This is a genomic window from Novosphingobium sp. 18050 (genome assembly GCF_902706195.1).
Lineage (GTDB): Bacteria > Pseudomonadota > Alphaproteobacteria > Sphingomonadales > Sphingomonadaceae > Novosphingobium.
Genome location: NZ_CACSJO010000010.1, coordinates 57,672 through 114,264 on the forward strand (window position 1 = coordinate 57,672; position 56,593 = coordinate 114,264).

At 64.1% G+C, this 56,593-nt stretch carries 53 protein-coding genes, 1 tRNA gene and 1 riboswitch (2 of these 55 only partly in view); of the genes, 19 read left to right on the plus strand and 35 right to left on the minus strand.

Annotated features, from left to right (window positions below):
• Together GVL61_RS11810 and GVL61_RS11815 are read left to right on the plus strand one after the other, a co-directional pair.
• Positions 1-1,152 carry the 3' portion of an RNA degradosome polyphosphate kinase gene (locus tag GVL61_RS11810; RefSeq protein ID WP_159980425.1) on the plus strand. 1,029 nt of this gene lie to the left of the window's left edge, so 1,152 of the gene's 2,181 nt are visible here — the last part of the coding sequence; its start codon lies beyond the left edge, outside the window; it ends in the stop codon at positions 1,150-1,152.
• A 45-nt stretch (positions 1,153-1,197) separates the two neighbouring features.
• A complete protein-coding gene (locus GVL61_RS11815) occupies positions 1,198-2,694 on the plus strand; it encodes a Ppx/GppA family phosphatase (protein WP_159980213.1) in 1,497 nt (498 codons plus the stop codon).
• A 43-nt stretch (positions 2,695-2,737) separates the two neighbouring features.
• Here the strand turns inward: GVL61_RS11815 and virB11 are convergent, their stop codons facing one another.
• From virB11 to GVL61_RS11855, 8 genes are all read right to left on the minus strand, one after another.
• Positions 2,738-3,766, minus strand: coding sequence for a P-type DNA transfer ATPase VirB11 (virB11, locus tag GVL61_RS11820; RefSeq protein ID WP_159980215.1), 1,029 nt, complete (start codon positions 3,764-3,766; stop codon positions 2,738-2,740).
• A gap of 6 nt (positions 3,767-3,772) precedes the next feature.
• Entirely contained in the window at positions 3,773-4,846 is a 1,074-nt protein-coding gene (locus tag GVL61_RS11825; protein WP_159980217.1) for a TrbI/VirB10 family protein, read from the minus strand.
• A 3-nt stretch (positions 4,847-4,849) separates the two neighbouring features.
• Positions 4,850-5,716, minus strand: a complete 867-nt coding sequence (locus GVL61_RS11830) for a TrbG/VirB9 family P-type conjugative transfer protein (RefSeq protein ID WP_159980219.1) — start codon at positions 5,714-5,716, stop codon at positions 4,850-4,852.
• Positions 5,713-6,966: a type IV secretion system protein gene (locus GVL61_RS11835; RefSeq protein WP_159980221.1), complete on the minus strand. Its 1,254-nt coding sequence runs from the start codon at positions 6,964-6,966 to the stop codon at positions 5,713-5,715. Before GVL61_RS11835 ends, GVL61_RS11830 begins: the two co-directional genes overlap by 4 nt.
• A gap of 4 nt (positions 6,967-6,970) precedes the next feature.
• A complete protein-coding gene (locus tag GVL61_RS11840; protein ID WP_159980223.1) occupies positions 6,971-9,385 on the minus strand; it encodes a VirB4 family type IV secretion/conjugal transfer ATPase in 2,415 nt (804 codons plus the stop codon).
• 45 nt (positions 9,386-9,430) lie between these two features.
• Positions 9,431-9,712 carry a type IV secretion system protein VirB3 gene (locus GVL61_RS11845; RefSeq protein WP_043971237.1) on the minus strand — a complete coding sequence of 94 codons (282 nt, stop codon included), beginning with the start codon at positions 9,710-9,712 and terminating at the stop codon, positions 9,431-9,433.
• 11 nt (positions 9,713-9,723) lie between these two features.
• Entirely contained in the window at positions 9,724-10,065 is a 342-nt protein-coding gene (locus GVL61_RS11850; protein WP_255456505.1) for a TrbC/VirB2 family protein, read from the minus strand.
• Positions 10,066-10,324: 259 nt separating this feature from the next.
• Entirely contained in the window at positions 10,325-10,699 is a 375-nt protein-coding gene (locus GVL61_RS11855) for a hypothetical protein (protein ID WP_159980226.1), read from the minus strand.
• A 315-nt stretch (positions 10,700-11,014) separates the two neighbouring features.
• Here GVL61_RS11855 and GVL61_RS11860 point away from each other — a divergent pair, with 315 nt between their 5' ends.
• The 3 genes from GVL61_RS11860 (at position 11,015) to GVL61_RS11870 (ending at position 16,325) form a co-directional block, all read left to right on the plus strand.
• Positions 11,015-12,631, plus strand: a complete 1,617-nt coding sequence (locus tag GVL61_RS11860) for a hypothetical protein (protein ID WP_159980229.1) — start codon at positions 11,015-11,017, stop codon at positions 12,629-12,631.
• Positions 12,632-12,711: 80 nt separating this feature from the next.
• Positions 12,712-15,426 carry a TonB-dependent receptor gene (locus GVL61_RS11865; RefSeq protein WP_159980231.1) on the plus strand — a complete coding sequence of 905 codons (2,715 nt, stop codon included), beginning with the start codon at positions 12,712-12,714 and terminating at the stop codon, positions 15,424-15,426.
• Positions 15,427-15,534: 108 nt separating this feature from the next.
• Positions 15,535-15,655, plus strand: a riboswitch (yybP-ykoY riboswitch).
• 94 nt (positions 15,656-15,749) lie between these two features.
• A complete protein-coding gene (locus GVL61_RS11870) occupies positions 15,750-16,325 on the plus strand; it encodes a TMEM165/GDT1 family protein (protein WP_159980233.1) in 576 nt (191 codons plus the stop codon).
• Positions 16,326-16,367: 42 nt separating this feature from the next.
• On the opposite strand, the gene GVL61_RS11875 is transcribed toward GVL61_RS11870, so the two are convergent.
• On the minus strand, positions 16,368-17,054 hold the full coding sequence (locus tag GVL61_RS11875; protein WP_159980427.1) for a response regulator transcription factor: 687 nt from the start codon (positions 17,052-17,054) through the stop codon (positions 16,368-16,370).
• A 223-nt stretch (positions 17,055-17,277) separates the two neighbouring features.
• Between GVL61_RS11875 and GVL61_RS11880 the strand changes: the two genes are divergently transcribed.
• Both GVL61_RS11880 and GVL61_RS11885 read left to right on the plus strand, forming a co-directional pair.
• Positions 17,278-18,159: a UDP-2,3-diacylglucosamine diphosphatase gene (locus tag GVL61_RS11880; protein ID WP_159980235.1), complete on the plus strand. Its 882-nt coding sequence runs from the start codon at positions 17,278-17,280 to the stop codon at positions 18,157-18,159.
• Positions 18,156-19,226 (plus strand): glycosyltransferase family 1 protein, encoded by a 1,071-nt coding sequence (locus GVL61_RS11885; protein ID WP_159980237.1) that lies wholly within the window; start codon positions 18,156-18,158, stop codon positions 19,224-19,226. Before GVL61_RS11880 ends, GVL61_RS11885 begins: the two co-directional genes overlap by 4 nt.
• Here the strand turns inward: GVL61_RS11885 and GVL61_RS11890 are convergent.
• The 8 genes from GVL61_RS11890 to GVL61_RS11925 form a co-directional block, all read right to left on the minus strand.
• A complete protein-coding gene (locus GVL61_RS11890; protein ID WP_235037650.1) occupies positions 19,223-20,035 on the minus strand; it encodes an IclR family transcriptional regulator in 813 nt (270 codons plus the stop codon). The two genes, GVL61_RS11885 and GVL61_RS11890, sit on opposite strands and share 4 nt — an antisense overlap.
• 7 nt (positions 20,036-20,042) lie before the next feature.
• Positions 20,043-21,053 carry an LLM class flavin-dependent oxidoreductase gene (locus tag GVL61_RS11895; protein ID WP_159980241.1) on the minus strand — a complete coding sequence of 337 codons (1,011 nt, stop codon included), beginning with the start codon at positions 21,051-21,053 and terminating at the stop codon, positions 20,043-20,045.
• A gap of 129 nt (positions 21,054-21,182) precedes the next feature.
• Positions 21,183-21,875 carry a phosphate regulon transcriptional regulator PhoB gene (phoB, locus tag GVL61_RS11900; RefSeq protein WP_159980243.1) on the minus strand — a complete coding sequence of 231 codons (693 nt, stop codon included), beginning with the start codon at positions 21,873-21,875 and terminating at the stop codon, positions 21,183-21,185.
• Positions 21,872-22,570 carry a phosphate signaling complex protein PhoU gene (gene phoU, locus GVL61_RS11905; RefSeq protein WP_159980245.1) on the minus strand — a complete coding sequence of 233 codons (699 nt, stop codon included), beginning with the start codon at positions 22,568-22,570 and terminating at the stop codon, positions 21,872-21,874. The genes phoB and phoU overlap by 4 nt, the downstream gene beginning before the upstream one ends.
• 24 nt (positions 22,571-22,594) lie before the next feature.
• Entirely contained in the window at positions 22,595-23,356 is a 762-nt protein-coding gene (gene pstB / locus GVL61_RS11910) for a phosphate ABC transporter ATP-binding protein PstB (RefSeq protein WP_059151681.1), read from the minus strand.
• A 4-nt stretch (positions 23,357-23,360) separates the two neighbouring features.
• Positions 23,361-24,248: a phosphate ABC transporter permease PstA gene (gene pstA / locus GVL61_RS11915; RefSeq protein ID WP_159980249.1), complete on the minus strand. Its 888-nt coding sequence runs from the start codon at positions 24,246-24,248 to the stop codon at positions 23,361-23,363.
• Positions 24,241-25,614, minus strand: coding sequence for a phosphate ABC transporter permease subunit PstC (gene pstC / locus GVL61_RS11920; protein ID WP_159980251.1), 1,374 nt, complete (start codon positions 25,612-25,614; stop codon positions 24,241-24,243). The genes pstA and pstC overlap by 8 nt, the downstream gene beginning before the upstream one ends.
• Before the next feature lie 31 nt (positions 25,615-25,645).
• The gene (locus tag GVL61_RS11925) at positions 25,646-26,692 is read right to left on the minus strand and encodes a substrate-binding domain-containing protein (protein WP_159980253.1); all 1,047 of its coding nucleotides are present in this window, start codon (positions 26,690-26,692) and stop codon (positions 25,646-25,648) included.
• 561 nt (positions 26,693-27,253) lie between these two features.
• On the opposite strand from GVL61_RS11925, the gene GVL61_RS11930 reads away from it, so the two are divergent.
• Positions 27,254-28,663, plus strand: a complete 1,410-nt coding sequence (locus GVL61_RS11930; RefSeq protein WP_159980255.1) for an OprO/OprP family phosphate-selective porin — start codon at positions 27,254-27,256, stop codon at positions 28,661-28,663.
• 101 nt (positions 28,664-28,764) lie between these two features.
• Here GVL61_RS11930 and GVL61_RS11935 read toward each other — a convergent pair whose 3' ends face one another.
• Positions 28,765-29,607, minus strand: coding sequence for a lipoyltransferase (locus GVL61_RS11935; RefSeq protein WP_159980257.1), 843 nt, complete (start codon positions 29,605-29,607; stop codon positions 28,765-28,767).
• 93 nt (positions 29,608-29,700) lie between these two features.
• Between GVL61_RS11935 and lipB the strand changes: the two genes are divergently transcribed.
• Both lipB and GVL61_RS11945 read left to right on the plus strand, forming a co-directional pair.
• Positions 29,701-30,387 (plus strand): lipoyl(octanoyl) transferase LipB, encoded by a 687-nt coding sequence (lipB, locus tag GVL61_RS11940; RefSeq protein WP_159980266.1) that lies wholly within the window; start codon positions 29,701-29,703, stop codon positions 30,385-30,387.
• Positions 30,384-30,695 carry a hypothetical protein gene (locus GVL61_RS11945; RefSeq protein WP_159980268.1) on the plus strand — a complete coding sequence of 104 codons (312 nt, stop codon included), beginning with the start codon at positions 30,384-30,386 and terminating at the stop codon, positions 30,693-30,695. The genes lipB and GVL61_RS11945 overlap by 4 nt, the downstream gene beginning before the upstream one ends.
• A 122-nt stretch (positions 30,696-30,817) precedes the next feature.
• On the opposite strand, the gene GVL61_RS11950 is transcribed toward GVL61_RS11945, so the two are convergent.
• The 4 genes from GVL61_RS11950 to otsB all read right to left on the minus strand — a co-directional run bounded on the left by GVL61_RS11950 (position 30,818) and on the right by otsB (position 35,460).
• Positions 30,818-31,045, minus strand: coding sequence for a hypothetical protein (locus tag GVL61_RS11950; protein ID WP_235037651.1), 228 nt, complete (start codon positions 31,043-31,045; stop codon positions 30,818-30,820).
• 236 nt (positions 31,046-31,281) lie between these two features.
• Positions 31,282-32,703 (minus strand): alpha,alpha-trehalose-phosphate synthase (UDP-forming), encoded by a 1,422-nt coding sequence (otsA, locus tag GVL61_RS11955; protein ID WP_159980272.1) that lies wholly within the window; start codon positions 32,701-32,703, stop codon positions 31,282-31,284.
• 91 nt (positions 32,704-32,794) lie between these two features.
• Positions 32,795-34,648: a glycoside hydrolase family 15 protein gene (locus tag GVL61_RS11960; RefSeq protein WP_159980274.1), complete on the minus strand. Its 1,854-nt coding sequence runs from the start codon at positions 34,646-34,648 to the stop codon at positions 32,795-32,797.
• Positions 34,645-35,460, minus strand: coding sequence for a trehalose-phosphatase (gene otsB / locus GVL61_RS11965; RefSeq protein WP_235037652.1), 816 nt, complete (start codon positions 35,458-35,460; stop codon positions 34,645-34,647). The genes GVL61_RS11960 and otsB overlap by 4 nt, the downstream gene beginning before the upstream one ends.
• 410 nt (positions 35,461-35,870) lie before the next feature.
• On the opposite strand from otsB, the gene GVL61_RS11970 reads away from it, so the two are divergent.
• The 5 genes from GVL61_RS11970 to GVL61_RS11990 all read left to right on the plus strand — a co-directional run bounded on the left by GVL61_RS11970 (position 35,871) and on the right by GVL61_RS11990 (position 39,024).
• Positions 35,871-36,623 carry an HAD-IIB family hydrolase gene (locus GVL61_RS11970; protein ID WP_159980287.1) on the plus strand — a complete coding sequence of 251 codons (753 nt, stop codon included), beginning with the start codon at positions 35,871-35,873 and terminating at the stop codon, positions 36,621-36,623.
• Positions 36,624-36,665: 42 nt separating this feature from the next.
• Positions 36,666-37,223, plus strand: coding sequence for a hypothetical protein (locus tag GVL61_RS11975; protein WP_159980289.1), 558 nt, complete (start codon positions 36,666-36,668; stop codon positions 37,221-37,223).
• An 87-nt stretch (positions 37,224-37,310) separates the two neighbouring features.
• On the plus strand, positions 37,311-37,769 hold the full coding sequence (locus tag GVL61_RS11980) for a Dps family protein (RefSeq protein ID WP_159980291.1): 459 nt from the start codon (positions 37,311-37,313) through the stop codon (positions 37,767-37,769).
• 173 nt (positions 37,770-37,942) lie between these two features.
• The gene (locus tag GVL61_RS11985) at positions 37,943-38,560 is read left to right on the plus strand and encodes a 6-phosphogluconolactonase (protein WP_159980293.1); all 618 of its coding nucleotides are present in this window, start codon (positions 37,943-37,945) and stop codon (positions 38,558-38,560) included.
• 86 nt (positions 38,561-38,646) lie between these two features.
• Positions 38,647-39,024, plus strand: a complete 378-nt coding sequence (locus GVL61_RS11990) for an NUDIX domain-containing protein (protein ID WP_235037653.1) — start codon at positions 38,647-38,649, stop codon at positions 39,022-39,024.
• On the opposite strand, the gene GVL61_RS11995 is transcribed toward GVL61_RS11990, so the two are convergent.
• From GVL61_RS11995 to GVL61_RS12020, 6 genes are all read right to left on the minus strand, one after another.
• Positions 39,017-40,126 carry a DUF1972 domain-containing protein gene (locus GVL61_RS11995; protein ID WP_159980295.1) on the minus strand — a complete coding sequence of 370 codons (1,110 nt, stop codon included), beginning with the start codon at positions 40,124-40,126 and terminating at the stop codon, positions 39,017-39,019. The two genes, GVL61_RS11990 and GVL61_RS11995, sit on opposite strands and share 8 nt — an antisense overlap.
• A gap of 76 nt (positions 40,127-40,202) precedes the next feature.
• Positions 40,203-41,270, minus strand: a complete 1,068-nt coding sequence (rfbB, locus tag GVL61_RS12000; RefSeq protein ID WP_159980297.1) for a dTDP-glucose 4,6-dehydratase — start codon at positions 41,268-41,270, stop codon at positions 40,203-40,205.
• A complete protein-coding gene (rfbD, locus tag GVL61_RS12005; protein WP_159980299.1) occupies positions 41,263-42,120 on the minus strand; it encodes a dTDP-4-dehydrorhamnose reductase in 858 nt (285 codons plus the stop codon). The genes rfbB and rfbD overlap by 8 nt, the downstream gene beginning before the upstream one ends.
• Positions 42,117-42,662, minus strand: coding sequence for a dTDP-4-dehydrorhamnose 3,5-epimerase (gene rfbC / locus GVL61_RS12010; RefSeq protein ID WP_159980301.1), 546 nt, complete (start codon positions 42,660-42,662; stop codon positions 42,117-42,119). The genes rfbD and rfbC overlap by 4 nt, the downstream gene beginning before the upstream one ends.
• Positions 42,659-43,558, minus strand: a complete 900-nt coding sequence (rfbA, locus tag GVL61_RS12015) for a glucose-1-phosphate thymidylyltransferase RfbA (protein ID WP_159980303.1) — start codon at positions 43,556-43,558, stop codon at positions 42,659-42,661. The genes rfbC and rfbA overlap by 4 nt, the downstream gene beginning before the upstream one ends.
• 519 nt (positions 43,559-44,077) lie before the next feature.
• Positions 44,078-45,238: an N-acetyltransferase gene (locus GVL61_RS12020; RefSeq protein ID WP_235037654.1), complete on the minus strand. Its 1,161-nt coding sequence runs from the start codon at positions 45,236-45,238 to the stop codon at positions 44,078-44,080.
• Positions 45,239-45,403: 165 nt separating this feature from the next.
• Between GVL61_RS12020 and GVL61_RS12025 the strand changes: the two genes are divergently transcribed.
• Positions 45,404-46,498, plus strand: a complete 1,095-nt coding sequence (locus GVL61_RS12025; protein WP_159980307.1) for a fatty acid desaturase — start codon at positions 45,404-45,406, stop codon at positions 46,496-46,498.
• Between the two features lie 140 nt (positions 46,499-46,638).
• Here GVL61_RS12025 and lptG read toward each other — a convergent pair whose 3' ends face one another.
• The 5 genes from lptG to GVL61_RS12050 all read right to left on the minus strand — a co-directional run bounded on the left by lptG (position 46,639) and on the right by GVL61_RS12050 (position 52,955).
• Positions 46,639-47,736, minus strand: a complete 1,098-nt coding sequence (lptG, locus tag GVL61_RS12030; RefSeq protein WP_159980309.1) for an LPS export ABC transporter permease LptG — start codon at positions 47,734-47,736, stop codon at positions 46,639-46,641.
• Between the two features lies 1 nt (position 47,737).
• A complete protein-coding gene (lptF, locus tag GVL61_RS12035; protein WP_159980311.1) occupies positions 47,738-48,964 on the minus strand; it encodes an LPS export ABC transporter permease LptF in 1,227 nt (408 codons plus the stop codon).
• Between the two features lie 198 nt (positions 48,965-49,162).
• The gene (gene clpS / locus GVL61_RS12040; protein ID WP_235037655.1) at positions 49,163-49,519 is read right to left on the minus strand and encodes an ATP-dependent Clp protease adapter ClpS; all 357 of its coding nucleotides are present in this window, start codon (positions 49,517-49,519) and stop codon (positions 49,163-49,165) included.
• A 189-nt stretch (positions 49,520-49,708) separates the two neighbouring features.
• Complete coding sequence (locus tag GVL61_RS12045) at positions 49,709-50,746, minus strand: phasin family protein (RefSeq protein WP_159980313.1); 1,038 nt, start codon at positions 50,744-50,746, stop codon at positions 49,709-49,711.
• A 295-nt stretch (positions 50,747-51,041) separates the two neighbouring features.
• Positions 51,042-52,955 carry an alpha/beta hydrolase gene (locus tag GVL61_RS12050; protein WP_235037656.1) on the minus strand — a complete coding sequence of 638 codons (1,914 nt, stop codon included), beginning with the start codon at positions 52,953-52,955 and terminating at the stop codon, positions 51,042-51,044.
• A gap of 203 nt (positions 52,956-53,158) precedes the next feature.
• Here GVL61_RS12050 and GVL61_RS12055 point away from each other — a divergent pair, with 203 nt between their 5' ends.
• Both GVL61_RS12055 and GVL61_RS12060 read left to right on the plus strand, forming a co-directional pair.
• On the plus strand, positions 53,159-54,358 hold the full coding sequence (locus GVL61_RS12055; protein WP_159980315.1) for an LL-diaminopimelate aminotransferase: 1,200 nt from the start codon (positions 53,159-53,161) through the stop codon (positions 54,356-54,358).
• A gap of 147 nt (positions 54,359-54,505) precedes the next feature.
• On the plus strand, positions 54,506-55,234 hold the full coding sequence (locus GVL61_RS12060) for a winged helix-turn-helix domain-containing protein (RefSeq protein ID WP_159980317.1): 729 nt from the start codon (positions 54,506-54,508) through the stop codon (positions 55,232-55,234).
• 58 nt (positions 55,235-55,292) lie between these two features.
• Here GVL61_RS12060 and GVL61_RS12065 read toward each other — a convergent pair whose 3' ends face one another.
• Positions 55,293-55,823, minus strand: coding sequence for a molybdenum cofactor guanylyltransferase (locus tag GVL61_RS12065; RefSeq protein WP_159980319.1), 531 nt, complete (start codon positions 55,821-55,823; stop codon positions 55,293-55,295).
• A 250-nt stretch (positions 55,824-56,073) separates the two neighbouring features.
• Between GVL61_RS12065 and GVL61_RS12070 the strand changes: the two genes are divergently transcribed.
• Positions 56,074-56,147, plus strand: a tRNA-Cys gene (locus GVL61_RS12070).
• Between the two features lie 351 nt (positions 56,148-56,498).
• Here the strand turns inward: GVL61_RS12070 and GVL61_RS12075 are convergent.
• On the minus strand, positions 56,499-56,593 hold the end of the coding sequence (locus tag GVL61_RS12075; RefSeq protein ID WP_159980321.1) for a MarR family transcriptional regulator. The gene runs 883 nt beyond the window's last position; 95 of the gene's 978 nt are visible here — the last part of the coding sequence; the start codon falls outside the window, past its right edge; it ends in the stop codon at positions 56,499-56,501.

Consider the following 56,593-nt stretch of genomic DNA (forward strand, 5'->3'; position numbering starts at 1 on the left):
GACGGCGACATCTTCGCCGCCATCCGCGAGAAAGACATCGTTATCCAGCACCCCTACGAAAGCTTCGAGGTGGTGATCGACTACTTGCGCCAGGCCGCGCGCGACCCGGACGTGGTGGCGATCAAGCAGACGCTCTACCGCGCGGGCAAGCAGTCGGCGATCATCTCCGCGCTGATCTACGCGGCCGAGCAGGGCAAGTCCGTCACCGCCGTGGTCGAATTGAAGGCCCGCTTCGACGAGGAGCAGAACCTGCTCTGGGCCAGTCAGCTGGAACGCGCAGGCGTCCAGGTCATCTACGGCTTCGTGGACTGGAAAACCCACGCCAAAGTCTCGATGGTGGTCCGCCGCGAGGGTGAGAGCTATCGCACCTACTGCCACTTCGGCACCGGTAACTACCATCCGTTCACCGCGCGCATCTATACCGACATTTCCTACTTCACCGCCGATCCGGCGGCGGGCCGCGATGTCGGGCGGCTGTTCAACTTCATCACCGGCTACGTCGAGCCCAAGGGCACCGAAAGCCTGTCTATCTCGCCGATCTCGCTGCGCTCGACGCTGAATGAGTGCATCGACGCGGAAATCGCCAATGCCGAAGCCGGAAAGCCTGCCGCGATCTGGGCCAAGCTTAATTCGCTGACCGATCCGGACATCATCGACCGCCTCTACGCCGCCAGCCGCGCAGGGGTGGATATCGACCTGGTGATACGCGGCATCTGCTGCCTGCGCCCCGGCATTCCCGGACTGTCCGAGAACATCATGGTCAAGTCGATCATCGGCCGCTTCCTGGAACATGCGCGCATCTGGGCCTTCGCCAATGGCGCGCACCTGCCCAACCGCCGCGCCAAGCTGTTCATCACTTCGGCCGACGGCATGAGCCGCAACCTGGACCGCCGCGTGGAAGTGCTGCTGCCGATCCGCAACAAGACGGTGCATGACCAGATTCTCGACCAGGTGATGCTCGCCAACCTGATCGACACCGAACAAAGCTGGATCTGCGCGCCGGACGGCACCTACGAACGCGTGGGCGAAGTGGAGTACCCGTTCAACCTGCACCGCTACTTCATGACCAATCCGTCGCTTTCCGGGCGCGGTGCGGCACTCGACAGTGGACGAAAAGTGCCCAAGCTCTCGCTAAGACGCGGCACTATCTGACATAGGGCGGCGCAACTTCGGCCCCTACGGTGCGTATTGAACATAATGATCGGCATTAGCCAGTCCAGCGCCAAGCGCGCCATCATCGACATCGGATCGAACACGGTCCGCCTTGTCGTGTATAACGGCGCGCCGCGTGCGCCCGTCGTCGTGCTCAACGAAAAGGTCAATGCCCGGCTCGGCAAGGACCTTGGCCGTACCGGCGCGATCTCAGACAAGTCGATGCGCGTTGCGCTGGCTGCGCTTTCACGCTTCGCTGCGCTGCTGCGGCTGATGGGGGTGGACAACGTCGAGTGCGTCGCAACCGCCGCCGCGCGCGACGCAGCCAACGGCCCTGAATTCCTCGACGCGGTGCGCGGCTTCGGCCTCTCGCCGCGCCTGCTCTCCGGCGAAGAAGAAGCCCGCGCCAGCGCCACTGGCGTGATCGCCGCCTTCCCCGGCGCGCGAGGCGTGGTGGCAGACCTTGGCGGCGGCAGCCTCGAACTGGTGGAAGTCGATGCACGGGGCATCCGCCCGGGCGGCATCACCCTGCCCTTCGGTACTCTGCTCCTGGCTGACATGCGCGCGCTGGGCCCGCAGAAATTCGCCGGTGCCGTGCGCTCGGGACTTGATGCACGGGGCTGGGATGCGGCCAGCAACCGCGCCCGCGGGCTGCCACTCTACATCGTCGGCGGATCGTGGCGCGCGCTGGCGCTGCAGGCGATGCGTGTGCTGGGCTGGCCAGTGGACGATCCGCACGGCTTCGAACTTCCAGCCTCGGAAGCGCTCCACCTCGCCCGCGAATTCGCGAAGGGTAAACCGGAGAACCCGGACCCGCGCATCTCGGGATCGCGCCTGGCCACCCTGCCCGATGCCGCTGCGCTGATGGCGCAGATGGTCGGCAACCTGCATCCCTCGCACTTGGTATTCTCTTCGTGGGGTCTGCGTGAGGGGCTGCTGCACATGCAACTGCCCGCTGCGGTCCAGCAGGAAAGCCCGATGCTCGCAAGCGTCGCCGCCTTTGCGCAAGGTGCGCGCGTCGATGCCGACGATGCGGCGCGCGTGGCCCGGTGGACCGCGCCAGCCTGCCCGCGCGCCGACGCCGACCGCGACCTGCGGACCGCCGCCGGGCTGCTCGCCCTCGCCGCGATGCGCACCGAGCCGAACATGCGCACCGAAGAAGCTCTTACCTGGGCCCTGCGCAAGCGCTGGATCGGCCTCGACATGCGCGGACGCGGGATGATGGCGATGACCGTCTTCGCCAATTCCGGCCTCACTGCTGCGCCGACCGACTTTACCCGTCTGGCCGAAAAAGCCGACCTCGACCGCGCGATCGGATGGGGCCTGGCGGTGCGCCTCTGCCGCCGCCTGACCGGTGGCACGCCGCGCGGCATGGCCGCTTCGGGGCTGGCGATCGTGGACAATGTGCTGGTACTGTCCCTGGATGAACCGGCGCGCCCGCTCTATGGCCCCAGTAACGGCAAGGATCTCAAGGCTCTTGCCGACTGGCTCGGCCTCACATGGCGGGTGCAGACGCGTGAAGGCGCACTGATCGAGGCCTGATTGGCCAGAACCCTCCCCTTCCGGGGAGGGCTCTGGAGGACGGTCAAACCAGTGTTGAACTCTGGGCGATCGAGGAAATGCCGCGCTTGCCGCCGCTGCGGTCCAGCTGCACGACGATATCGATCACCGAAGATGCATATTCAAGCGTCTCCGCCCGCGTGAGGCCGATGCCGGTCTGCATCGACATCAGCGCGATCTGCTCCAGCGCGCCGCGTGGGCTATTGGCGTGGACGGTCGAGAACGAACCCGGGTGTCCGGTATTGATGGCGCGCAGGAAGCTCACCGTTTCTGTGCCCCGCAGCTCACCCAGCACGATACGGTCGGGGCGCAGGCGCAGCGCTGCCTGAAGCAGATCGTTGGCCGAGACCTTGGCCTCGCCCAGTTCGCCCTTCACAGCGATAAGGCCCACCCCGTTAGCGCCCGGCAGGCGCAATTCGGCAGTATCTTCCACCAACACGACGCGTTCATGCTCCGGGATTTCCGTGAGCATGGCGTTGAGGAACGTGGTCTTGCCCGTCGACGTGCCCCCCGAAATCAGGATCGTGCGGCGGCGGCGAATAGCATCGCGCAGGAACGCGATCGGCTCGGCCATGGGATCAGGCGTCGGCGCTTCGACCGGCACCGTAATCGGCCCGCGATCGTAAGCATCCAGCGGCAGTTCCAGCAGCCGGTGCCGGCGGATCGCCAACGCCCAGTTGGCGCGCGTGGCAGGCGGACCGACGAGCTGGATACGCGCGCCCGATTGCCCGCCATAGGCCGGCAGCGTCGCCGACAGCAGCGGGTGTTCACGGTTAATGCCCTGATGGCTGATCCGCGCGACCTGTTCGGCGAGGCGCTGCAGCAGGCGGTTGTCCATCTGCGGCAATGCGACGCACTGCATGCCCGAAAGCGCGGCATCCTCCACCCAGATCTCGCCGGGGCGGTTGACGAGGATTTCAGTCACCGTCTCGCGCTCCAGCCACGGGCGCAATGGCGCGAGGTACGCGTCGAGATAGACGCTGCGCGCGGCGGCTGCGTCAGGCGCCACGGGAACCTGCGCGACATGCGGCTGCAAGGTGAGAACGTCTGCCATGGTGCGTCACTGGACCTGGCTGAAGTCCAGGTCCTTGGCGGTAAACACCCGGATTGGTTCGCCTTGGCGCACGCGGATGGTCGGGCCGATCTGCGCGCCGCTCTGCACCGCGCTGGATGCTGCCGAACCGCCGCCGGATACGATCACGTTCGAACCGCTCGACGCCAGTGTGGTCAGCCCGCCGACCACCGAAAGCAGCATCGCCGAACCAAAACGCTCGAAGAAGTGGCTGTTGACCTTGCCGGGAAGGCCCGTCTCACCGCCAAAGGAGACTGCGGGCGAACCCAAATTCACCGAGACGCCGTCCGGGCGGATCAGGCGCGACCAGATGACGTAGGCGCGCTTCTGGCCCGCCGTCAGCCCGCTTTTATACTGGCCGATCAGGCGCGACGAGCGCGGGACCAGCACGCGCTTGCCGTCGAAGCTGCGCACGTCGGTCGAAACGATGGCGCGAACATAACCCGGTACATCGGTGTCGATCGCCGTTTCCAGCACGGCGGGGATCAAAGTGCCCTGCGTTACCGTGGTGGCCGGATCGAACGAGTGGCTGGCCGAGGCGGTCGCCCCGGTGCCGCCGATGCGGGCGGCGAAATCGTCGTTGGCATTGCCGCCCTTCGCAGCTTCGCCCGCAGGCCCCGCGAGGGCCACGGCCGCACCGGTCCCCGCGTCGAAAACGACCGTGGGACTTGCATAAGGATTGGCCTGAGGACCGGCGGCCGCCTCAGGCGGCGCAGCTAGCACGGGCGCCGGGGCAGGCTCGGGAAGCGGGTCGGGCACGGCAGCCGGGGCGGGCGCAGGAACCACTGCGGCAGGCGCCGGGACCGGCTGCGGCGCCGGGACGGCCGGCTTGATACCAGCCGGATTGCGCGCCGAATCCATCGACCATAGCGTCAACCCGCCGAGCGCCGCCACGATCAGGACACCGGCGGCAAGGCCGAGGCCATCGCCCTTCTTGCGCTGGCTGACCTGCGGCAGGACGTTGCGGGTGGCCAGGTCGATGACCTGCGCACCTTCACCGTCACGCGGATCGGTTGCGTCGGCAGAGGAAAGGCGTTCGCGGATCGAGGAGTTCGGCGCCATGTATCAGTTCCCCGAGGAGGTGGGTGCCGCTGTCCCGACGGACGGCGTGGGCGAAGAAGCAGTCGCCACGGCAGGATTGAGCGTTGGGGCCGATGTGGCGGCAGGTGCTGCCGGTGCCGGACGCGAGGCGAGAGGCAGCGAATTCACCAGTTCCGCCTTCGCCTTCCCCGAGCGCAGGACGATCGAATTCGGCACGTCCTCCAGCACGATAGTGGCGCCGCGCACGGCGTAGTTGACCGGACCTTCGTCGCCCTTCTCGTTGGTGACGAGGATCGCCGGGATCGCCGCCTTGTCCGGCCAGAGCAGATAAGTCGACATGCCATCGTCGTAGACGCGCGACGGCATCAGCTTCTCAACACCGACGCGCTTCCAGGCAAAGTTGAGCGCGGCCGGGTCGGTAGGCATGCCCAGAGCATTGCCAGCGGCGAGTGCCTGCTCTGCCGGGTCTAGCGATGCAAGCCCTGCGGAGCCTGCGCCCGGCTTCTGCTCGTCCTTGTAGGTGAAGCGCAGCATGTAGAGCGGCTTCGCCTTGGTGGTGGCGACAAGGTCGAAGAAATAGGTGTGGCGGTTGGTTACAACCGTCATATTGGTGCGCGCGGTGCTTTCCAACGGCTTCACGAAGAGCAGGTCGGCGCGCTTATTCGGCGTGATCTGCCAGGCCTGCGAATCGCCGACCGCGACGTTCTCGATCGCCTCGCCCTGCCCAAAGGCGATGGTCGCCTGCACGCCGGCCCGGCCGTCGATACGCACGACCTCGTTGTCGCTGAAGGCATGGGCGACAAGACGCTCGTCGGCCTGCGCCGGAACAGTCAGCGCCAGCGCGCCCAGGCTCACTGCAGCGGCGAAGTTGCGCAGGGTTGCGCGGATCATCGTGTCTTCTCCTTCGCCGGCGATCTGCCGGTGTCGTTAGATGCGCGGAAACGGCTGCCGATCCCGCGTGCGCGCGGAGCCGAGTCGCCCTGACGCAGAGGTTCTATGCCGCCGCCCACGACTTGCGTTACCACGGTTCGGCGGTCGCCCGAACGGCCGCCGCCGCCGCTCTGCCCCTGCCCCGAAACCTCGGCCATGGCGGAAGCGCCCGCCGCCGCGATCACCGAAGTACGGCCTTGATAGCTTGAGGCCACCGGCGCGGGCGCGCTGGCCGCAGCCGGCGCAGCGGCCTGCCCGGAAGAGCCGGAGCGCTCTCGCTCATTATCGGCACCCAAGCCGAAGACCTGCCAGCCCGACACCATCGTCGCTGCCACTTTCACCACCATCACCATCAGCGCGACATGCACCGAGGCGACGAGGAAGAACGCCATCGCCCCGCGCCCGTCGATTTCACCGGCATTGGCGTTCTCGACGAGGCCGGAAATGATCGGCACCAGCAGCTCCAGCGTGATCCCGCCGCCCAGCACCACGAACAGCGGGGTAACCGCCGTCAGCACCACACCGCGAAGCCAGCCGGCGGTCAGTCCGCGCGTGCCGCCGAACAGCGCCATGATGACGAAAATCGGACCCAGCGCCAGCAGCACGCCCAGCGCGATGCGCGCGGTAAGCAGCACCCCCACGGTTCCCAGCAGGAGCAGCAGCGCGCCCATCCACATAACGCTTTCGGGTGTGAACAGCCCGCCCGCGCCCTTGGCGGCGACGGCGGCACCGGCAGCAGCCGCGCCGCCCCCGTCCTGCGCTGCGCCGCCGACCTTGGAGGTGGCTTCGGAAATATCGTTGATGGCGCCGAAAACGATGTCGATCCGGTCACCGAAAAGCTGTGTCGCCGAGCCCTTCGCACCCATCAGCACGCCCGCGATCCAGTCCGGACCGCCGACGGCGAGGTTCCAGACCACACCTTGGTAGGCGATCCAGCTGGTGGCAAAAGTCAGTACCACGCCGAGGCGCAACATGCGCGGAGTAAGCGCCGAAATGCCAAGGCTCGATCGGCCAGTCAGCAGCGAGAACGCGAAAAAGGCAATATAGAGCGTGAGCAGGATGGTGAGCACCGGGCCCATCGCTCCGCCGGCGCCGAAAAGCCGTCCGAATGCCGAGGCGGCCATCTCGTTGGCCACGCAGTCAACCGCGCGCAGCGCCGGGGCGACGCCGGCGGAAGCGACTTCGGTAAGCTGTTCGCAGGCGTTCGCCATGGGGCTACTCCGCCGCCTCGGTCCAGAGCTCGCCGCCTTCACCTTCGGCCGGCCACTGCATTCCGGTCAGGACCGGATACCAGCCTTCGGGCGCATCGCCATAGCGTTCACGAAGCTGGTCGAGCTTGCGCACGGTGCTCTCGCGGCCCGACAGGACAGTGAGAACTTCGGGCATACCGGCAAGGTCGAGGCGCACCACTACCGAAGTATCGGCCTGACGGATCAGGAAGCAGCGTGAATGCACCGGCAGCGTGCGAATGACGTCGAGTTCATGCTGCGACAAGCCGAATCCTTCGCAGTAATCCTCGGGCCGGGCACGCGAATTGGGCATGAAGATCATCGTCGCAGTCTGTTCGACCAACGCCGTGGCGATCTTGGAATCCAGCGCATCGCGCGCCGACTGGGTGGCGAAGCCGACCAGCGCATTGCGCTTGCGCAGCGTCTTGAGCCAGTCACGAATGCGGGCGGCGAAGACCTCGTCATCCAGCGCTTTCCAGCCTTCGTCGATGAGGATCATCGTCGGCTCGCCGTCGAGGCGCTCGTCGATGCGGTGGAACAGGTACATCATGACCGGCGTGCGCAGGCGCGGACTTTCCAGCAGTGCGGTCATGTCGAAGCCGAGGACGCGCTGGCTGAGGTCTAGCCGGTCGTGCTGGTTGTCGAACAGCCAGCCATGCTCGCCGCCCTGCAGCCATGCGTCGAGGCGCGAGGCAAGGTCCCCCGCCTCGGGCCGGCGGGCCCCTGCGAGCAGCTCGCGAAAGTGGGAAAGGCGGCGCAGCGACGGATCGTTGTGGTAGGCCGCGTCGACCGCGCCGGCGATCGTCGTCAATTCCTCCGGCCCCTTCGCGGCCAGCAGCACGCCCAGCCAGTCGCGCAGGAAAGCGCGGTTAGCGGCGGTATCCGGCAGCGAAAGCGGATTGAAACCGGACGGGTGTCCCGCAGCGATACGGCTGTAGGTGCCGCCGATACCGCGCAGGAACACTTCAGCGCCGCGATCCTTGTCGAACAGTATGGTGCGCGGCGCGAACTTCTGCGCCTGTGCGGCCAGGAAGTTCATGACGACCGTTTTACCAGAACCCGACGGACCGATGACGGTGAAGTTACCGAGGTCACCCTGGTGGAAGTTGAAGAAGAACGGCGTCGAACTGGTAGTCGACAGCAGCGTGACCGCATCGCCCCAGTGGTTGCCGCTCGCCTGCCCCATCGCGAAGCCGTGAAGGCTTCCGAAGCACGCCATATTTGCGCTGGAAATCAGCGCGCGGCGCACGATGAAACTCTCGTTACCGGGAAGCTGGCCCCAGAATGCGGGTTCCAGGTTCACGTCCTCGCGCACCGCGATCGCGCCGGCGTCGGCCAGCGCAGCCGCACACGAAGCGGTGACTTCGTCGAGCTGGTCCAGCGTGTCGGCGCGGACCAGAACCGACAGGTGATGATCGCCGAAACCGACGGCGCCGGTCCCCAGAGCATCGCGTGCGGCCGACATCTCGCGGCGTTCGGCCAAGGCTTCCTCATCGGCGCTACGCAGGCGGCGCACGGCAAGGTCGATACGTTCACGGGCGATCTGGCGGTCGGACGGGGCGTATGTCTCTGTCAGCACCAGTTCGCAGGGCAGACGCAGGAGCGCATCGGTCAGGCCCGGCGCGGTCGAATCGGGGTAGTCCTTCAGCGACACGATCGAGCCGAAGCCACCGCCGGTCGCCCCGCGCAGTTCCAGCGCATCCATGCCGAAGCTGGCACGGCGGTAAGGCAGCATGTGGCCAATGTCAGTGTCGTCGGAGGGACGGCGCACAGGCCGCATTTCGCCGTTGTAGAGCGCCGAAAGCAGTTCAAGCACTTCCGAGTACTGCCCGGCCGCTCCTTCGTAATCGCCCAGAAGCCGCGCGCCGTAAGCGCCGAGCGAGGCAACCATCGCCGAAGCGGCAGCCTTGAGCGCCCGGACGTCACCGGGATCGGCCTCGACCGATTCGGCTTTCGACTTCATCATGCGCGAGAGCTTGTCGGCCCAGCCCGCCTTGCCGCGTGCGGGACGGCGCACCAGGGTGATGAACTGGTCGTTGACGAACAGCGCGCCCGAGGACGTGCGCGCACGCCAGCGCGCGTCGATATGCGCGGAGAGCGCATCGTCGAACCGGCCATCCATCTCGATCTCCACGCGGCGACGGATAACGTGATGGTAGAGTACAAAACGCGCATCGAGCGCGGAGCGCAGCAGCACTTCGCGGGTGGCGACATGGGCGTTGAGTTCGTCAGTGTCGGCAGTCTCGAATGCCAGGCCCGGCACCATGAGCGAGAGCATGACCGAGCCATCGCGCAGGCGCACGACGTTCTCGTCCACCAGCGCGGCATAGGGCAGCCGGTCGCCGGCGAGCACTTCCTTCGCTCCCCAGCCCTTCAGCGGCGATTTGAAGCTCTTGGCCATTATGTCGTTCCCCCACGCCGTTTCGATGCCGGCGCGTATTCGATGTTACGGCGCGTAGCTGTTGCAACCCCAGCGCTGCCAGTTTGCAACGCGCGGGCATTTGCTGACCTTGGCGATCCACAAGTCGAAGACCCGCGGCTCACGCAGGCACGCGAGATATCCCGCCCCATGGATCACCAGCGCCGCCGGCACTGTCCAGAAGCTCTTGGTAATAAGAAAGATTTCGGTCGTCAGCGCGGCGTTGATGATGAAGTAGCTGTACGTCACGCCCGCGAACATCTGCGGGCGGGTCAGCGCGCGGTGCACGGGGTAGCGGGCCAGGCTCATCAGCCCGTCCCTCAGCCCACTGCCGCTGACTGGATACCGGTTACGATCGCGCCCGCACCGAACAGGATGAACACGCCGATGATCACGGTCGCACCAAAGCGCCAGTTCATGCGGCCAGTCAGCATCATGAAGCCGACAGCGGCAACCGCCATAACGGCAACGGCGGTGGCGACGTTACCCAGCAGCGTGCCCTGCAGCCAGCCGAGTGCGGCGACGATCGGACCCGAACCGGCCGGGTCATGGGCAACTGCCTGTGCCTGGGCCAGAGAAGGTGCAAAAACGCCGAGCGCGGCGCCCAGAGCGGAGAGGAAGGCGCGCGATTTGCGGCCGTCAGACTTTACGTATCGAATCACCATGTCCTCCGTATGACGGCCAACTGCGCCACCCGGATGACAGGTGTGTGACGATGGCGCGGCAGACCGTCATGGTTGCCGGCATGTATCACAAGAAAGTTTCCAAATTCGTGAAACGCCGGTTAGGCACAAAATGCCCTGTCCTTGCGACAGGTGCAATTCGTGCCTGAAATATCAGCGTAAAAATGGTTAAAATCGCGAATAAATCTACAGAAATCGTCTGTTGTTTTGCGATATCCCGGTGGCGGATTGCGACGAATCAGCGAGCGGCGACGCTCCGCGAAGCCATAAGGCCCTTCAGCGCCGTACGCGCTGCCTGACGCGAATCCACCCAGCTACCGTCGGCAAGCTCCAGATCGTAGCGCTCAGGAGACGCCACCGCAGCACGATAGGCGGCCAGCGCCTTGTCGGCCTGCCCGGCGCGGGCATAGGCCGCACCCAGGTTGATGAGAGCCGCCGGGTCCTCCGACCGCGCCGCGCCGTTCGCTTCGAGTTTACGCACCGCAGCCTGCGGCCGACCTTCAGAAAGTTCACGATAGGCGACTTCGGTCACGTCGGACGTAGGACGGTCTATCGCTAGCGAGATGGTCGATTGCCCCAGCAAAGCAGCGGTAAGAAGGACCGAAAGCGACATGACAACTCTCCCATTCATATGTTGGCTGCCCACATCGTCTGCGTGAATTCGCCGTCCATCAACAAAATGACGAATCTGTCATAAAAATGCAATATTCACGGTGGCCGCCGATCAAGCGACGATTCGCTGGCAAGAGCTGGAGGACTCCCCCGCGGTCCCCGCCGCCACTCACGGCTTAATTGTCGTCTTACCGTCGTATTTCCGTAATTTAGTGTCATCGTATCGCCAACATAATGTCATTCACCCCCCTTAGACGCCCTCCGGTGACGGGGGCGGAATCGCCGCCACGTTCGACCTGAACACGGGGGATCCATCGTGAAGAATATTTCTGGTCTGCTGCTCGTGGGCTGCAGCGCTCTCGCACTCGCCGGCTGTGGCCCGAGCGACATCGCTTCGCCCGGTACTGGTGGCGACGTGATCATCACTCCTTCGCCTACGCCGACTCCGGCGCCGACTCCGACCCCCGGTGAAGGTCTCATGACGCCGGCCGGCGGTTGCCCGACCGTTGCCAACGACGCAGGCACCGTGACCGGCCCGACCGGCACCTGGCGCGTCTGCAACCTGCCGAACGTGATCAGCGCCTCCTCGACGCTGCCCAAGATTGCGGGCCTGATCTATCAGCTGCCAGGTCGCGTCGACGTCGGCTGCGACGGCGGGTTCACAGCTCCTACTTCGACGACCGCTTACACAACCACGACCGTCGGCTGCCCCACCTCGACGCTGACAGCGGACACCAACGTCACGCTGACCATCGCGCCGGGCGTCATCATCATGGGCGGCACCGGACAGTCCTGGCTCGCCGTCAACCGCGGCAACAAGATCAACGCAGCCGGCACGGCCGAAGCCCCGATCATCTTCACCAGCCGCGACAACGTCCTGGGCATCAACAACGACAATTCGCAGGGCCAGTGGGGCGGCGTCGTTCTGATGGGCCGCGCGCCGGTCACTGACTGCACCGTCGGCACCCTCGCCTCGGGCACCTGCGAACGCCAGACGGAGGGCGCGCCCAACCCGGCACGCTTCGGCGGCGCCGATTCGGCCTACAATGCCGGCGTCATGAAGTACTTCCAGATCCGTTACTCGGGCTTCATCCTGGGCAACAACATCGAGCTGCAGTCGCTCACCGGCGAAGGCATCGGCACGGGCACCACGATCGACCACTTCCAGAGCGTCAACAGCTCGGATGACGGCTCCGAATGGTTCGGCGGCAGCCCGCGCATGAAGTATTACATTTCGGTCGGCTCTGACGATGACAGCCTCGACGTCGACACCGGCGCCCAGATGCTCGTCCAGTACGCGCTCATCGCCCAGCGCGCAGGCTTCGGCGACGGCATCATGGAAATCGACAGCGACGGCAACGCCAGCGATGCGCCGCGCACCAATCTGACTGTCGCGAACTTCACCTTCCTGAAGGCCCCCGGCACCAGCGGCAGCACCAGCAACGGGGCTTCGCTGTTCTTCCGCGGCAACTCGGACACGACGCTTGTCAACGGACTGCTGGTTGCCGCCGACGAAGAATGCGTGCGTATCAACACCTCTGCTCCTACGCCGGTCACACTGACCGCGCGTTCGGTCGTGATGCAGTGCAACGCCGCCAAGTACCTTGGCAGCAACACCTCTGCGGGCGTGGTCATCAACACCGCCGCTCAGAGCCAGGCCGCTTTCAACCCGGGTAACTTCAACAACCGGGACGACTTCACCAACACGCTGACCAGCACCTTCATCAACGGCGCGAACGAAAACGCCGTGGTGGCCACCGATCCCAAGTCGCTGGTGACCGGTTCGGCGGCGACCTTCTTCGACACCACCACCTGGATTGGCGCAGTGCGCAACGCTGCCGACAACTGGTACGCCGGTTGGACCTGCAACAGCGCGACTGCAAACTTCGGCACCGGCAACTCGGGCAACTGCACCTCGCTGCCAACGACCTGATACGGGACTGCCTGACTAATACGCGGGGGCAGTCGCAATGGCTGCCCCCGTCCTTGCATTTGGAACTAGGGGGAATTCCGATGTCTTTGACGTCGCGGCTCGTTGGCGGTCTTTTGATCACGTCGGCACTCGTCTCGCCAACCATGGCTTTCGCGCAGATCGATCCTGCGCCCTCATCCACCGGCACCGGGGCCGAAAGCCCTTCCGCCGTATCCGCGCCAGCCGACGCTGCGCAGGACGATGGACAGGTCGATATCTCGGTGCCGGGCGGCGGCGGCGAAATCGTCGTCACCGGCTCGCGTAACCGCAACGTCATCAGGTCTTCGAACCAGGTCGTTTCGATCCTGACCACCGAAGAAATCGCCCGCACCGGCGACGGTAACATCGCCGGCGCTCTCGGACGCCTTTCCGGCCTCAGCGTCGTGGGTTCCGGCTATGTCTACGTACGCGGTCTGGGCGATCGCTACTCGCTGGCGCTGCTCAACGGCTCGCCGCTACCCAGCCCTGAGCCGCTACGCCGCGTCGTCCCTCTCGACATCTTCCCGAGTGGCGTAATCGCCTCCTCGCTGGTCCAGAAGAGCTACTCGGCCAACTTCCCGGGCGAATTCGGCGGCGGCGTCATCAACCTGACGACCAAGGCCGTGCCCACGGAATCGTTCCTCACCGTCGGCGGCGGTTTCCAGGTCGATTCCGAAACGACCGGCGAATTCGGCTACAGCTACTTCGGCGCCAAGAGCGACTGGACCGGCTTCGACAACGGCAGCCGTGATGTGCCACCCGCGCTGCAGTCTTTCTTCGACAGCGGCGCCTCGATGAACTCGGGGACCGTCAACACCCGCGCCATCGGCTCCGAACTGGTACGCTTCAGTCGCGCCACGTTGCAGAAGGTCGGCGATCTGCCGGTGAACTTCTCGGCATCGATCACCGGAGGCACCGCGTTCGATCTCGGCGGCGCCGATCTCGGCCTCATTGCCGCAGCTGGCTTCAGCAACAAATGGCTCAACCGCCAGGCGCTCCAGCAAACCTCGTTCAGCGGCGACCTGTCCACGCTGCAGACCGATTTCAACCGTGTTACCACGGAAAATCGCATCGTCGCCAACGGCCTGATCGGGCTTGGTCTGGAATTCGGCGAAAACAAGATCCGCTGGACCAATCTCTACATCCGCGACACCATCAAGCAGGGGCGTCTGGGCGTCGGCGGGCGTGCGCAGAACGGCTTCACGTACATGCAGCAGAATACCGGCTGGTACGAGCGCCAGTTGATGGACACCCAGTTCGTCGGCGAGTTCAAGCCTGCCAAGGATCTGTCGGTTGAAGTGCGCGGCGGTTACGCCAACTCGCAGCGAGAAGCGCCCTACGAAACCACCATCGAATATGCCCGCACCAACAATCCCGGCGATCCTTATGGCGACCTCTTCGTCAATCGCCTGAACGGCAACGTGGGCGATGCAGACGTTACCTTCTCCGACCTCAACGAAGATCTGTGGTCGGCCGGACTCGATGTCAGCTACAGGTTCAATCCTGCGATCACGGCGACGGTAGGCGGCGCCTTCAGTGATACCAACCGCGTCAGTTCGCGCCGCCAGTTCGTGTTCCGCGCGTCCAGCACCTTCCCTACCGAAGCTGCCGTCTTGCGGCCGGATCTGCTGCTGTCGCCGGGTCTCATCAATGGCACTGTCAATGGTAACACCACCGTAGGCGGCATCGACCTTATCGAACCCGACGAGGCAACTCCGGCCTTCCGCGGCAAGCTGCGCAACTGGGCGGGTTACGCCAAGGCCAACGTGCAGTTCACCGATGACCTGAGCCTCGATGCCGGCGTCCGCTTCGAGAAGGCGAGGCAGGAAGTGACCGCTCTGCAGGTGTTCGCCACGCCGCCGAACTACACGCCGACGCCCGCGCTGAACAAGGAATACTGGCTGCCCGGCGCCACGCTGACTTGGCAGATCCAGCCTGAACTTCAGGCACGCCTCAGTGCATCCAAGACGATTGCTCGCCCGCAATTCCGCGAGTTGATCTACCAGCCGTTCTTCGATCCCGAGAGCAACCGCCAGTACCTGGGCAACCCGCTACTGACCGACAGCCAGCTCTACAATGCTGAGGCGCGCCTCGAATACTATTTTGCTCCAGAACAGCGCGTGTCGATCGCGGGCTTCTACAAGAAGCTCGACAAGCCCATCGAGTCCTACATCACGGTACTCTCCGACGCCCTGGTCACCAGCTACGCCAATGCGCCTGAAGCCCGGCTCTACGGTGTGGAATTCGAAGCTACCAAGTTTTTCGACCTGTCGTCTGCAGGTGGCTGGCTGACCGACCGCCGCGCGCTCGTCATGGCGAACTATACTTATACCAAGTCCAACCTCAAGGTTGCGGCGGACGACACTGTCTCGGTCTACGGCGCGTCATTCGGTATCGCCACGGACTACTTCCTCGATGGCTCCCCTCTTACGGGTCAGTCCGACCACTTGCTGAACCTGCAGATCGGCCTCGAAAATACCGAGCGCCTTTCTCAGCAGACGCTGCTGGTCAGCTTTGCCAGCAAACGCGTTGTCAGCCGTGGCCTCAACGGGTCGGTCCGCCAGCCCGACGTCATCGAGAAGCCGGGCGTCCAGCTCGACTTCGTGATGCGCGAAGGTGCCGACTTCCTCGGCCAGGACGTCGAACTCAAGTTCGAGGCACGCAACCTCCTGGGCACCCGCCACCGCGAGTACCAGACCAGTGGCGCCAATACCGTCGAGTTCAACACCTACGACGTCGGCCGTGTCATTGCCTTCTCGGCGCAGCTGAACTTCTGATTTTTAAAGGGAGGGACCTGCCCTCCCCTGCAAACTGGATGGCCCGGGTGCAGCGATGCACCCGGGCCTTTTTTTGCGCTTCCCAAGGCTGCGCGGCGCGCGTAAGGAGCGCGAGTCATCTGGGGAGTAGCCGCCCGCGTTTCCCGGCCTGCAAAGGCTTCGCGCGGGACCTGCCGTCAACATACTTGGCCGAGAGGCCATGGCGCGCAGGAGGACGGTCCATCCGTCCGGGCGAGACCAATGACGCTTGCGGTTCCGCTCGGCCGGGCGGGTTCCGTATGCGTCGTTGTGCCTTGTCTACGCCCGGCCCGGAGTACCTTGCCTTGGAAGCCCTGCTTACCTCCACAGCGGTCGTTGCGCTCGCCGAAATCGGCGACAAGACCCAGCTGCTCGCCATCGTCCTGGCGACACGTTTCAAAAAGCCGTGGCCGATCGTGGGCGGCATCTTCGTCGCGACCATCGCCAACCACTTCCTCGCCGCCCTCGTGGGCGAACAGGCGGCCTCATTCCTCGATGGCCTGTGGTTCCGTTACCTCGTCGCTGCCAGCTTCATCCTGATGGCCGCCTGGACCCTGATCCCCGACAAGTTCGACGAAGATGAAGAGGCCAAGCCGAGCCGCTTCGGCCCGTTCGTGGCGACCGCAATCGCCTTCTTCCTGGTCGAGATGGGTGACAAGACGCAGATCGCCACCATCGCGCTGGGCGCCCGCTTCCAGAGCGTGGTGCCGGTGATGATCGGCACGACCATCGGCATGATGATCGCCAACGTGCCTGCGGTGTTCCTGGGCAACGAGCTTATCAAGCGGGTGCCGCTGGGCGTCGTGCGCACGGTCGCGGCGCTGCTGTTCCTGGTGATCGGCATGTGGCTGCTGGCGCAGACATCCGGCCTACTGGGCTGACGATCACCGCGCCGTCCCGGGATCCCCCGGGGCGGCGCGATATCACACTGTATCGAAGACATACCCCAGCGAACGCACGGTGCGCAGCGGGTTTCCTGCCCCTACGCCCTTGAGCGCGCGGCGCAGGCGGCCGATCCACACGTCGACCGTGCGCTCATCCACCGGCGGCTCCTGCTTGCCCAGCGCGGAAATCAGCTGGCCGCGGCTGAATACGCGTCCCGGATGCTCGATGAAATACCGCAGCAGGCGCAGTTCGTTGGGCATCAGCAGAATCGGCTTGCCCTGGAAGCGTGCCTGAAAGGCCGCCACGTCCACCATCAGGTCGCCCTGCGTGACAACGCGGATGCCCGCGCTGTCCTGTTCGCCAAGGTTCGCGCCCAGCACACGGTCCAGCAGCGCGGTGCGCGACAGCGGCCCCACCATATAGTCGTCGGACCCCATGCGCAGCGCGCGCTTGCGGTCATCCTGGTTGTCTTCCTCCAGAACCATGGTGACGTGCGCATGCGCCGTCAGCGCATCGGCGCGCAGACGCCGGCACAGTTCCAGGCCTGACATCTCGGGCAGTACCCAGTCGATGAATATCCACAGCGCGCCCTCGATCAGGGGCAGCTCGGAAAAGTCGGTCCAGCGGTGGAGCACCACGTCGAACTGGTCGTGCCGGAAAGGCGCAAGCGCCCCTGCTGCTCCTCCCGAGAGTTCGCTCGCCAGCAATATGTCGATCCGCCGCATCGCCCCGTTGACCGCCCTCTGTCCGGCGCCCTGCCCCCTTGTGGGGCGTCGCACGGCCGGGCTTTTGCATCCCCAGTGTGACGAACGGGTGACATATCGGTGACATGGCCGTGAAACCCGAAAGACAGGCCTTCCCATGTCATTGAACTGACCCGCAACCGTCACGCCCGCGCAACGCCTTGATGGCAATGGAACCTCAGCAGACAGCCGGGGACGACTGACAATGCGCGACAATGTAGACACCCTTCTCGCACGTGACGCCGAACGTCGGAGTGGCATTCCGGCCTGGCTCGACATCCCCGAGCCCAAGGGCTTCCGCCCAAAACGCAAATACCGCACGATCTGGATTTCGGACATCCACCTGGGCACGCGCGGCTGCAACGCCGCCATGCTGGTGGACTTCCTGAGCGCGGTCGAGTGCGAGACGCTCTACCTCGTCGGCGACATCGTCGACGGCTGGCGCCTGCGCAAGGGCTGGTACTGGCCCGACGCCCACAACGAAGTGGTGCGCCGCATCCTCAAGATGGCGCACCGCGGCACCCGAGTGATATTCATCGCCGGCAATCACGACGAAATGCTGCGCGATTACGCCGGACTCAGCTTCGGCGGTGTCGAACTGGCCCTGGAAGCCGTCCACACCACGCTTGACGGCCGCCGCCTGCTGGTGACGCACGGCGATGCTTTCGACGGCGTGGTGCTCTACGCCCGCTGGCTCGCCTTCCTGGGCGACAAGGCTTACGGCCTCTTGCTGCGCGCCAACATCGCCTTCAACGCAGTACGCCGCCGCCTCAAGATGCCGTACTGGTCGCTTTCCGCCTACATGAAGAAAAAGGTCAAGAACGCCGTCCAGTACATCGGCAGCTACGAGGAAGCGGTCGCTAACGAGGCAATCAGCCGCGGCTTCGACGGTGTTGTCTGCGGCCACATCCACTGCGCCGAAATCCGCGAATTCGGCGGCATCACCTACTACAACGACGGCGACTGGGTCGAAAGCTGCACAGCTTTGGCGGAAGACCTCACCGGGCACCTCGCGATCATCGACTGGATCGCCGAAACCGGCGGGCATACCGTGACATCGGGCGTCCTCGCGGAGGCGTCAGCGTGAAGCTGGCGCTGGCAACCGACGCCTGGTTGCCGCAAGTCAACGGCGTCGTCCGCTCGCTGACCTCCACCGTCGATCACCTGACCCGGCGCGGGCATCAGGTCGAGACCGTTACGCCCGACCGCTTCCTGACCCTGCCGATGCCCGGTTATGCCTCTATCCGGCTGGCGATGGCGCCCCGCTTCGGGGTGCGCCGGATGCTCGACAAGGCGGCGCCGGACATCGTCCATATCGCCACCGAAGGCCCGATCGGCTGGGCCGCGCGCGGTTGGTGCCTGTCGCGCGGCGTGCCGTTCACTTCGGCGTTCCACACCCGTTTTCCCGAATATGCCGCTGTGCGCACCGGGCTTTCGGCGGAATACTTCTGGCCGATCCTCCAGCGCTTCCATGCCGAAAGCCAGGCGGTGATGGTCTCCACCCGCAGCCTTGCCATAGAACTGGCGGAGCGCGGCATCGGCCCGACGCGGGCCTGGAGCCGAGGCATCGACCATGCCCAGTTCCGTCCCGACGGCCCGAGCCATCCGGCAATGGCCGCCCTGCCCGGTCCGGTCCTGCTCAACGTCGGCCGCGTCGCGCCGGAAAAGAACCTCGAAACTTTCCTCAATCTCGACATGCCCGGCAGCAAGGTCGTCGTCGGTGACGGCCCTGCGCTGGACACGCTGCGGCGCCGCTATCCGCAAGTGCTGTTCCTCGGTGCTCTTTCCGGGCAGGAACTTGCCAGCGCCTACCGCGCCGCCGACTGCTTCGTATTCCCGAGCCTGACCGACACCTTCGGCCTCGTCATCATCGAGGCGCTGGCCTGCGGCACGCCGGTCGCAGCCTTCCCCGTCACCGGCCCGATCGATATCCTCGGCCCCGATGGACGCGGCGTCGATCACCGCGTCGGCTGGGCAGCCGGTGCGCTCGACACCTCGCTGGCGCGCGCCATCGAAGGCGCCCTCACGGCAGAGCGCAATGACGCGGCCGCACTAGGCAACCTCTATTCGTGGGAACGCGCAACCGACCAGTTCCTGGCTGCCATCGAAGGCGCACTGCAACACGCCGAACGCGGATTGCTCTCCGCGGCCTAACGAAAACCGAGGCTACGCGAGATCGCGGCGGCTTCTTCCTGCACCAGCCTCCCCAGTTCGTCCAGCCGGCCTTGTGCGCGGCCGCTGGGCGCTGCGATGACCAGCGCCCCGACGACGCGGGCGGAGGCATCGCGGATCACGCTGGCCGAGCCGGTTACGCCCTCGGCCGCCTGGTCGACAGTCTGCGCATAGCCCCTTTCGCGTGCCTGATCGACGATCTTCGCCAATTCGGCACGATCGGTCACGGTGCCCGGCGCGAGGCGGCTCGGCACCGCCCGCTTGAGATAGGCATCCACCGCAGTCGGCGAACAGGTCGACAGCAGCGCTCGTCCGCCCGCCGTCGCGTAGAACGGGCGCCGGTCACCGATCGAGACGGAATAGCGTACGACATTGCGGCTCTCGACGAGGTCCACATAGGTCACCTGATCTCCATCCTGATCGCCCACCGCCAGCAGCACCGTTTCGCCGCTGCGCTCGCACAGGCGGCGCATGCCTTCGCGCACGAGGTCGGAACTTTGGAAGCGCCGCCGTGCTTCGGTCAAAGCGCTGCCCAAACCGAAGGCACCGGGCCCCAGACGCCAGGCGCCTTCGGCCGAAGTGACGAAATCCTCATCCGCAAGGCCGCGCAGCAGGGCCGCCAGGCTGCTCTTGGGCGTCGCGAGGCGGCGGCTGAGGTCGGCGAGCGAGACCGCCTCGCTACTGGCGCAAAGCGCCTCCAGCAAGCGGATGACCCGCGTGACCGACTGGGGCGATCCGCCGCGGCGGTCCTCCCCCTTCTCTGCGTCCGCGTTCTGGTCTTCCGCGCTCAACCTGCCCTCACTGAAATGCCGGCAAAACCTGCCCGGCGAAGGTTCCCGCATATGCGAGGAAGCGCTCCGCCGGAAGCCCGGGCGGCATCATCATGGTGAAATGCTCCACCGGCGCTTTTTCCTGCAGACCGCGCAAGTGAGCGATGGCCTCCTCCGGCGTAAGTATCTGGAGGATGCCGCTGGCCTTGAAGGCATCGAGGTCCATGGGTTTCAGGGTTGCACCTTCGAGGCCGATCGCCTGATCCTCGTTCATCCACGCACCGTAGCTGTTGTTGACGTGGAGGAAGTAGGGCGCAAGCTCCTCCATAGCCGCCGCCTTATCCTGCGCGACGACCAGCATCAGCCCCTGAATCCAGATTTTCGCACGGCTCGGGTCCTTGCCCTCAGCCTCAAGCTTCTGGCGGTAGAGCGGCCAGATTTCGGTGTTGCCGAAGTAACCGTCGCCGTATTTCGCGACGCGTTCCATCGCCTTGGGCGCGAAGCCGCCGATGTAGAGCGGAATCTGGCCCCGGCTGGAGAGTGGGCGGACCTGCGCGCCCTTGAGGGTAAAGAACCGGCCTTCGAAATCCACCGTCTCGCCGTCCCACAGGCGGCGCACGAGGTGGAGGAATTCATCGAAGCGGGCGCCGCGTTTGGTGAAGTCCAGCCCGTGAGCGGCATATTCGCGGGCGCGGTAGCCGATCGCGAGGCCCAGTTGGAGCCGTCCGCCCGAGAGGATGTCGAGTACCGCGCAGTCTTCGGCAAAGCGCAGCGGTTCGTAAAGGGGGCCAAGCGCAATGCCGGTGCCCAGCTTCATGCGGCGGGTGCGCGCGGCCACGGCGGCCAGCGTTACCAACGGCGAGGGCATGTAGCCGTCATCGGCCAGGTGGTGTTCGGGCACCCATGCGCCCTCGAAGCCCAGTGCCTCGGTTTCGGCGATGACGTCGAGCGTCTCGGCGTAGAGCGCCTCGGGGTCGCGGTGCCATGGGGCCGGGTTACGGAAGTCGTAAAGGTAGCCGAAGCTCATCTTGCCGGTCATGCGCGCCCTTTCCCAAGCCCTTGGTCCAAGTTCCTCGGGCGAAAGGTTTAGGCGCAGCCAACGTTGCGGCAAGGCGCGGGGGCGATGAGTGATCATTCCTCCCCGAGCAAGGCCGGGGAGGAATGGAAATTACGCCACGTCCATCGCGTATCCGGCGGCGCGCACTGTGCGGATCGGGTCCGTGTCGCCGTCGCGGTTGATGGCCTTGCGCAGGCGGCGGATGTGAACGTCCACGGTACGCTCGTCGATGTCGGAGTCCATGCCCCACACGCCGTCGAGTATCTGCTGGCGCGAAACCACCCGGTTCGGGCGTTCCATGAAGTAGCGCAGCAGGCGAAATTCGGTCGGTCCCAGGTGCAGCGCTTCGCCGGCGCGGCGGACGCGGTGGCTGGTTGCGTCAAGCTCGATATCGCCCCACGACAACACGCTGCCCGACAGCGACGGACGTGCGCGGCGCAGCAGTGCCTCGATCCGGGCCATCAGCTCCCGCGGGGAAAACGGCTTGGTGACATAATCGTCCGCCCCGGTCTTGAGGCCGCGGATCATGTCCTCTTCCTCGCCGCGCGCGGTGACCATGATGATCGGGATCTGCGCGGTTTCCTTGTCCTTGCGCAGCTGGCGGCAGACCTCGATGCCGGGCACCTGCTCGATCATCCAGTCGAGTACGATGGCGTCGGGCACCTGTTCGCGCACCATGACCAGCGCCTCTTCACCGTCGCCGGTAGAGCGCACGTCGTACCCTTCGGCGCTCAGGTTCCAGGTGAGGAGTTCGCACAGGGCGACATCGTCCTCGACGACGAGAACGGAAGCGGTCGCGCTCATGCCATCATGCCCGAGGTATCGTCGGTCAGCGAATCGCGCTCGGTGCAATACTCGCCGGTGGCGGCGTAGTAGACCATCTCGGCCACATTGGTGGCGTGGTCGCCGATGCGTTCCAGGTTGCGGGCGATGAACAGCAGCTGCGCCGCGCTGGTGATCGTCGCCGGGTTTTCCATCATGTGGGTCAGCAGCGAGCGGAACAGCGTGTTGTAGAACTGGTCCAGCTTCTGGTCGCGGCGGATGACTTCAACCGCCAGCGCCGCATCGCGCGAACCGTAGGCGTTGAGGACATCGCGCACCATGCTCTCGGCGATCTCGGCCATAGTGGGCACGAGGGTCACCGGATCGATCTTGGTGCGGCCTTCCAGGGCATTGACGCGCTTTGCGATGTTCTTGGCGTAGTCACCGATGCGCTCGATGACGCCGGAGATTTTCAGCGCGGCGATGACATCGCGCAGATCGTCGGCCATCGGCGCACGCAGCGCGATGGTGCGTACCGCCAGGCGGTCCACTTCGGCTTCCAGCGCATCGAGCCGGGCATCGGCGGCGACGACCTGCGCGGCAAGCTCCTCGTCATGCTGGACGAGCGCGGTGATGGCATCGCGGATCGCGACTTCGGCAAGCCCGCCCATCTCGGCGACAAGGCCACGAAGCTGGCCGATCTCGCTATCGAAGGCCTTGACGGTATGATCGACCATGGCGTTTTCCTGTCAGAGCATCACTCAGCCATAACGGCCGGTGATGTAGTCCTTGGTGCGCACTTCGCGCGGATTGGTGAAGATCTGGTCGGTCTCGCCATATTCGACGAGACTGCCCAGATGGAAGAAGGCGGTGCGCTGCGAAACGCGTGCGGCCTGCTGCATCGAGTGGGTGACGATGACGATGGCGAAGCTTTCCTTCAGTTCGTCGATCAGTTCCTCGATGCGCGCGGTGGCGATGGGGTCGAGCGCGGAGCACGGCTCGTCCATCAGGATCACCTCGGGGCTGACCGCAATGGCGCGTGCAATGCACAGGCGCTGCTGCTGCCCGCCCGAAAGCGCGGTGCCGGCGTCGGTCAGGCGGTCCTTGACCTCCTCCCACAGTCCGGCCTTGGTCAGCGCGCGCTCGACGATCTGTTCCATGTCCGCCTTTGACGAACCCAGGCCATGGATGCGCGGACCATAGGCGACATTCTCGAAGATCGACTTCGGGAACGGGTTCGGCTTCTGGAAGACCATGCCGACACGGGCGCGAAGGGCGACCGGATCCATGCTGGCGGCATAGATATTCTCGCCGTCGAGCAGGATCTCACCGTCGACGCGGGCGCCGGCGATGGTGTCGTTCATACGGTTGAGGGTACGCAGGAACGTCGACTTGCCGCAGCCCGAAGGCCCGATGAAAGCAGTGACGATACCGTTGTCGATGTCGATGGAGACGTCGTTGATCGCCTTCTTCTGTCCGTAGAAGACGTCGACGTTGCGGGCTGTGAGCTTTGTGTCTGTCATGTCCCTACCAGCGGACTTCGAACTTGTTGCGAAGATAGATCGCAATACCATTCATGGCGAGCAGGAAGACCAGCAGCACGATGATGGCGGCGGAAGTGTTCTGAACGAAACCCTTGTCGATTTCGTCAGACCACAGGAAAATCTGCATCGGCAGCACGCTGGACGGCGAAGTCAGGCCGTCGGGCGGAGTGGCGACGAAGGCGCGCATGCCGATCATCAGCAGCGGCGCGGTTTCACCCAGCGCGCGGGCCATGCCAATGATGGTGCCCGTAAGGATACCCGGCAGAGCCAGCGGCAGGACGTGGTGGAACGTGGTCTGCACCTTGCTCGCGCCGATGCCGTAAGCAGCTTCGCGGATCGAAGGCGGCACCGCCTTGATGGCATTGCGCCCAGAGATCACGATCACCGGCATGGTCATCAGCGCCAGGGTCAGACCGCCGACCAGCGGCGACGAGCGCGGCATGCCCATCGTGTTGATGAACACCGCCAGGCCCAGCAGACCGAAAATGATCGAAGGCACCGCAGCGAGGTTGTTGATTGAGACCTCGATCCATTCGATCCAGCGCTTCCTCGGCGCGAATTCCTCAAGGTAGATCGCGGCCAGCACGCCCATCGGGAACGAGAGCAGCAGCGTGACGGCCATCGTCAGCAGCGAGCCCTTGGTCGCACCCCAGACACCGGCGACGGTGGCATCGGTCGAGTCCGAACCCGACAGGAAGCTCCAGTCGAGGCCGGTCACGCCGTTCTTGAGCATGATGACCAGCAGCAATGCGAGGAACGAAAGGCTGAGGACGATTGCGCCCAGGCCGATCATCTTGAAGCGGCGCTCGGAGGCGTTGCGCCGCGCGATGCGCCGCAACGCCTCGGGCGAATTCCAGTCTGATTTACTCATAGGCTTCGCGGAACCGCTTCACGACGCGCAGGGCGACGATGTTGAGAATGAGGGTGACGACGAACAGCACGAGTCCCAGCGCGAAGGCCGACAGCGTCTTGGGGCTGTTGAACTCCTGGTCGCCGGTCAGCATCTGGACGATCTGGTAGGTGACGGTGGTCATCGTCTCGAACGGGTTTGCGGAGAGGCGCGCGGCGGCACCCGCAGCCATGACGACGATCATCGTCTCGCCAATGGCGCGGCTGATCGCCAGCATCACGCCTGCAACGATGCCGGGCAGTGCGGCGGGAAGCAGCACCTTCTTGATCGTCTCCGACTTGGTAGACCCCAGCGCCAGCGAACCGTCGCTCATCGCACGCGGCACGGCGGCGAGCGCATCGTCGGCCATCGAAGAGACGAAGGGGATGATCATCACGCCCATGACGAGACCGGCGGCAAGCGCGCTCTCGGTCGAGGGGTTCTGCATGCCGATCGAGGCGGCGAAATCGCGGATCATCGGCGCCACGGTCAGCGCGGCGAAGTAGCCGTAGACCACCGTGGGGATGCCCGCGAGAATTTCGAGCATCGGCTTGAGCCACTTGCGGACGTTGCTCGTGGCATACTGCGTCAGGTAGATCGCGCTCATCAGGCCAAGCGGGATCGCGACGATCATCGCGATGATCGCGCCGATGTAGATCGTGCCCCAGAACAGCGGCACGGCGCCGAAGTTGTCGTTGATGTTGGCGCCCATCGTGCTCGCCGGCGACCAGTGGGTGCCGGTGAGGAAGGCGATCGGCGAGACGTCCTTGAAGAACAGTCCGGCCTCGAACACCAGCGACCCGACGATGCCGAAGGTGGTCAGCACCGCCATCAGCGAAGCGGCCAGCAGCAGCGCCATCACGGCACGCTCCACCTGAGTACGGGCCCGGAAGTCGGCGCGGATGCGGGTGAAGCCATAGCCTCCCCCGGCGACCGCGACGACCACCACGAGCAGCGCGCCGATCAGGCCGAAGCGGAACTGCGCGGCGCGGATCGGCTCGACCAGGACCTGCGACTCGGCGTGGAAGGCAACCGCCGAAGGGTCGGATGCGAGGTTATGCGCCTCGGCGACAACCGCGCCCAGGGTCATCGGGTCGGTGGGCAGGCTGGCGGCAACGGGGTTGGCGAAAACCGTGCTTTCGATCAGCCCGGGCATGATCGCCGACCACACGCCCCAGGCGATCAGCGCCGGAACGAGGATCCACAGCGCCATGTGCCAGCCGTGGTAGGCGGGCATCGAATGCATCGACCCCCGCCCCGTGTAGAGCAGCCGGGCCCGGCCTCGTGCGGCAAACCAGCCGACCAGACCCAGGCCGAAGACGGCCAGGAGAACTCCTGTAAGTATCATGACTGGCCGCCCGGCCCTTTCTTATCTTGGCTTACTTCAGCTCGGACGGATCGAGCGGAGTCATCTTGGCGACGATATCAGCGCTCTTGGTGCGAACGTCCTCCGGCGCGATGACCATGCCCTTCTTCTTCAGAAGGCCGTCAGCACCCCACGACTTCACCCATTCAGCCACGTAGCCCTGAAGGCCCTTGATGGGCGCCAGGTGCTGCTTCTTGACGTAGATGTAGAGCGGACGAGCGCCCGGATAGGTGTAGTCCGAAATCGTCTTGTAGGTCGGCTCGATGCCCGACATCGGGATACCCTTGATGCTGTCGGGGTTCTCCTCGAGGAACGAGAAACCGAAGATGCCGATGGCCTTGGGGTTCTGCGAGATCTTCTGGACGATCAGGTTGTCGTTCTCACCGGCGTCGACATAGGGACCGTCCTCGCGGATGTTGTGGCAGGTCGCCTCGTACTTTTCCTTGTCGGTGTCCTTGAGCGCCTTGGTGGCGGCGTCGGTCTTGCAACCGGCTTCGAGGATCAGCTCCTTGAGCGCGTCACGCGTGCCCGAGGTTGACGGCGGGCCGTAGACGAGGATCGGCTCGGCCGGGAGCGAAGGATTGACGTCCTTCCAGGTCTTGGCGGTGTTGGGCTTGCCGAACGGGTTGGCGGCGAGCGCCTTGTAGATGTCGGTCGGGGTCAGGCCGAAACCGGGACCGTTCTTCGATTCGGCGAAGGCGATACCGTCGATGCCGACCTGGACCTCGACGATCTCCTTGACGCCGTTCTTCTGGCATTCCTCGTACTCGGACTTCTTGATCCGGCGCGAGGCGTCCTCGATGTCAGGGTGCTGGGCGCCGACACCGGCGCAGAACAGCTTCATGCCCGCGCCCGTTCCGGTCGATTCGATCACCGGCGACTTGGCGCCGCTGGACTTGGCATAGGCCTCGGCGACGGCGGTCGCGAAGGGATACACGGTCGAGGAACCGACGCCGCGCACGAAATCGCGCGCACCGGAGCCGGACGAGCCCGAACCACCGCAGGCGCTGAGCGCGGCCACGGAAACGGCGGCAAAGATGATGGTCTTGGTCGAACGCATATGAATACCCCTTGGGCTTCTACTGTGGGATGCCCCTATTGGCCTTCGATGACACTTCCATGACGATAAAGTGACATTGCCGGGGACAGCGCCGGTTTTGTTTGGCAACACGACGGTATCCGGCGAATTGGCAGCCATTGTGACAGGTTCCCGGCGACCTGCCCGCTGACTGCCCGACCGGATATGGAGCGCCTGATCGGTGCTTGCGCCTGTTGTCGATCTAGAACTCACTACGACTCATGGCAAGCGCGCTCGCTCGTGAACGACCTTCCACCCGCCCCTCTCCACGGCGCACGCCTGCCTCGCTTTGGCCCGCTAGCGGGCGTGAAGGGCGGCGGCAGGCGACACTGTAATCTTGCGCCCATGTTGCCAAGCCAATGCTAGGTTATATCTGACCGTATCAGGGGCCGGGCATATAACGACATCGGCGGGGGAATGGGCATGCCACACCAAGCAGCACGAGCAGCCGGGAATTGTGTCTCGGAAGTGTCATTTAGTAGTCATCTTTGGGTCATATTGACCACTCGCAAGACGAAACTCTTGCGAAAGACGGCGATTCCCATGCGTACCTTCCTACTCGGCACGGCTGCGATGACGGCAACCACTTTCGCGCAACCGGCTTTTGCACAGGCCGTCGATGCCCAGGAAGCCGATGCCATGCGCGCAGAGATTCGCGAGCTTCGCACCCGCCTCGAGGCTCTGGAAAACCGTCTCGGCGCTCCGACCACGGCCCAGGCCGATGCCGCCGCGCAGCCACCTGCACTCGCAGCAACGGGAACTGCCGCTGCCGCCGCCGTCCCGGCGAAAAAGCCGGCGGATGAAGTGAAAATCCAGTGGAAAGGCAGCCCGCAGATTGTCCAGGGCGACCATGCATTCAAGGTCAAGGGCCGCATTCAGGCCGACGCCAACTACGTTTCCGCGCCCAAGGGCCTGGACGACAGGGGGCTGGGCTTCGGCAGCGAGATGCGCCGTATCCGCTTTGGCGGCGAAGGCGCTTTCAGCAACCACCTGTCCTACAAGCTGGAACTGGAACTGTCTGACAACGCGGTCGACCTCGTCGATACTTTCATCACCTTCAAGGACGGTCCGTGGCAGTTGCAGCTGGGCAACCAGAACCCCTTCTGGTCGCTCGACGAACTGACCGGCGACACCTCGGGCAGCACCATGGAACGCGCCGCCTTCACCGATGCTTTTGCCTTCGAGCGCCGCCTTGGCTTGGGTGCGCAGTACAGCAAGGGCGCACTGATCGCGCAGCTGGGCGTCTTCACCGATGACATCACCGCGCTCGCCAACAGCAGCGACGGCGTCAACGGCGGTGACGAGAACAACAGCTACAGCGTCGACGGCAGGCTGGTCTTCGCGCCGAAGCTGGGCGATGTGCAGCTGCATCTGGGCGCCTCGGGCCACTGGCGCCGCCTCGGCCGGCTGGCCGACGCGACCACCCGCTACCGCCAGCGCCCTTACGTGCACAGCACCAATACCCGCCTGATCGGCACGCCCGCGATGAACGTCGAGGACGAGACGATGTACGGCGCGGAACTCGCCGCGATTTCGGGGCGCCTGCACGGCGTGGCGGAATACTACACCCTCAACGCCAACCGCGTGGACCTGCCCTCGGTCGCCTTCCACGGCGCTTACGGCGAGGTCGGGTATTTCCTGACCGAAGGCGATACGCGCGGGTACAAGGGCGGCATCTTCACCACAAATGCCCCCGCCCATCCGCTGGGGGACGGCGGCATCGGTTCGATCCAGGTCAATCTGCGGTACGACTGGCTCGATCTCAACGACCGCGACATCCGGGGCGGGACGCAGAACGGCTATATCGCCGCGCTGGTATGGTCGCCGGTCCAGTACCTGCGCTTCAACGTCAATTACGCGCTGCTGCAATACACCGGCGCGACCGCCCTTCCCTCAGGCAACCGCAACTACGACGCCAATGTCTTCGCAACGCGCTTCGAGTTCGATTTCTGACAGCTGGCGCAAGTTTACACCGGTCATTTGTCAGTGCGAGCTAGCACCCCGGGGCGTTTTACGCTGCCCTGCGGTGCTGGCTCCCAGTCTTGCTAGGCAATCTACTCGAACGTGCTCGCGACCGTCTCTGCGGAAGGTCCGGCCAGCTGGCGGTGCGTCTGGCTCAGCACCGCAGCGAGAACGATACTTGCCGCCGCGCTGATCGCACCGGAAACCAGACCCATTACCAGTACCGCGATATTGCCCTGGCCCAGCACCAACATCACCGGCCCGACCAGAATGAGGGTCGAGATCAGCGCCAGTGCGAAATACGCCACCGTCAGCAACGTGTAGAAGCCGAAGAGACGCAGGCTGTTGCCGCGCGTCAGTCGCCATGAACGGGCCATTGCCGCGATCGGATTGCCGGTTCCCTCTTTGACGATCACCGGCACCACCAGCGAGAACTTCACTGACGCATAAGTCAGCGCCATCAGCACCAGAACGACCGCCAGGATCGAACCCGCACCAGCTGCGCCGACCAGCGTGAACAGTCCCACCAGCAGCATCGAGAATACGATTGTCGCCAGCATCGTGCCGACAATTCCGACCACGCCGACCGCGAACAGCGAAGGCAGCGCGCGCAGGCCTGCTCCGATCGATTCGCCTACCGTCGGCCGTCCCCGGCCGCTGATCAGCGCCGTGACCGAAAGATAGCCGATCATCTGCGCCAGCGCCCCGCCCAGGCCGAAGCCCAGGAGCATGCCCATGTTGTCGCTCATCAGGCGGTTCATCACCTGCGGCTTGTTCATGGCTTCCATGATCTGCGTCTGCAGCTCGGTCAGGAATACGGTGGAAAGCAGCGTGGGCAGCAGGAAGAACACGCCGCCCAGCGCCAGCAGCACCTCGCGATTTGCGCGAACGGCGGCCATGGCGTCGCCCCAGGCCCGGTTGCTGTCGAACTTCATCACTCACTCCACACCAAGGCTTTGCCCTAGTGTAGAGCCGGGTTCGCCTAAAGACACTTGATAACCGCAGGGAATGACGCCACGCAACGCGCCATGACGATTCCCGCAATTCTTCCGGGTGATATCGAGCTGCGCATCTCCAGCGAGCCGGTCCCCTATCGCGAAGCGCTTGAGGAGATGACCGCGCGCAATGCTGCCATCGCCGCCGGCGAAGCGCGCGAGCTGGTATGGCTCCTCGAACATCCGCCGGTCTATACTGCCGGCACCAGCGCTGCTTCGGACGAACTTCTCGACCCGCGTTTCGAAGTGGTCGAGGCCGGGCGCGGCGGACGCTATACCTATCACGGCCCCGGGCAGCGCATCGGCTACGTCCTGCTCGACCTCAGGAAACGCGCCCGCGACGCGCGCGGCTTCGTCCACGGCCTCGAAGGCTGGGTGATCGAGACCCTGCGCGATTTCGGAATTGAGAGCTTCCGCGCCGAAGGCCGCATCGGCATCTGGACGACCGATGTCGACAGCCGCGAGGCGAAGATCGGCGCAATCGGCGTGCGCATCCGCAAGTGGGTGACGATGCACGGCTTTTCGGTGAACATCCGCCCCGACCTGTCGCACTTCACCGGCATCGTGCCTTGCGGTATCGAGGAATTTGGCGTCACCAGCCTCGCACGCCTCGGCCGCGATGTGGATTTCGCCGCCTGGGACGAGGCAATGATCGCCCGCGCACCGGCGTTCCTTGCCGCACTCGAAAGCCCCTGCCCCCCTTCGGAGATCGCAGAATGACCGCTTCGCGCCTGATGATCCTGGCGGCCGGCGCCGCGCTGCTACTGGGCGGCTGCAACAAGAGCGCCGACGACCAGCCCAAGGCCGCCGCCGGCGGCGACCTGCTGCCGCGTTCGGCGAGCGACGACATGCTGCCTTACGACACCGTGCGTTCGCAGGCCTCTCTCTCGGCCCCGGATGCCGGGCTGCACGACAGCGCTCCGCGTACCGCAAGGCCCGCTGTAACGGCATCGACCGCGTCCGAAGACGATGTCGTCAGCGATCCTGTCATCCCGGCCGATCCGGCTCCGGTGCCGCGCACGCAGTAGCGGTAAAGCTTCGCCTCGCTGACCGGACTATTGCGGGTCGGGGGCGTAAATCGGCTTGCCCGGTCTGAGTGGGCAGTAAACTGACGAAGGCCGGCGACACGGCTGAAATCCGGGAACTCGCCTTAACGGGCGTTGAAATGTCGCAAAATCTTGCCGTCCAGCGGCTCCTTGAATCGCACCGCGATCCGGCGGGCGTTTCTTTGCGTGGCAGTCGCGGCGAAAGGTCCCATCGCCCCGATCCACAAGGAAAAATCGGCATCGAAAAAGCCCTGCGGCGCATCGGTCTCGAGGTCACAGCCCCCGTCCGCCAATTCGCAGATGCGCACGAGCGCCTTGTCGCGGGCGCTCACGCACTCGCCGTATAGGATCATCGCCATCATCGCTCAGCCGTCCGGTTGCCCGGCGTCCTCTTTTTGTTTTTTTGGTCGGCTGATCCAGGCATCGCCTCGCCCAGCCAGCGAGGTTCTGCCCCGCACCCACTCCTGATACGCCTCCTAAAGGTCAGAACGGTTTCAGGCGAGTGTCAATTTTGTGATGGACGAATGGACCCTCCGAATTCCCGGAAGGCCCGCTCGTTCAGGCTCGCTCAGGCGACTTCGTTTTGCGACAGGCTGCTGTCTGCGGGTTCCTTCTCTTTCCCCGCCAGCGCTTTCACGAACTGCTCGCGCCAGTGAATCACGTCTTCGCTGCGCACCGAGGCGAGCAGCTTGGAATGGCGGCGCTTTCGTTCGGCCAGCGGCATGTCGAGCGCGCGCTTGATCGTCTCGGCCACATGTTCGACCGAGTGCGGGTTTACCAGCAGCGCATCCTTGAGCTGCAGCGCCGCACCCGCGAACTGTGAGAGGATAAGCACGCCGGGATCTTCGGGATCCTGCGCCGCGACGTATTCCTTGGCCACCAGATTCATGCCGTCGCGCAGGGGCGTGACGAGCCCGATCTCGGCGGCACGGTAATACCCCGCCAACTGCGCACGGGGATAGCCGCGATTGACGTAGCGGATCGGCACAAAGCCCACGTCGGCGTGAGCGCCGTTGATATGGCCGGTCTTGCGCTCCAGGTCCTCGCGAATCTGCTGGTAACTGGCGACATCGCCCCGGCTTGGCGGCGCGATCTGCAGCAGCACGGCATCGCCGGCCAGCTCCGGGTGGTCCGAAAGGAAACGGGCGAAGCTTTCGAAACGCTCCCCCAGACCCTTGGAATAATCCAGCCGGTCGACGCCGATCAGAATCTTGCGGCCACGCACGCTGGACTTGAGGACATTGTAGGCTTCCTTGGCCTCCTCGCTTTCGGCGGCCTCGGTGAATTCAGCGAAGTCGATGCCGATCGGGAAAGCGCGGGCGACGACCTTGCGGCCCTTGTAGTCGATCGAATTGTCGAGATTGACCTTGAGGCCCATTTCCTTCTGCACATAGTGCAGGAAACTTTCCAGCCACTCGGTGGTCTGGAAGCCAAGCACGTCGTATTCCAGCATCGAGGCGACCAGCCGCTCATGGAACGGTAACGAGGCAAGCAGGCGCGTGGGCGGCCAGGGCGTGTGCAGGAACAGGCCCATGCGGTTCTTCACGCCCTTGCCGCGCAGGATCGAGCCCAGCGGCAGCAGATGATAATCGTGGACCCAGACGAGGTCCTCCGGCTCGATCAGCGGCAATACTGACCCGGCGAAGCGCTCGTTCACCCGCTCGTAGCCCTCACCGAAATTACGGTCGTATTCTGTCAGGTCGATGCGGTAGTGGAACAGCGGCCAGAGCGTGCGGTTGGCGTAGCCGTTATAGTACTCGTCGATGTCCTGCGGTTCGAGGTCGATGGTGGCCGTGGTGACATCGTCATTGCGCTGCATGTCGAGGTGCCCGGTGAACTCGGCGGTCTCCTGCCCCGACCAGCCGAACCAGATGCCCCGGTGCTCGCGCAGCGCCGAATTGAGGGCCACCGCCAGTCCGCCCTGGGCCCCGGCGGCGCCCGCGGCCTTGGGTACGCTGACCCGGTTCGAAATGACGATCAATCGGCTCATGTGTAATCCCCTGTCGCGCCCGGTAAAGGGCGCCTCGCGGTAAATCCGCGCCTCTCGGCGCAGGCATGGAAGGGCAGGATATCCGGCATTTTCAACGCCAGTCCCGCCACGACCGGGACAGTTGCCCGGCACAGTTGATGATCCCCACCAGCGAGTATGTCTGCGGGAAATTACCCCACAACTCGCCGGTCTCGAAATCCATGTCCTCGGAAAGCAGCCCCGACTTCGTGCGGTGCGCCAGCATGGCTTCGAAGATGCGGCGCGCCTCTTCGTCGTCGCCGCTGCGGTGAAGCGCCTCGATCAGCCAGAAAGTGCAGATATTGAACGCGGTTTCCGGTAGGCCGAAGTCGTCCTCGCTGTCATAACGCAGCATGTGCTCGCCCCGGCGCAGAGACTTCTGCACCGCTTTCAGCGTCGCCTGGAATCTTGGATCGGCTGCCGGCAGATAGCGCAGCTCGACCATCTGCAGCAGGCTGGCGTCAAGCTGCGATCCGCCAAAGCTGGCGGCATAGTGCCCGCCCGCGTCGTGGCCCTCGACCAGATGCCAAGCGCCCTCGTCGATATGGGCACGTACGGTATCGGCACGCTCGCGCCAGAGCGCGGCGCGGTCATGCAAGCCCAGGTGCTCGGCGGCATTGGCGAGACGGTCGCAGGCGGCCCAGCTCATGACGCTGGAATAGGTGTGGATCGCCGTGCGGGTGCGCAGTTCCCACAGGCCGGCATCGGGCTGATCGTGGGTCTTCCACGCCATCTCGCCGATCTGCTCGAGACTGCGGAAATCATCCTCATTGGCAACGCGCAGCAACCGCTGGTCCCAGAACGCCTGGATCGAGGGCAGGACGATCTGGCCATAGCAGTCGTTCTGCACCTGATAGTAGGCCGCATTGCCCACGCGCACCGGGCCGGTGCCACGATAGCCAGGAAGGTCGGGTGCCTCCCACTCGATGATCTCCTTGGCGCCGCTCACCGCATAGAGCGGCTGGACCACGCCGCCAGGGGCATCGGCAACAATGTTACGCAAGTACGCAAGGTATTTCTCCAGAACGTCGAGCGCGCCAAGGTGGTTGAGCGCCTGCACGGTGTAGTAGGCATCGCGGATCCAGCAGTAGCGGTAATCCCAGTTGCGCTGGCTGCCCGGCGCCTCGGGGATGGATGTGGTGAGCGCGGCGACGATCGCGCCGGTTTCCTCGTGCTGACACAGCTTGAGGGTTATCGCCGCGCGGATCACCGCATCCTGCCAGTCCAGCGGCGTTGCGAGGCCGCGCACCCACATGCGCCAGTAGTGCCCTGTCTTCTGCAGCATGGCATCCACGTCATGCTCGACATTACCGTTGAACGGCTCGTCCGGGCCGAGGAAGAAGTGCAACGACTTTTCCAGCCGGAACCAGCGCTCGTCGAGGACGTAGCCGACCGGGCAGTCCGTCGTCAGGCGCATGGCGTTACGCTCCACCAGGTATCGCACATGGTTCGACCCCTGGGTGATCGGCGCCAGCTTGGCGCCGTAGCCGCTCATCGGGGTAAGGATCGTGCGGATACGCGGAGCGCCCGAAACGGGGCGGACTATCCGCGCGTAGGCGACCGGGCGGTACATCCGCCCGTCGCGCTCGAAACGCGGCGCGAAGTCGTAGATCTCCACCGCGCCGCCATTGGCATCTTCCAGCCGGGTCACGAGGATCGGCGTATTGCGCAAGTAGTGCTGGCTGACCGAGACCTGGCCCTCCAACTCGAAGCGCCAGGTGCCAGCGTCCTGCCCCTTGTCGCCGCGCAGCAGGGCACAGAACGTCGGGTCGCCGTCGACACGAGGCACACAGCCCCAGACGATCGCGCCCGCCTCGTCGATCAGTCCGCTGACCTGGCAATTGCCGATCGGCCATAGCTCCAGAGTGCTGACAGGATCTGGCGACGACACGGCAGGCGTCGTGGCGAATGTCGGGGCGGTCGTCATGGGCGGGTCTCTCCTTCAGGCTCGGCGACGGGCAGGGATGCGAGCCCGCCTTCCAGCCAGGTATGGACGGCGGCGACGCCGGGCAGGCGCAGCGCGGCGGCGGTGGCGCGCATCGGCCCCACCAGCACGCCCTGCCCGCCCAGGTGACGAACCGCCCGGAATGCATCCTCATCGGTAACGTCGTCGCCCAAGAACAGCGGCGCAGCGCCGGCAAAGGCGGGAAGCCCCATGAAACGGACAACGGCAGTGCCCTTGTCTGACCCCGGCATCGCCAGCTCGATCACCTGCTTGCCGTGCTTCATCGCCAGGCCGCGCTTCTCCGCAAGCGCCTGCGCGCAGGCCAGCAGCCCCTCCAGCGCCTCGGGATGGCGGCGATAGTGGACCGCGACGCTGAACGGCTTGGGCTCGACCAGCAGGCCGCCATTGGTCGCAGCGAAATTCTCCAGCGCAGCGACCACCGCGGCGGGCAGCGGATCGGCCAGCGGTTCGACCTCGGCGCCGCTCCTGGGGCGGAATTCGCCCCCGTGCGAACCGGCGACAGCCACTTCGACCGGACCGATCAACGCTTCGAGCGCCGCGATCGAACGTCCCGTGACGATCGCCAGACGGCCGCCGAGACGCTGCGAAAGTGCGGTGATCATGCCGGCAAGGCGGGGGCCGACCACGACATCATCGGGATGATCGACGATCTCCACCAGCGTACCGTCGAAGTCGAGGAACAGGGCAATGTTCGCGCCAGGATCGAGCGGAGGCGGAAGCGGCAGGTCGCCTTCCGCAGCGAATTTGCGCTCGATCGGCGATTTACTGGCCATCGGCGGCTCACTGGCCGCTGGAAGGCTCGCTTGAAAATTGGTCATCGGTGCTCGCTTCGCCCCCGGTTTGGTATGGATCAGCGGCGCGGTATCGAAAACCACGCACGGGCCGGGCGACCCCGTTCCACCACCCGGGCCATTAGCCGAACGGCCATGGGCGCGGGTTGTTCCCTTTGTTCCGCCAGTTTTCGCCGCAGTGCAACAAGCTCGCCATGATATGGTGCTAAACCGCCATGGATCGACCGCTTCGGATTGAAACTTTTTTGCAACCGCGAATGAAATCGCGGTAACCGAAGGCCTACCTGCCGCATTGGCTCTTGCCTGTTGGTCCGCGCCGCGCTTTGGATGCGCCGGTACGTGCCCGGAGACCGGCGCGGATGAATGGCCGAACTGGCGCGAAAGGCGTGTAAATGAAGAAAATAGTGGCGTTCGATCTCGATGGGACCCTGGCGCTGAGCAAGCAGCCGCTGACCGACGAGATGGCCGAACTGCTGGCCCAGTTGCTGACGGTGGCGCAAGTCGCCGTGATCTCGGGCGGGGACTGGCCCCAGTTCGAAAAGCAGGTCGCCAGCCGCCTGCCCGCCCATGCCGACGTATCCCGTATGTGGATGCTGCCCACCAGCGGCGCCAAGCTCTACCTTCACCGCGAAGGCGCTTGGGAAGCGATTTATGCAGAACTCTTCACCGACGAGCAGAAGGCCGAGATTCTCGCCGCCTTCGACGCTTCGCTGGCAGCCACCGGCTTCACCCCGGAAGAAGTCTGGGGTGAGCGGATCGAGGATCGCGGCAGCCAGATCACCTTCTCGGCGCTGGGCCAGCAGGCCCCGCTCGACGCCAAGGAGCACTGGGACCCGGACTTCGCCAAGCGCAAGGTTATCCAGGCCGATCTCATCAAGCGCCTGCCCGGTGTTTCGATCAATCTGGGCGGCGCGACTTCGGTCGACGTGACCCAGCCCGGCATCGACAAGGCATGGGGCCTGCGCCGCCTGTCCGAACGCAGCGGCGTGGCCGAGGCGGACATCCTGTTCATCGGCGATGCCATCTTCCCCGGCGGTAACGACTACCCGGCCAAGGCCATGGGCCTCGACACGGTCTGCGTGCGCGACGCTGCCGATACCGCCAATGTGATCACCGCCATCATCGCCTGCCAGAAAGCCGGCTAAGCCGTAGCGCAAGGCGGGGAATGCGGGCATGAAGAACACCTGATGCCCGCATTCTACCTTACCCTGATCGCAGTACTGCTAGCCGGCTTCGGTGCGCGCGATCAGGTGACGATAGCGGGACTGGCCCTGCGGCAAGGCCAGCGGCCCGCGGTGCTGGTCGTCGCCATACTAGGCGCAGTGCTGACCGCCTCGTTCGCAGCCTATGCCGCACATTTCATGCTTGAACAGTTGCCGCCGCCCGCGCGGACGATCTTCGCCGCGATCGCGCTGGGACTGGCCGGGCTCGAATCGATGATCCTCGCGCCCCGTCGCGACCCGCGCGAACCGACCAATTCGCTGGGCGCGCTGGCGATCGTACTCCTTGCCCAGCAGGTGACCGACGCCGCACGCTTCGTTATCTTCGGCATGGCAGTGGGCTATGCCGCGCCCTGGCATGCCGGGGCCGCGGGCATACTGAGCGGCGTCATTCTGGTCACTTTCGCCTGGGCCCGGCCCGAACTGCTGGGAACCCCTCCCGCAAGATGGACGCGGCGGGTGGTCGGGGGCTTGCTTGTGGTCGCCGCGATCACGATGTTCCTTTCGGAATTCGGCATTCTATGATCGCAATTTACGATCCAACCTATCCTTTTCATTTGCGTTGCCAATTTATAGAACCGCCTACAACGAACCGCAGAAGAGGGAACCGACATGACTTCCAAGGACAACTCGAAGGCCGCACTGATCGACAGCCTCAACGGGCTTCTGGCGGATACCTTCGCGCTCTACGTGAAGACCAAGAACTTCCACTGGCACGTGCGCGGCCCGCAGTTTCATGACCTGCACCTGCTGTTCGACGCCCAGGCGACCGAGATCTTCGCCCTGACCGACCTCATCGCCGAGCGCGTGCGCAAGCTGGGCGGCACCACGCTGACCTCGATCGGCGCGATCAGCACCAAGACCACCGTCAAGGACGAGGACGACACCACGCTCGACGCGATGGCCATGGTAAAGGCCCTGTTCAAGGAAAACACCGCCTACGTCGCCACGCTGAAGACGACCAAGGAACTGGCAGGCGAAGCCGGCGACAACGCCACCGACGGTGTGATCGACGACTGGACCGACCAGGCCGAACAGCGCGCCTGGTTCCTGCGCGAGATCATGGCCTAAGAAACGCCTCCTTCCATCTTCGTCATTGCGAGCGGCAAAACGGCGAAGCGATCCCGGGCACCACAAACCGCCCCGGATTGCTTCGTTCAGCTCGTAATGGCGAAGGGCAGGTTGCAACTATTGCGATGCTCTGGGGCGTTTCGCTACGCACCGGGGAGTGCTAAAGCTTCCCCATGCCCAAGCTTGAACTGATCGAAGGCGCCGACGACGGCGCCATCGCCGCCTGGTTCGCGCAGCGCCTGCGCGCCGCCCTTGCCATGTCTCCCGAGATCGCCGTAACCGTGCCCGGCGGCTCCACCCCGTTCCCGATCTTTGACCGGCTCGCGAAGGAAGCGCTGCCCTGGCCGCGCATTTCCGTGTGGCCGGGCGACGACCGCATCGTCGCCGAGGATCACCCCGCCAGCAACGTCGGCAAAATCCGCGCCCGACTGGAGCCCGCCGGTGCCTGCATCGTGCCTCTGGCGCAGGATGCGCAGCCGCCTCATTTCGCGATCGCCTGGCTGGGCATGGGCGGCGACGGCCATATCGCTTCGCTGTTCCCCAACACCGACCCCCGCGCTAACGATCCTCAGGCGGTGCGCCGCCTGACGCCCGATCCGCTTCCCCCGGAAGCGCCGTTCGACCGTCTCAGCCTGACCATCCCGTCACTGGTGGACAGCGACGAGATCGTTTTCGTGATCCGGGGCACCGACAAGCGCGCCGTGTTCGACGCCGCCGTGAAAGGCGAACACGACCTGCCCGTCGCCCGCCTGCTCAAAGCAGCGCGGCACAAGGTCACCTGTTTCTGCTGAACCTGATCCCAGCGCCGCTGCATCGCGCACTTTACCGGCTGGCCCATGCACTGCGCGTGCAGGTCTGGCGGATATGGCGGCCTGATGTGCACGGCGTGCGGGTCCTCGTGCTGGACCGGCAGGAGCGTGTCCTGCTGATCCGCCACTCTTACGGTTCGGACAAGTGGATGCCCCCCGGCGGCGGCATGCGGCGCGGCGAGGACCCGCTGCTCGCCGCCGCGCGCGAGCTGGTGGAGGAAACCGGCTGCCGGCTCACCGAGGCCCGCCTTCTGCAGATCAGCGACGAGAAACTGCACGGTAGCAGCAATGCCGTGCGCATCGTGCTTGGCCGCACCGGGGACGAACCCCGCGCCGACGGCCGCGAAATCATCGAAGCGCGCTTCTTCGCGCTGGACACCCTGCCTGCGCATATGCCCGCAGGGCTCGCAGCCCGCGTGCAGGCCTGGGCGGCTCAGATCACTTGATGCTGTTGCAGCGCTCGATCAGGGCCTGATAGGCGGTGAGGATTTGGGGCCAGGTGAATTCCTCGGTCCAGCGCCTGAGGGCATGCTCACGCAATTCATCCCGCAGTCCCGGGCTGGCAGCCAGTTCCTCAATGTGCCTTTCGCACTCGTCCTCGTTCGAGAAATAGACCCCGGCGTCGCCTGCAACCCATCGGTTGAACGGGTTATCATGAGCGATGACCCCGTTACCGGCTCCCAGCGCCTCGACCAGCGAGGGATTGGTGCCGCCCACCTGATGGCCATGTACATAGGCCAGGCTGAAGAGGCGTAGCGCGTGAAGGTCGGGCTTGGCATAGACCGCGCCCGGGAACACCACTTCGTCGCTGGCCGCTGCGAGCACCGAGTTCTGGTAGGCATGGTCGGGGCTGTACTTGCCCAGCACCACCAGCTTGATACCGCGCGGACGGCGGGAAAAGGCGCGCACGATCTCCAGCAACGAATTTTCCGGCTCCGGGCGGGCGATTACGGTCAGGAAACGGTCGCGCTCGATGCCATAGCGCGCCAGCAGCGTCTCGTCGGCACTCTCGATCCGATCGCTGCCGTAGGGGATCATCGTTATCTTGTCGGCCGGGGCATGGTCGCCGTGGTGCTTCGCGATCTGCGGATGATCGGCGATCAGCGCATTGCCTGAGGCAGCGGCAAGGCGCTCGTTGATCCACAGATAGATCTTCTGCGGCGTGGAATACTTCGCCCGCTTCCATTCGATCCCATCCATGTTGATGAGATTGAAACGGCCTCGCAGGCGGGCATAGGCCGAAAGAAAGCCGGTATTGTAGCCCAGCGTCAGCAGCAGGCCTTTTTCCCGCACGGCAGCCATGGTCGACTTCATGTCGAACTCGATGGTCCCCAAGGCACCTTCGGCCTTCACCGGGATGTGGACCCGGCGGCACCCTTCCCAGGTATCCTCGTAGCGCTCGCCGGTCTCGCTGCCCTGGCAGTAGACGGTGACGCGCCAACCGGCCTCGACCATCCAGGGCACCAACCGCTCGGCGAAACTTTCGAAACCGCCATGTGCAGCCGGCACGCCGCGAATACCCAAAACGATAAGATGCTTTTCAGCCAAGTTTACACCGCCTGCCGATAATCAGAAAAAGGGAATACCGGCCGGCGCCAGAGACGCGCGGCCGGTTCTGCCGATATCAGCGCGTGATCGCGGCACGCTCGAGAAGCGGCATCCACCAGTCCTCGCGCGACAGAAACCAGGCGAGGGTCTCGGCGAAGCCCTGCGGGAAGTCCCGCGCAGGGGCATAGCCCAGTTCCGAACGTGCCTTGGTCTCGTCGATGGCATAGCGACGGTCGTGGCCCATGCGGTCGGTCACGAAAGTCTTCAGCTCCGCGCTCGGGCGTCCCTGTGCCGCCGGGGCATTCGGGAAGCGCTTCGCCAGCGAGGGGTCGGCCGCAAAGGCATTGTCCACCGCGCGGCAGATTTCCTCGATGACCGTCAGGTTGGGAAGTTCCTGGCCGCCGCCGATGTTGTAGACTTCACCCGACTTGCCCTTGCGCAGGCAGGCCTCGATGCCGCGGCAGTGGTCTTCCACATGCAGCCAGTCGCGCACGTTCATGCCGTCGCCATAGATCGGCAGCGCCTTCCCGTTCAGGGCATTGAGCGTGAACAGGGGGATCAGCTTCTCGGGAAACTGGAACGGACCGTAGTTGTTCGAGCAGTTGCTCGTGGTGGTCTCCAGCCCATACGTGTGATGGTAGGCCCGCACGAGATGGTCGCTGCCCGCCTTGGATGCCGAATAGGGCGAGTTGGGCGCATAGGCCGTGGTCTCGCTGAAGGCAGGATCGCTGGGACCGAGCGAGCCGTAGACTTCGTCGGTCGAAACGTGGTGGAAGCGGTGCGGCTTGCCGTCGCCGTCCAGCCAGGCCTTCTTAGCCGCCTTCAGCAGGCTGTGCGTGCCGATGACATTGGTGGTCACGAAAGCATCGGGACCGGTAATCGAGCGGTCGACGTGGCTTTCCGCCGCGAAGTGGACGATCGTGTCGATCTCGTGATCGGCAATGATCGACGAGACCAGATCGGTGTCGCAGATATCGCCTTCGACGAGGAGCACGTCGTCCAGCCCGTCGAGGTTGTGCTTGTTGCCTGCATAAGTCAGCAGATCGAGGACGATGATCTTGTCCTCGGGTGCGACTTTGCTGCGATAATGGACGAAGTTGGCGCCGATGAAGCCCGCGCCGCCGGTGACAATCAGATTAGCCATGGGTCTTGATCTCAGCAATCATCTTACGAAGGTTGGCGCGCCAATGCGGCGTGGGGCCGCCCAGGACTGCGAAAGTCGACGTCTTGTCGAGCACCGAATAGTGCGGACGGGTCGCCGGCGTGGGATATTCCGAAGCATTGATCGGGATGACCGGGACGGCCTTGTCCAGCAGGCCGGCTGCAAGGCCTTCCTCCTGGATCGCCACCGCGAAATCATACCAGCTGCAAGCGCCCGCATCGGTATAGTGGTGCATGCCGGAGATGCCCTTGCCGGCCATCGTCCACAACGCAGCGGCAAGGCCGGGCGCATAAGTCGGCGTGCCGATCTGGTCGGCCACGACGCGAACCTCGGGACGTTCGCCCATGAGCCGCAGCATGGTACGCACGAAGTTCCCGCCCGTGGGCGCATAAACCCAGGCGGTACGCACGATCAGCGCATCTTCCCCGGCCAGCTTCTCTCCCGCCAGCTTGGTGCGCCCGTAGGCGGCCAGCGGCGCGGTCGGCGCGTCGGGACGGTAGGGCACGCCGGACAGGCCATCGAACACGAAGTCGGTCGAGACATGGACGAAGCGTGCGCCGACATCACGGGCCGCTGCGGCCAGATGGCCCACGGCGGTCGCATTGACGGCAAGAGCGACGTCTTCCTCGCTCTCGGCCTTGTCGACTGCGGTATAGGCGGCGGCGTTGAAGACAACCTGCGGCTGCACTTCACGCGCCACGGCAAGGACGGCGGCGGGGTCGGTGATATCGAGCGTGTCGATGTCATGGCTGACGATTTCGGCATCGGCCGGGGCGGTTGCCGCCAGGCCCCTGCCAAGCTGCCCCTTTCCGCCCACGATGAGGACCTTCATGCGAAAGCCTCCACTTCGCTCAGCGGCTTGCCGACCTTGTCCTTGGCCGAAAGCTGCGGCTCGATGCCTTCCAGCGGCCATTCGATACCCACTTCAGGATCGTTCCACATCAGCGAATGCTCGTTGGCGGGGGTGTAGAAGGCAGTGCACTTGTAGAGGAAATCAGTGCCGTCTTCGAGGCTCACGAAGCCATGCGCGAAGCCGGGCGGCACCCAGAACATCCGCTTGTTCTCGGCCGAAAGCTCCACCCCGGCCCACTTGCCGTAAGTCGCCGAACCAGCGCGCAGATCAACCGCGACGTCCCAGGCGCGTCCGGCAGTCACGCGCACCAGTTTGCCCTGCGGGTTGGGCTGCTGATAGTGCAGCCCGCGCAGCACGCCCTTGGCCGAACGGCTGTGATTATCCTGCACAAAGTCCAGGTCCAGGCCTAGGTCGGCGAATATCTGGCGATTCCAGCTTTCCATGAAGAACCCCCGGTCGTCACCGAACACGCGCGGTTCGATGATGACCAGGCCTTCGATCTCGGTCGGAATTACGTTCACGCACCAACCCCTTCCAGCAACGCATTGCGGTTCTGGAGCAGGTTCAGCAGGTAGGCGCCATAACCGCTCTTCACCAGCGGTGCGGCGATCTGTTCAAGCTGGGCATCGTCGATGAAGCCCTTGCGCCAGGCGATTTCCTCGGGGCAGGCGATCTTGAGGCCCTGGCGTTCCTCGATGATGCGCACGTAGTTCGCCGCGTCGAGCAGCGAGCCGTGCGTCCCGGTATCGAGCCAGGCATAACCACGCCCCATGATCTCCACCGAAAGCTCGCCCTGTTCGAGATAGAGGCGATTGAGATCGGTGATCTCCAACTCGCCGCGCGGGCTGGGCTTGAGGTCGCGGGCCATGGCGACGGCCTGGTTGTCGTAGAAATAGAGCCCGGTGACCGCGTAGTTCGACTTGGGCTGCTCCGGCTTTTCCTCGATCGTCTCGGCCCGGCCCTCGGCGTCGAACGAGACGACGCCATAAGCCTTGGGATCGCTGACGTAGTAGCCGAAAACGGTCGAACCCTTGTCGCGCGAATCCGCGTTATTGAGCAGTTCGGGCAGGCCGTGGCCGTAGAAGATGTTGTCGCCAAGAATCAGCGCGGAGGGGTTGTCACCCACGAAGTCGGCGCCGATGTGGTAGGCCTGCGCAAGGCCCGCCGGTTCGGCCTGGACCGCGTATTGCAGTTCCACACCGAAGTTCGAACCGTCACCCAGTACGCTCTTGAAGGCAGCCTGGTCGTGCGGGGTCGTGATGATCATGATTTCCCGGATTCCGGCCAGCATCAGGACCGAGAGCGGGTAGTAGATCATCGGCTTGTCGTAGACGGGCATCAACTGCTTTGAAACGCCCCGCGTCAGCGGATAAAGGCGCGTCCCGGACCCACCTGCGAGAATGATACCTTTTCTCAACTCCAACCCCTTTCTGAAATCACCAAATTGCCACAAGAATTTCAGCAGACGAACTTACACAAAATCGGGAGGCTTCAAGAAAGCCTCCCTAAAATTGAAGCATCATAGAGTTGCCTAACATTTAGGCGCAGAACCCTAACGCAACTCACTGAAATCGTAACAAACCAAACTTCGATGTAATCGGGAATAGCACCTAGCCCTCATCGGAGAATTCATGCTGCAATGCAATAGGGCAGGCGCTCGCGTCATGCCTCGTTTTTTGGCGACCCACCGCATGTCGAATGAGACGCAAATGCTCGCTGCGGCCCCTCGAAATGACCTTCTCCCAAGCACTTGGCTGCTGCTTGAAGCCTTCCTGATTGTTCCGGCGCCCGCAGCTCCCAGAGACCCTTCAAAAATAGCTAAGTCGCATTTTTAGAAGCGAAACAGGACCAGATCAGCCCCGCCCTCGCCCGGCCAGTTACCGAACGAGGGCGGGCCAGCTTCACAGAACGCACGAAGGCCAATCCCGCAAAGGGCTTACAGCACCTTGTCGTAGACCGCGTATTCCCGGTTGACCTTGCTGTTGATGGCATCAGCAATCGCGACCATGCCCTGGTTGTCGTCCAGAACCCAGCCGATCTCGGCGCGCTTGGTCCCGAAGCTCGCGATCGCGGCGCGCCGGATGTACTCGATCATCATAAAGGCCAGCTGGCTGGCGAGGCGTGAGGACTGCAGGCTCTTGCGAACGCCCATCAGTGGCACGCGCATATCGGCCGGATTGGGCTTACGCAGCCAAAGCAGCAGCTTGAGCAGCCCCAGGATCGAAGGCTTGCCGCTGCGCTTGTTCACTCGCATCTGGATGCCATTGAGGTCCGGCAGGGTCATCATGAACGCCACGGGTTCGCCGTCGTATTCGGCGATGTGGATCAGTGCCGGATGGACCAGCGGCTTGAGCGCCTTGCCGGTATAGGCGATCTCTTCGGGCGTGAAGGGCACGAATCCCCAATTGTCCGACCATGCATCGTTGAGGATCTCGCAGATGATCGCGGCATCGCGTTCAAACTGCTTGAGCTCCACCTCGCGGATGCGAATGCGCGCATTCTTCTCCCCCGAGGAGACGATGCGCTGGATCAGGGGCGGGAACTCCTTCGTCACGTCGAGATCGAAAGTGCGCAGCATCTTCACCAGGGAATAGCCAGTGCGCTCGATCCAGCCCTGATAGGCTGCGTTGTGATGCGCCATCATGACCATCGGCGGGTGATCGTGACCCGATACCTGGATGCCGGGCTCCTCCCAGACGGAGAGGTTCATGGGCGCAACGACTCGCGTCATGCCTTGCGCGCGAAGCCAGGCCTCGGCAGCGGCGATGAGCGCGCGCGCGGTATCCTCGTCTTCAGCCTCGATCGCGCCCCAGTTGCCGGTGCCGGGCCCCATGCCCTGCTCGACCGGCTGTTTCAGTGCCAGTTCATCGATGTGTGCTGATATGCGGCCCACGACCCTGCCATCACGGCGCGCCAGGAATAGCTGAACCTTGGCGTGCTCGAAATAGGGGTTCTTGCCCGGGGTGAACTTGGAAATCTCTTCCGAGCGCAAATTCGGCACCCAGTTTTGATCTGCCGCATTGAGCCGATAGGCGACATCGACGAAAGCGGCGCGATCGGCCTTGCTGGAGACGGGAGTGATCACTAGTTCGGCCATGGCCACGATGCTGCCTTTGTTTCGGCTTATGGGAATGCGTGAGCGCGACGTGCTGCGCCAAGCAGCACATTGTCAAGCCCACTACCTGGCCGAGCTGTGCGGCGACACACGGCAAACCCCGCCTGCGGCATGTTTTTGCCCGGATGCCTTTGGAACTCTTTGACGATGAATGCCCAGAACGCGATCGACCTGACCACGAACGACCCGCGCGATTCCGCGCAGTCTTCCACGTGGCACTCGCAAATGCCGGACGACAAGGAGATGCTGCGCGCTGCCGTCGAACTGACGCGCGACATCTCCGCTGCCCGTCCCGGCATCTACTGGACCGACATGCTGGCCAGCACGGCCGTCGGCTATGGCGCACTGGCGGGCGCGATTCTGGTGGGAAATCCCCTGATCGCGGTGCTGCTGGGCGTGCTTTCGGCGCTCGCGCTCTACCGCGCACTGCTGTTCATCCATGAGCTTACCCACATCCACAAGGACGCGCTCCCCGGCTTTCGCTTCACCTGGAACCTGCTCGTCGGCATCCCCATGCTGATCCCTTCGTTCATGTACGAGGGCGTTCACACACAGCACCATGCCCGTTCCCGCTACGGCACGCTCGAAGACCCGGAATACCTGCCGCTGGCGCTGATGAAGCCGTGGAGCCTGCCGGTGTTCGCCCTCACCGCGATCCTGCTGCCCCCTGCCCTGCTGGTCCGTTCCGCCTTGCTGGTACCGCTCGGCGCCTTGATCCCACCGCTGCGCACGCAGGTCTGGGGGCGCGCATCGGCTCTCGCCATCAACCCGCAGTACCGCCGCCGCAAGCCCGAAGGTGAGTTCGCGCGCATGGTATTCTGGCAGGAATTGAGCTGCTCGGTCTGGGCACTGTCCATCGTCGCAGCAAGCATCGCCTGGGGTTGGCGCCCACTGGTGATCGCCCTCTGCGTGGTTTCGCTGACGGCCTTCCTCAACCAGGTCCGCACGCTGGTCGCGCACCTCTGGGAGAACGACGGCGAGGCGATGACCGTCACCGCGCAGTATCTCGATTCAGTGAACGTACCGCCGCCAGCGCTGCTTTCCTGGCTATGGGCTCCGGTCGGCCTGCGCTATCATGCGCTGCATCACCTGCTTCCTTCTATGCCCTATCACTCGCTGGCCGAGGCCCACCGCCGCCTCGGCGCGCATCTGAGTGACTCCTCGACCTATCGCAAGGCGAGCTATCCCGGCCTTAGCCCGCTGCTGGCACGGCTGGCGCGCAGCACGATGACGGCCAGGTAAATCAGCCAACCCCGTCCCTGAGGACGGGGGCATGTCGGCGTAAATCCGTCGATGGAGGGGATGCTCGGCCTCAATCAGGCGCCGCATAACGCGGGAGCATCTCTCCACTCCAGCATGAAGTTTCCCAAAGAGGGGAAACCCTACTCCTCAGTGCGGATCAGCACTGTCTCGCCGATCAGCGCGAAGAGCAGGAACGGCGCCCAGGCGGCAATGAAGGGCGGGTAACCGCCGAAATTCCCCATGGCCAGCGCGGCATTGTCGAACACGAAATAGGCAAAGCCCAGCGACATCCCGATCACCGCGCGAATCAGCAGCGCGCCCGAACGCGCAAGGCCGAAGGCCGCAACCGCGCCCAGCAGCGGCATCAGCGCCGACGACAGCGGCCCGGACAGCTTGTGCCACCAGGCGGCATCGAGATCGGTCGTGCGCCGTCCCGCCTCACGCACGGCGGCGATCGAAGCCGACAGCGTAAAGATGTCCTGCGCATCGGCATCGACCTTGGAGATATAGATCTTGGCCGGCGTGATCCCCGGCGCCACCGTTACAAAGGCAGGGCGGCTGGTCGTGGTGCTGGCAACGTCGAACTTGACGGGATTCTGCAGCTTCCAGCCCGGATTCATGAACGTCGCCCGGTCCGCACGCAACTGCTCGACAATCATGTCGTTGGCATCGCGGCGGTAGAAAGTGACGCCATTCAGTGTCAGCGCATTACCCTCGCCGGTCAGGGACTGGGCCAGCAGCAGGTCGCGCCCGTCGGCAAGATAGAGGTTTGCCTTGGGGCCGGTAGCCTTCGGAACTGGGCCGTAGTCCACCGCCGCCCATGCGTCGAGCGTCGCGGTCGCACGCGTCACAACGCGCTCGTTGAAGGCGAAACTGAAGCCCGCAATCACCAGCGCGGTCAAAATCAGCGGCGCCAGGACCTGATGCGCCGACAGGCCGGCCGCTTTCATCGAAATGACTTCGCTGTTCTGATTGAGCGTGGCCAATGTGATGATCGTAGCCAGCAGCACCGAATAGGGCAGAAACCGCGCGACCAGCTGCGGCGCGCGCAGGGTCACGTAGTAAAGCAACTGCATCTGCCCGTTGCCAGGATGGGCAAGGATATCGCCGCTCTCCCCCAGCAGGTCGAGCACCTGGAGCACGAGCACCAGCATGATCAGAACCGCCAGGATGCGGGTAACGAACAGCCGCGCGAGATAGAACGTCAGCGAGCGCGACGGAAAAAATTCAAGCTGCATGTCAGGTCTGGTCCGCCGGAGTGGGCAGGATCGGGCCGCGCCGTGTCCGGCGCAGCAGCGACTTCAGGCGCTTCACCACCTTGGTCGAGGCGGTTTCGAGCCAGCCGAGCGGCTGCCCGCCGGGCACGTAGGCGATGCGCCAGTACATCCACAGGATTATCAGTGCAAAGACCACGAATGGCCCCCACAGCCCCAGGATCGGGTTGATCTTGCCCAGTGAGGCGACGTCGTTCGCATACTGATTGACCTTGTGGTAGGCGACGACCATCACGATCGAAACGAACAGGCCAAGCGCAGACGTCGAACGTTTGGGCGGGATCGCCAGCGCCACTGCAAGCAGCGGCAAGAGCAGCATCATCACAACTTCAACCATACGGTAGCTGAAATTCGCCTGGCTGGAGGCGCGCTCCTCTGCCGATGCCCCCTTGTTCCAGCCCAGCTTCAGCAACTCGGGCAGAAGATATTCACGCTCCTGACCGCCTCGCTGGCGGAACTTCTCGATCGCGGGAAGTTCGATCGGCAGATCATGGCGGGTAAAAGTGAGGACGCGCGGCATCTTGCCGGGCATGTCCTGGATAATCTGACCCTGCTGCAGGCGCAGGATGATCGTATCGGGCTGGTCCTTGAGCGCGAGGAAGCGCCCCTCGCGCGCGGAGATCGACAGGACCTGGCCCTTCTGGTTGGCCACGCGCGCGAAGATGCCCATCAGGCGCTGGCCGTTGTCCTGGCTCTCGTCGATGCGCAGGGCGATGCGGTCCTTCAGCGCCGTGAACTCCCCCACCTTGATCGAGGCGCCGAGCGCACCCGATTTGAGTTCGTAGTTGAGTTCCTCGTAGTAGTAGCGCGACAGTGGCTGGAGATAGCCGACGATGGCGAAGTTTGCCCCGATCAGCACCAGCGTGATGATGTAGGGTACGCGCAGCATGCGGGTGTAGCTGAGGCCCACCGCGCGCATGACATCGAGTTCACTGCTGGTCGCCAGCTTGCGAAAGGCAAGCAGAATGCCGAGCATGAGCCCCAGCGGGATCGCGAGGCTGGCATATTCGGGCAGCATGTTCGCCAGCATCTTGAAGACGACGTCGATCGGCCCGCCTTCGGTCGCGACGAAATCGAACAGCCGCAGCATCTTGTCCATGACGAGCAGCGATGCGGCGAGCAGGAAGATACCCAGCATCGGCATAAGCACGAGGCGCAGGATATAGCGGTCGATGGCGCTGATGAATTTCAACTAGTGCACTTTCCGACCGGCGTCACTGAACGTCCCTCTTCCGGCCCTTAACGGCTCGCAGCCCCAAGGGCAAAGCCATTTGTCACCAATCGGTTGATCGGCCCCGCCATGCGCCGCCTGCAAAGGCTGAAATTCTCGCGCGGGCAAAGCCGAAACGCCGGGGCGCGCCCAAGGTTTCCGCAAGGGAGGGCGGAAATGTCAGGCTTTTTCCAGAGTGCACTGCAGAGGGTGCTGGTTCTGCCGGGCGAAATCCATCACCTGGTTCACCTTGGTTTCGGCGATTTCATAAGGGAAGATACCGCAGACACCGACGCCCTTCTGGTGGACGTGGAGCATGACGCGCGTGGCCTGTTCAAGGTCCATGTTGAAGAAGCGCTTGAGACACATCACCACGAATTCCATCGGGGTGTAGTCGTCATTGAGCATCAACACCTTGAACTGGCTGGGCTTCTTCGGCTTGGCGCGCGTCTTGGTGGCGATGCCGATCTGATGATCGTCGCCGCCACCGTTACCGCCAGCGGAATCGCCGTCATCCCCCGCAGCGACGGGCCGCATCGGCAAAGGCCATGCAGGCACGCTCAGGGAGAGCAAAAGGTCGGATTCGGCGATAGGGGGAATCATGATGGTCAGAATATCGTACCGGGGCACCTTATAACAAGATGCCCCGGTCCATATTCTTGGATTCGGCGCTCCGATGGTCGGAAGAATCGCTTCAACCGACCGATCGCAGCGGCCAGGCCCGGCTCAGATCGAGACCGAGCGCGCCTTTTCCATGGCGATGCTCATGCGGCCCGAGATGGGCGCAAACGAGTCGCTGAACAGCTTGAGCATGGCTTCGCTGTTCTTCGAGCTGTACGCCACGGCGCTGTCGAAGTTCTTGCGGACCATATCGCCCTGAAGCTTGAAGAAGTCGGTCGGCGACTTGGCGGCGGCGAGTTCCTTGATATCACCGGTCATGGCTTCGAACGCGGTGCGGCCTTCAGCCACCAGTTCCGAACCCATGCCCTGAACGCCTTCAGCAAGGATCTTGCCCGAAGCAACGCATGCCTCGACATTGCCCTTGGTGAATTCGGTCACTTCGCCGAGTACGCTGGTGCTCTTTTCGAAGGCGGCCTTGGCCTTGGCCTGTGCTTCGGTCATTGCGTCCTGAAGGCCGGCGAAGTTAGTGCTCATATCCATATTCGTTTCCTCGAGCATGAAGTTGGTGAATAGTCCTGCGAAGACGGGCTTGGTTTTAGGTGCGGTCTTTGGTGCCGCCTTGGGAGTGGCCGCCTCCGGAACCGTGACCGCCGCAACCGGGGCCTTCACGTCCTTGGCAACCTTGCTGACCGGCTTGGTCGGAATGACCTTCGTCGGAACAACTGTTTCAACCGGCTTCGTCTGAACTACCGGCTTGATCTTGGGCTTCGGGCCCGGCTTCGCCTTGGCGGGGGGAGCCTTGACCTCGGGAATCTTGACCTCGGCACTCTTCGCGAGCGGGGGCTTCACAGCCGGCGCTTGCGTGGCCGGCACGGCCGCAGCCTTGGCCGGAACAGGAGCATCTGCCTTGATCGGCACAGCAGGCTTCGGCGCGACCGGCTCGGGCGCCTTTGCGGCAGGAACCGGCACGGGTGCGACGGGCTTAGCATCGACAGGTTTTGCGTCGTTCTGCTTGGCTGCCTGTTGAGGCTTCTCAGCGATAGGCGGCTTTGCCACCGGCGCGGGCGAAACATCCCCCGCCGCCGCGACCTTGGGTGCCGCTACGGCCGGGGCCTTGTCCTTGGGGTCTTCATGGTCGGCCATGTTCAAAATCCAGCCTTAGGTGAAAACTTGCACATCAGCCGAGCTTGAGCCCAGCACCGGAACAACACACGATTCGTCTTTGTCGTTGCTGCGATGCAAAATAAGTTTTTGCACCAGCGAAGTCAACAGCCTTATGTTGCGATGCAACAAAATGTTGCACTGCACAATTTCGCCATTCAGCCACCGCACCTTTGAATTTAGGCCAGTCTTCGATTGCAGTCGTGTGTCAGCAACCCTCTTCCCGAAGGAAGCGGTGAATTAAATTACAACAAGAGTGGTGGTAATCTGAAGTAACCTATCGCCCGGCCACGTATCGGCCGGGAGCATCTTCGATAACCCGGTCCCCGCGCATGCCGGGCTTACGCTTGCCCCCCGCAGACACTTCTTCGCCATCACGTCCGCGCAGCCACTCCGCCCAATGCGGCCACCAACTGCCGGGCTGCTCCTTCGCACCTGCGACGAAGTCCTCCAGGGTTTCGGGCGAACCGTCGTTGGTCCAGTACTGGTACTTGCCCGAGGATGGCGGGTTGACGACCCCCGCGATGTGGCCCGAGCCCGCCAGCAGGAACGTCCAGTCCCCGGCGAGATAGCGAGTCAGTTTCCAGACGCTGCTCGGCGGTGCGATATGATCTTCGCGCCCGGCCTGGATATAGACCGGGGTCGTGATGCGGTGAAGGTCGATCGGCACACCGCAGGCGGAAAGCGAATCGGCTACGGCAAGGCGGTTGTCACGGTAGAGGTCGCGCAGATAGTCGCGGTGCCAGCGCGCCGGCAGGTTGGTGACGTCACCGTTCCAGTGGAGCAGGTCGAAGGCGGGATAGTCCTCGCCCTTGAGATAGTTCTTCTCAACATAGCTCCAGATCAGGTCGTTGCCGCGCAGGATGTTGAAGCTGGCGGCCAGATAGCGCCCGTCTAGATATCCTTCGGGAGACAGGCGCCCGACCGTCTCGATCTGCTGGTCGTCGATGAAGTTCTTGAGGTCGCCGGCATCCTCGAAATCAACCTGCGCGGTAAAGAAGGTGCTGCTCGCGACCTTTTCGGCCTCACCCTTGCGCGCCAGCACCGCGAGCGTCGCAGCCAGTGTCGTACCCGCCACGCAGTAGCCGATAGTGTGGACAGATGGCACTTTCAGGCGCTCGCGCACCGTGTCGATAGCCTCGATCTGGGCACCGATATAGTCGTCCCACAAAACGTCGGCCATCGAGGCATCGGCCGACTTCCACGAGACCATGAAGACGGTAATCCCCTGCTCCACCGCCCAGCGCACGAAGCTCTTCTTGGCATTGAGGTCGAGGATGTAGAAGCGGTTGATCCACGGCGGAAAAACCAGCAACGGGGTCTTGAGCACCTTCTCAGTGGTCGGTGTGTACTGGATGAGCTGGTAGAGCGGCGTCTCGAACACCACCTTACCCGGTGTCACCGCGATGTTCTCGCCCAGCACGAAAGCGCCGGGACGGGTGTGGGTGAGCTGGCCCTTGCGCATGTCGTCGAGCAAGTTCTCGAAACCGCGCACCAGGCTTTCGCCGCGTGTCTCTGCCGCCTTGCTCAGCGCCACCGGATTGGTCAGCGGGAAGTTCGAAGGGCTCAGCGCATCGACCACGGTACGCGTCGCGAACACCAGCTGCGCTTTGCGCCCCGGCTCCATCCCTTCGACCGCCTCGGCCATACCCAGCATCTGCTCGCTCATCATCAGATAGGCCTGATGAAGGAACGCGAAGAACGGCTGGCGGCGCCATTCGGGATCGGCGAAACGCCGGTCCTTACGCGGAAGATCGATTTCCTCGGCCTGCGTGTCGCCTGCCCCCTCGCCGGCAGGCGCCTTGGCCTGAGCGCCTAGCCCGTACTGCCCGAACACCGTGTTGACGAGCGTCAGCCCTTCGTTCCAAAGCTTCTGCTGAACCTCGGGGTTAGTGAAGGGAAGCTGGCGGAACACCGCCTCGGCTGTACCGATCCATCTGGCGGGGTCGGCAAAATGCGGAGCCTTGTCGGAAGCCTTGTTCAGCTGTTCGACCTGGAATTCGGTCCAGATTGAGTGCAGGCGCGCGGCGATCTCTGCCCAATGCACGGTAGCCTCGGCCTCAGGCGTACCCGCAGCCGGAATCATCTGCCCCAGGATCGTGGTAATACCCTGTGCCTGACCGCGCATGACATCACTCAGCAGCTCTCCGCTGCCGGAAGGCATCGGGCCGGAAGCCGTCGTGGTAGCCATGGCCGGTCGCTCTCCTGATAGTACGCCGTAATCGTTCGCTTACGGTTTGGCCGCATGGGCGATTCCTGTCGAGTCCCGTTCTCACCTTCGGGACGGCCGAATTGGGTAATGATCTTTCAAGATCGCCCATTTGCGCGAACCGCGGAATACCCTACAGGGGCCCGGCGGCCATTCTGCCGCGACGCATATGGATATCTGAGGTCATGGAAGACGAGTTCTACCGCATCAAGCGACTGCCGCCCTACGTCATCGCCGAAGTGAACGCGATGAGGCACGCAGCCCGCCAGGCCGGTAAGGACATCATTGATCTCGGCATGGGCAATCCCGACCTGCCGCCGCCCCAGCATGTCCTCGACAAGCTGTGCGAAGTGGCACAAAAGCCCGACGCACATGGCTACTCGCAGTCCAAGGGCATCCCGGGTCTGCGCCGCGCCCAGGCGAACTACTACGCCAACCGCTTCAACGTCGAACTGGACCCCGAAACCGAAGTCGTCGTCACGATGGGTTCGAAGGAAGGCCTCGCCAGCCTCGCCACCGCGATCACCGCGCCGGGTGACGTGGTGCTGGCTCCCAACCCCAGCTACCCGATCCACACCTTCGGCTTCATCATCGCCGGCGCCACGATCCGCTCGGTGCCGACCACGCCAGACGAGAACTACTGGCGCTCGCTCGATCGCGCGATGGCCTTCACGGTGCCGCGTCCGTCGATCCTGATCGTCAACTATCCGTCGAACCCCACGGCCGAGACGGTCGACCTGGCCTTTTATGAGCGCCTCGTCGCCTGGGCCAAGGAGAACAAGGTCTGGATCCTGTCCGACCTCGCCTATTCGGAGCTTTACTACGACGGCAATCCGACCCGCTCGATCCTCGAGGTGCCCGGCGCTAAGGACGTAGCGGTCGAATTCACCTCGCTCAGCAAGACCTACTCGATGGCCGGCTGGCGTATCGGCTTTGCGGTGGGCAACCCGAAGCTGATCGCGGCGCTGACCCGCGTGAAATCCTACCTCGACTACGGCGCCTTCACGCCGATCCAGGCTGCTGCCTGCGCTGCCCTCAATGGGCCTCAGGATATCGTCGAGCGTAACCGCCAGCTTTACCAGAAGCGCCGCGACGTGATGGTCGAAGCCTTCGGACGCGCCGGCTGGGATATCCCCCCGCCCAGGGCCTCGATGTTTGCCTGGGCGCCCCTGCCCCCGGCCCTCAAGGAAATGGGCAGTCTGGAGTTCTCCAAGCAGCTTCTGACCCATGCCGAAGTGGCTGTGGCGCCCGGCGTCGGCTACGGCGAGGACGGCGAGGGCTTCGTGAGAATCGCCATGGTCGAAAACGAGCAGCGACTGCGCCAGGCGGCCCGAAACGTGAAGCGTTACCTCGTGTCGATGGGTGTGAACATGCCTTCATCGTAAGGCCCACGCCGAAGATAATCCTACTTTTCAGCGATTAACTGGGGTTAATACTTAGGTAAGCCTGTAAGATTCTACGTGTTGTTCCTAGCCCCTGATTCACGTCATTGTTGCCCACCATCGCATTGGAAAGCCTGCAATTGGGGACACATGGCAAATCTACTTAGACGGGATGACATACCTTACAGTTTTCGATGGCTGGGCTCCGGAAGGATTCCTCACCTGTTCGACCTGAGACATCGCGGATGGGCGCTGGACGAGACGGGGGCCCCGTCCAGCGAATGCATCGGCGTAGCGCATGCCGGCAGGCTCGACAGCGCGGACTGGCAGCAGGTCCTGACCTTCCCGGATGAAGTACGTCGCTTCACCCTGGTACTCGGCGCCACCACGGCGCATGAGCGTGCCAGACTGCTTCAGGCCGGTTTCGGCGAAGCCGTCACCGACACGATCGAGCTCGGCGAATTCGAAGCTCGGGCCAGCCGCCTCGCGGAACTGACCCGCTGGTTGCCGCGCCATCGCCAGCTGGGCCCGCTCGAACTCGACCTGCTTGCGCGTGAGGCTTTCGGCAACGGCAAGGCGCTGAACCTCAACCCGCGCGAATTCGCGTTGATCTGGCGACTGGCGGATTCTCCCGGCGAGCCGGTCAGTAAGCAGGAACTCATCCACGACGTCTGGCGCATGGGCTTCGTGCCCGAGACGAACAGCATTGCCGTCCACATGTCGCGCCTGCGCCGCAAGCTCGGCTTCGTCGGCATGTCCGGCATCATCACCACGGCCGCGGCGGGCGGTTATTGCCTGGTTCCGCCAGTCGAACGCCGTAGCGAACCCACCTCCTCGCGCGCGATTGCCGCGACGAACGCCGTCCAGGCGACAGCTTAAACCAGGCAGGGGCAAAATGCCCACAGCCCTTCCGGGTCGCACCGCCGGGTTATTGAATTCAGGGACGCATACGTCTCGTCAGGGCTGAAAGATCGTCGAGGGTGTTGATATTGGGGATCGACGCCGCCGTCTTCACCCGCCGCGCAGCGATGCGATCCGCAAAACCAGACATCGAATGGCGCTCTTCGCTTTGCAGCAGCGCTTCCAACACGGGGGCTGCCGACGCCGGCCACATCCCGATCACCGGTTGCGCTGCAAGACAGGCGGGCGCTGGCCCCAGCAGCGCCGGAAGATCATCGGGCAGCAGCGCCGCGTCGACGCCGCACGTCAGAACCGCCTCATAACCCTCATCGAGCGCATGGTGCAGTGCCGCCGCCAGCCCACCAAGCGGGCCCATCCCCGGTCGCGGCCAATCCGGCAATGTTGGCGCCGGAGCCGTCTCACGCCCGACCACGACAACATGTTCGCACCAACCCGACAGGGCATCGACCGCCAGTGCGATCAGCGTGTGCCCATTCAGTTCGGCAAGTGCCTTATCGCTGCCGAAGCGGCTGGACAGCCCCCCGGCCAGGACAGCTCCGAGAATCATGCGGCAACCCTTTCGCGAACGGGAAACAAGCGGCGAGCCTACAAGCATAGCCCGCGTCTCTCTTGAAGAGGAAGTGCCGAATGCCGTCCCTGTTCCTCCCGGGTCTGCACCTTGCGCTTACCGCTCAGATAGACATCCCTGGCCGCATTCGCACTTTCCGCCGCAAGCCCACAGCAATTTGCATCGAAATCGCGCGAATTCCATTGCGCTCCCTCCGATCGGTTGCTAGGCGCGCATTCCTCCACACGGCGGCCCGATGGCGGAGTGGTGACGTAGAGGACTGCAAATCCTCGCACGCCGGTTCGATTCCGGCTCGGGCCTCCAACTTCTTTGCAGCCAAGCTGCAAAAGTGTTCAATTTTGCAGATTGAGCATCTTCCGGCTCCCACTCGCTGGGAATTCATCGGCCAGATGGAAATGGCCCCAGGCGCCTTGCACAACGTTCTGCCTGAGCGACTAGGTCGCCAACACGCACCCGCAGACGCATTCATGCAATCTTGCCGCCATTGCGATGGCATGGCGCCTACCATCCCCCCACCGCACTCTCAGCCATCGTTGCATACAAGACACCAATCGTGCCGGACCAAAAACCGGGGCAGTCATTGGCGCAGGCGGAGCGTCATCACCCCTGAACGAGAACTCCACCCACCGGCGCAGAGCGGCTCTGCGTCGCCCCCTATACCGGGACAGGTGCAGTCATGACGATTTCGGCGAAGTAGCCGGCCATGGCAGCGACGGCCTTGTCGCTGAGTTCGATGAAGGCGCGCCGGC

What these genes read in the sequence shown, in the direction of transcription:
- GVL61_RS11815 (WP_159980213.1), top strand. Translation starts at nt 1,198, where the DNA reads ATGATCGGCATTAGCCAGTCCAGCGCCAAGCGCGCCATCATCGACATC.
- virB11 (WP_159980215.1), bottom strand. Translation starts at nt 3,766, where the DNA reads ATGGCAGACGTTCTCACCTTGCAGCCGCATGTCGCGCAGGTTCCCGTG.
- GVL61_RS11825 (WP_159980217.1), bottom strand. Translation starts at nt 4,846, where the DNA reads ATGGCGCCGAACTCCTCGATCCGCGAACGCCTTTCCTCTGCCGACGCA.
- GVL61_RS11830 (WP_159980219.1), bottom strand. Translation starts at nt 5,716, where the DNA reads ATGATCCGCGCAACCCTGCGCAACTTCGCCGCTGCAGTGAGCCTGGGC.
- GVL61_RS11835 (WP_159980221.1), bottom strand. Translation starts at nt 6,966, where the DNA reads ATGGCGAACGCCTGCGAACAGCTTACCGAAGTCGCTTCCGCCGGCGTC.
- GVL61_RS11840 (WP_159980223.1), bottom strand. Translation starts at nt 9,385, where the DNA reads ATGGCCAAGAGCTTCAAATCGCCGCTGAAGGGCTGGGGAGCGAAGGAA.
- GVL61_RS11845 (WP_043971237.1), bottom strand. Translation starts at nt 9,712, where the DNA reads ATGAGCCTGGCCCGCTACCCCGTGCACCGCGCGCTGACCCGCCCGCAG.
- GVL61_RS11855 (WP_159980226.1), bottom strand. Translation starts at nt 10,699, where the DNA reads ATGTCGCTTTCGGTCCTTCTTACCGCTGCTTTGCTGGGGCAATCGACC.
- GVL61_RS11865 (WP_159980231.1), top strand. Translation starts at nt 12,712, where the DNA reads ATGTCTTTGACGTCGCGGCTCGTTGGCGGTCTTTTGATCACGTCGGCA.
- GVL61_RS11875 (WP_159980427.1), bottom strand. Translation starts at nt 17,054, where the DNA reads ATGCGGCGGATCGACATATTGCTGGCGAGCGAACTCTCGGGAGGAGCA.
- GVL61_RS11880 (WP_159980235.1), top strand. Translation starts at nt 17,278, where the DNA reads ATGCGCGACAATGTAGACACCCTTCTCGCACGTGACGCCGAACGTCGG.
- GVL61_RS11895 (WP_159980241.1), bottom strand. Translation starts at nt 21,053, where the DNA reads ATGACCGGCAAGATGAGCTTCGGCTACCTTTACGACTTCCGTAACCCG.
- phoB (WP_159980243.1), bottom strand. Translation starts at nt 21,875, where the DNA reads ATGAGCGCGACCGCTTCCGTTCTCGTCGTCGAGGACGATGTCGCCCTG.
- phoU (WP_159980245.1), bottom strand. Translation starts at nt 22,570, where the DNA reads ATGGTCGATCATACCGTCAAGGCCTTCGATAGCGAGATCGGCCAGCTT.
- pstB (WP_059151681.1), bottom strand. Translation starts at nt 23,356, where the DNA reads ATGACAGACACAAAGCTCACAGCCCGCAACGTCGACGTCTTCTACGGA.
- pstA (WP_159980249.1), bottom strand. Translation starts at nt 24,248, where the DNA reads ATGAGTAAATCAGACTGGAATTCGCCCGAGGCGTTGCGGCGCATCGCG.
- pstC (WP_159980251.1), bottom strand. Translation starts at nt 25,614, where the DNA reads ATGATACTTACAGGAGTTCTCCTGGCCGTCTTCGGCCTGGGTCTGGTC.
- GVL61_RS11925 (WP_159980253.1), bottom strand. Translation starts at nt 26,692, where the DNA reads ATGCGTTCGACCAAGACCATCATCTTTGCCGCCGTTTCCGTGGCCGCG.
- GVL61_RS11930 (WP_159980255.1), top strand. Translation starts at nt 27,254, where the DNA reads ATGCGTACCTTCCTACTCGGCACGGCTGCGATGACGGCAACCACTTTC.
- GVL61_RS11935 (WP_159980257.1), bottom strand. Translation starts at nt 29,607, where the DNA reads ATGAAGTTCGACAGCAACCGGGCCTGGGGCGACGCCATGGCCGCCGTT.
- lipB (WP_159980266.1), top strand. Translation starts at nt 29,701, where the DNA reads ATGACGATTCCCGCAATTCTTCCGGGTGATATCGAGCTGCGCATCTCC.
- GVL61_RS11945 (WP_159980268.1), top strand. Translation starts at nt 30,384, where the DNA reads ATGACCGCTTCGCGCCTGATGATCCTGGCGGCCGGCGCCGCGCTGCTA.
- otsA (WP_159980272.1), bottom strand. Translation starts at nt 32,703, where the DNA reads ATGAGCCGATTGATCGTCATTTCGAACCGGGTCAGCGTACCCAAGGCC.
- GVL61_RS11960 (WP_159980274.1), bottom strand. Translation starts at nt 34,648, where the DNA reads ATGACGACCGCCCCGACATTCGCCACGACGCCTGCCGTGTCGTCGCCA.
- otsB (WP_235037652.1), bottom strand. Translation starts at nt 35,460, where the DNA reads ATGGCCAGTAAATCGCCGATCGAGCGCAAATTCGCTGCGGAAGGCGAC.
- GVL61_RS11970 (WP_159980287.1), top strand. Translation starts at nt 35,871, where the DNA reads ATGAAGAAAATAGTGGCGTTCGATCTCGATGGGACCCTGGCGCTGAGC.
- GVL61_RS11975 (WP_159980289.1), top strand. Translation starts at nt 36,666, where the DNA reads ATGCCCGCATTCTACCTTACCCTGATCGCAGTACTGCTAGCCGGCTTC.
- GVL61_RS11980 (WP_159980291.1), top strand. Translation starts at nt 37,311, where the DNA reads ATGACTTCCAAGGACAACTCGAAGGCCGCACTGATCGACAGCCTCAAC.
- GVL61_RS11985 (WP_159980293.1), top strand. Translation starts at nt 37,943, where the DNA reads ATGCCCAAGCTTGAACTGATCGAAGGCGCCGACGACGGCGCCATCGCC.
- rfbB (WP_159980297.1), bottom strand. Translation starts at nt 41,270, where the DNA reads ATGGCTAATCTGATTGTCACCGGCGGCGCGGGCTTCATCGGCGCCAAC.
- rfbD (WP_159980299.1), bottom strand. Translation starts at nt 42,120, where the DNA reads ATGAAGGTCCTCATCGTGGGCGGAAAGGGGCAGCTTGGCAGGGGCCTG.
- GVL61_RS12020 (WP_235037654.1), bottom strand. Translation starts at nt 45,238, where the DNA reads ATGGCCGAACTAGTGATCACTCCCGTCTCCAGCAAGGCCGATCGCGCC.
- GVL61_RS12025 (WP_159980307.1), top strand. Translation starts at nt 45,404, where the DNA reads ATGAATGCCCAGAACGCGATCGACCTGACCACGAACGACCCGCGCGAT.
- lptG (WP_159980309.1), bottom strand. Translation starts at nt 47,736, where the DNA reads ATGCAGCTTGAATTTTTTCCGTCGCGCTCGCTGACGTTCTATCTCGCG.
- clpS (WP_235037655.1), bottom strand. Translation starts at nt 49,519, where the DNA reads ATGCGGCCCGTCGCTGCGGGGGATGACGGCGATTCCGCTGGCGGTAAC.
- GVL61_RS12045 (WP_159980313.1), bottom strand. Translation starts at nt 50,746, where the DNA reads ATGGCCGACCATGAAGACCCCAAGGACAAGGCCCCGGCCGTAGCGGCA.
- GVL61_RS12050 (WP_235037656.1), bottom strand. Translation starts at nt 52,955, where the DNA reads ATGGCTACCACGACGGCTTCCGGCCCGATGCCTTCCGGCAGCGGAGAG.
- GVL61_RS12055 (WP_159980315.1), top strand. Translation starts at nt 53,159, where the DNA reads ATGGAAGACGAGTTCTACCGCATCAAGCGACTGCCGCCCTACGTCATC.
- GVL61_RS12060 (WP_159980317.1), top strand. Translation starts at nt 54,506, where the DNA reads ATGGCAAATCTACTTAGACGGGATGACATACCTTACAGTTTTCGATGG.
- GVL61_RS12065 (WP_159980319.1), bottom strand. Translation starts at nt 55,823, where the DNA reads ATGATTCTCGGAGCTGTCCTGGCCGGGGGGCTGTCCAGCCGCTTCGGC.